This is a genomic window from Vibrio sinensis (assembly GCF_003605645.1).
Lineage (GTDB): Bacteria > Pseudomonadota > Gammaproteobacteria > Enterobacterales > Vibrionaceae > Vibrio > Vibrio sinensis.
The window spans coordinates 1-57,671 of record NZ_QVMU01000024.1 but is presented as its reverse complement, the minus strand read 5'-3'; the positions used below and the strand labels follow the sequence as shown (position 1 = coordinate 57,671).

General features: G+C 43.6%; 57 protein-coding genes and 2 pseudogenes. 7 read left to right on the top strand and 52 right to left on the bottom strand.

Annotated features, from left to right (window positions below):
• Window positions 1–176: 176 nt before the first annotated feature.
• Window positions 177–851, top strand: a complete 675-nt coding sequence (locus DZ860_RS18985) for a DUF1845 domain-containing protein (protein WP_014386731.1) — start codon at window positions 177–179, stop codon at window positions 849–851.
• Between the two features lie 100 nt (window positions 852–951).
• On the opposite strand, the gene DZ860_RS18980 is transcribed toward DZ860_RS18985, so the two are convergent.
• The 23 genes from DZ860_RS18980 to mobH form a co-directional block, all read right to left on the bottom strand.
• A complete protein-coding gene (locus tag DZ860_RS18980) occupies window positions 952–2,280 on the bottom strand; it encodes a hypothetical protein (protein ID WP_014386730.1) in 1,329 nt (442 codons plus the stop codon).
• A gap of 227 nt (window positions 2,281–2,507) precedes the next feature.
• Entirely contained in the window at window positions 2,508–5,288 is a 2,781-nt protein-coding gene (gene traN, locus DZ860_RS18975) for a conjugal transfer mating pair stabilization protein TraN (RefSeq protein ID WP_014386723.1), read from the bottom strand.
• A gap of 195 nt (window positions 5,289–5,483) precedes the next feature.
• The gene (locus tag DZ860_RS18970) at window positions 5,484–6,491 is read right to left on the bottom strand and encodes a TraU family protein (protein ID WP_014386722.1); all 1,008 of its coding nucleotides are present in this window, start codon (window positions 6,489–6,491) and stop codon (window positions 5,484–5,486) included.
• Complete coding sequence (locus tag DZ860_RS18965; RefSeq protein ID WP_014386721.1) at window positions 6,488–7,192, bottom strand: EAL domain-containing protein; 705 nt, start codon at window positions 7,190–7,192, stop codon at window positions 6,488–6,490. The genes DZ860_RS18970 and DZ860_RS18965 overlap by 4 nt, the downstream gene beginning before the upstream one ends.
• Window positions 7,189–8,457 (bottom strand): TrbC family F-type conjugative pilus assembly protein, encoded by a 1,269-nt coding sequence (locus DZ860_RS18960; RefSeq protein WP_014386720.1) that lies wholly within the window; start codon window positions 8,455–8,457, stop codon window positions 7,189–7,191. The genes DZ860_RS18965 and DZ860_RS18960 overlap by 4 nt, the downstream gene beginning before the upstream one ends.
• Complete coding sequence (locus DZ860_RS18955; RefSeq protein WP_014386719.1) at window positions 8,420–8,935, bottom strand: S26 family signal peptidase; 516 nt, start codon at window positions 8,933–8,935, stop codon at window positions 8,420–8,422. The genes DZ860_RS18960 and DZ860_RS18955 overlap by 38 nt, the downstream gene beginning before the upstream one ends.
• Window positions 8,932–9,252 carry a hypothetical protein gene (locus DZ860_RS18950; RefSeq protein WP_041154752.1) on the bottom strand — a complete coding sequence of 107 codons (321 nt, stop codon included), beginning with the start codon at window positions 9,250–9,252 and terminating at the stop codon, window positions 8,932–8,934. The genes DZ860_RS18955 and DZ860_RS18950 overlap by 4 nt, the downstream gene beginning before the upstream one ends.
• A gap of 17 nt (window positions 9,253–9,269) precedes the next feature.
• Window positions 9,270–11,720, bottom strand: a complete 2,451-nt coding sequence (traC, locus tag DZ860_RS18945; protein WP_014386717.1) for a type IV secretion system protein TraC — start codon at window positions 11,718–11,720, stop codon at window positions 9,270–9,272.
• Entirely contained in the window at window positions 11,717–12,421 is a 705-nt protein-coding gene (locus DZ860_RS18940; protein ID WP_014386716.1) for a DsbC family protein, read from the bottom strand. The genes traC and DZ860_RS18940 overlap by 4 nt, the downstream gene beginning before the upstream one ends.
• Before the next feature lie 155 nt (window positions 12,422–12,576).
• Window positions 12,577–17,997, bottom strand: coding sequence for an Ig-like domain-containing protein (locus DZ860_RS18935; RefSeq protein ID WP_014386715.1), 5,421 nt, complete (start codon window positions 17,995–17,997; stop codon window positions 12,577–12,579).
• A gap of 207 nt (window positions 17,998–18,204) precedes the next feature.
• Window positions 18,205–18,579 carry a TraA family conjugative transfer protein gene (gene traA, locus DZ860_RS18930; protein WP_032073022.1) on the bottom strand — a complete coding sequence of 125 codons (375 nt, stop codon included), beginning with the start codon at window positions 18,577–18,579 and terminating at the stop codon, window positions 18,205–18,207.
• A gap of 94 nt (window positions 18,580–18,673) precedes the next feature.
• The gene (traA, locus tag DZ860_RS18925) at window positions 18,674–19,048 is read right to left on the bottom strand and encodes a TrbC/VirB2 family protein (protein ID WP_014386714.1); all 375 of its coding nucleotides are present in this window, start codon (window positions 19,046–19,048) and stop codon (window positions 18,674–18,676) included.
• A gap of 14 nt (window positions 19,049–19,062) precedes the next feature.
• A complete protein-coding gene (traV, locus tag DZ860_RS18920; RefSeq protein ID WP_014386713.1) occupies window positions 19,063–19,611 on the bottom strand; it encodes a type IV conjugative transfer system lipoprotein TraV in 549 nt (182 codons plus the stop codon).
• Window positions 19,611–20,960 carry a TraB/VirB10 family protein gene (locus tag DZ860_RS18915; RefSeq protein ID WP_014386712.1) on the bottom strand — a complete coding sequence of 450 codons (1,350 nt, stop codon included), beginning with the start codon at window positions 20,958–20,960 and terminating at the stop codon, window positions 19,611–19,613. The genes traV and DZ860_RS18915 overlap by 1 nt, the downstream gene beginning before the upstream one ends.
• A 3-nt stretch (window positions 20,961–20,963) precedes the next feature.
• Entirely contained in the window at window positions 20,964–21,914 is a 951-nt protein-coding gene (locus DZ860_RS18910; RefSeq protein ID WP_014386711.1) for a TraK domain-containing protein, read from the bottom strand.
• Complete coding sequence (locus DZ860_RS18905; RefSeq protein ID WP_014386710.1) at window positions 21,904–22,533, bottom strand: TraE/TraK family type IV conjugative transfer system protein; 630 nt, start codon at window positions 22,531–22,533, stop codon at window positions 21,904–21,906. The genes DZ860_RS18910 and DZ860_RS18905 overlap by 11 nt, the downstream gene beginning before the upstream one ends.
• Complete coding sequence (gene traL / locus DZ860_RS18900; RefSeq protein ID WP_014386709.1) at window positions 22,530–22,811, bottom strand: type IV conjugative transfer system protein TraL; 282 nt, start codon at window positions 22,809–22,811, stop codon at window positions 22,530–22,532. The genes DZ860_RS18905 and traL overlap by 4 nt, the downstream gene beginning before the upstream one ends.
• 157 nt (window positions 22,812–22,968) lie before the next feature.
• Entirely contained in the window at window positions 22,969–23,112 is a 144-nt protein-coding gene (locus DZ860_RS24485) for a hypothetical protein (RefSeq protein WP_153274586.1), read from the bottom strand.
• A gap of 168 nt (window positions 23,113–23,280) precedes the next feature.
• Window positions 23,281–23,682, bottom strand: coding sequence for a hypothetical protein (locus DZ860_RS18895; protein WP_014386708.1), 402 nt, complete (start codon window positions 23,680–23,682; stop codon window positions 23,281–23,283).
• A 16-nt stretch (window positions 23,683–23,698) separates the two neighbouring features.
• On the bottom strand, window positions 23,699–24,328 hold the full coding sequence (locus DZ860_RS18890; RefSeq protein ID WP_014386707.1) for an IncC plasmid conjugative DNA transfer DtrJ family protein: 630 nt from the start codon (window positions 24,326–24,328) through the stop codon (window positions 23,699–23,701).
• Window positions 24,285–24,869: a hypothetical protein gene (locus tag DZ860_RS18885; RefSeq protein WP_014386706.1), complete on the bottom strand. Its 585-nt coding sequence runs from the start codon at window positions 24,867–24,869 to the stop codon at window positions 24,285–24,287. The genes DZ860_RS18890 and DZ860_RS18885 overlap by 44 nt, the downstream gene beginning before the upstream one ends.
• 9 nt (window positions 24,870–24,878) lie before the next feature.
• On the bottom strand, window positions 24,879–26,741 hold the full coding sequence (traD, locus tag DZ860_RS18880; protein WP_046224206.1) for a conjugative transfer system coupling protein TraD: 1,863 nt from the start codon (window positions 26,739–26,741) through the stop codon (window positions 24,879–24,881).
• A 12-nt stretch (window positions 26,742–26,753) separates the two neighbouring features.
• On the bottom strand, window positions 26,754–29,828 hold the full coding sequence (mobH, locus tag DZ860_RS18875) for a MobH family relaxase (RefSeq protein ID WP_014386704.1): 3,075 nt from the start codon (window positions 29,826–29,828) through the stop codon (window positions 26,754–26,756).
• A gap of 163 nt (window positions 29,829–29,991) precedes the next feature.
• Between mobH and DZ860_RS18870 the strand changes: the two genes are divergently transcribed.
• The 5 genes from DZ860_RS18870 to DZ860_RS24480 all read left to right on the top strand — a co-directional run bounded on the left by DZ860_RS18870 (window position 29,992) and on the right by DZ860_RS24480 (window position 34,339).
• Window positions 29,992–30,231 (top strand): hypothetical protein, encoded by a 240-nt coding sequence (locus DZ860_RS18870; protein ID WP_014386703.1) that lies wholly within the window; start codon window positions 29,992–29,994, stop codon window positions 30,229–30,231.
• Window positions 30,224–31,012: an aldo-keto reductase family protein gene (locus DZ860_RS18865; protein WP_014386702.1), complete on the top strand. Its 789-nt coding sequence runs from the start codon at window positions 30,224–30,226 to the stop codon at window positions 31,010–31,012. The genes DZ860_RS18870 and DZ860_RS18865 overlap by 8 nt, the downstream gene beginning before the upstream one ends.
• Entirely contained in the window at window positions 30,994–31,296 is a 303-nt protein-coding gene (locus tag DZ860_RS18860) for a hypothetical protein (RefSeq protein WP_014386701.1), read from the top strand. The genes DZ860_RS18865 and DZ860_RS18860 overlap by 19 nt, the downstream gene beginning before the upstream one ends.
• Complete coding sequence (locus DZ860_RS18855; protein ID WP_014386700.1) at window positions 31,297–33,504, top strand: DNA topoisomerase 3; 2,208 nt, start codon at window positions 31,297–31,299, stop codon at window positions 33,502–33,504.
• Window positions 33,505–33,616: 112 nt separating this feature from the next.
• Complete coding sequence (locus DZ860_RS24480) at window positions 33,617–34,339, top strand: hypothetical protein (protein ID WP_014386699.1); 723 nt, start codon at window positions 33,617–33,619, stop codon at window positions 34,337–34,339.
• 35 nt (window positions 34,340–34,374) lie between these two features.
• On the opposite strand, the pseudogene DZ860_RS18845 reads toward DZ860_RS24480, so the two are convergent.
• Window positions 34,375–35,295 (bottom strand): annotated as a pseudogene (locus tag DZ860_RS18845) (IS5 family transposase).
• A 44-nt stretch (window positions 35,296–35,339) separates the two neighbouring features.
• Between DZ860_RS18845 and DZ860_RS24805 the strand changes: the two are divergent.
• Window positions 35,340–35,660, top strand: coding sequence for a restriction endonuclease (locus DZ860_RS24805; RefSeq protein WP_341537397.1), 321 nt, complete (start codon window positions 35,340–35,342; stop codon window positions 35,658–35,660).
• Window positions 35,661–35,809: 149 nt separating this feature from the next.
• On the opposite strand, the gene DZ860_RS18835 is transcribed toward DZ860_RS24805, so the two are convergent.
• From DZ860_RS18835 to DZ860_RS24800, 28 genes and pseudogenes are all read right to left on the bottom strand, one after another.
• The gene (locus DZ860_RS18835; protein ID WP_014386697.1) at window positions 35,810–35,983 is read right to left on the bottom strand and encodes a hypothetical protein; all 174 of its coding nucleotides are present in this window, start codon (window positions 35,981–35,983) and stop codon (window positions 35,810–35,812) included.
• Between the two features lie 76 nt (window positions 35,984–36,059).
• The gene (locus tag DZ860_RS24310) at window positions 36,060–36,392 is read right to left on the bottom strand and encodes a hypothetical protein (protein ID WP_133305456.1); all 333 of its coding nucleotides are present in this window, start codon (window positions 36,390–36,392) and stop codon (window positions 36,060–36,062) included.
• A 291-nt stretch (window positions 36,393–36,683) separates the two neighbouring features.
• Entirely contained in the window at window positions 36,684–37,277 is a 594-nt protein-coding gene (locus DZ860_RS18825; RefSeq protein WP_014386695.1) for a hypothetical protein, read from the bottom strand.
• Window positions 37,274–39,235, bottom strand: coding sequence for a hypothetical protein (locus DZ860_RS18820; RefSeq protein ID WP_014386694.1), 1,962 nt, complete (start codon window positions 39,233–39,235; stop codon window positions 37,274–37,276). The genes DZ860_RS18825 and DZ860_RS18820 overlap by 4 nt, the downstream gene beginning before the upstream one ends.
• A 61-nt stretch (window positions 39,236–39,296) precedes the next feature.
• Complete coding sequence (locus DZ860_RS18815; protein WP_014386693.1) at window positions 39,297–39,530, bottom strand: hypothetical protein; 234 nt, start codon at window positions 39,528–39,530, stop codon at window positions 39,297–39,299.
• Between the two features lie 212 nt (window positions 39,531–39,742).
• Complete coding sequence (locus DZ860_RS18810; RefSeq protein ID WP_014386692.1) at window positions 39,743–40,864, bottom strand: ISAs1 family transposase; 1,122 nt, start codon at window positions 40,862–40,864, stop codon at window positions 39,743–39,745.
• A gap of 69 nt (window positions 40,865–40,933) precedes the next feature.
• The gene (locus DZ860_RS18805) at window positions 40,934–41,314 is read right to left on the bottom strand and encodes a hypothetical protein (protein WP_120034338.1); all 381 of its coding nucleotides are present in this window, start codon (window positions 41,312–41,314) and stop codon (window positions 40,934–40,936) included.
• Window positions 41,311–41,532 (bottom strand): hypothetical protein, encoded by a 222-nt coding sequence (locus DZ860_RS18800; RefSeq protein ID WP_046224214.1) that lies wholly within the window; start codon window positions 41,530–41,532, stop codon window positions 41,311–41,313. The genes DZ860_RS18805 and DZ860_RS18800 overlap by 4 nt, the downstream gene beginning before the upstream one ends.
• Window positions 41,529–41,732 (bottom strand): hypothetical protein, encoded by a 204-nt coding sequence (locus DZ860_RS18795; RefSeq protein WP_014386690.1) that lies wholly within the window; start codon window positions 41,730–41,732, stop codon window positions 41,529–41,531. The genes DZ860_RS18800 and DZ860_RS18795 overlap by 4 nt, the downstream gene beginning before the upstream one ends.
• A 13-nt stretch (window positions 41,733–41,745) precedes the next feature.
• Window positions 41,746–42,039, bottom strand: coding sequence for a hypothetical protein (locus DZ860_RS18790; RefSeq protein WP_032073016.1), 294 nt, complete (start codon window positions 42,037–42,039; stop codon window positions 41,746–41,748).
• An 18-nt stretch (window positions 42,040–42,057) separates the two neighbouring features.
• Entirely contained in the window at window positions 42,058–42,810 is a 753-nt protein-coding gene (locus DZ860_RS18785) for a hypothetical protein (protein ID WP_046224215.1), read from the bottom strand.
• Entirely contained in the window at window positions 42,800–43,156 is a 357-nt protein-coding gene (locus DZ860_RS18780) for a hypothetical protein (RefSeq protein WP_014386687.1), read from the bottom strand. The genes DZ860_RS18785 and DZ860_RS18780 overlap by 11 nt, the downstream gene beginning before the upstream one ends.
• Window positions 43,153–43,398, bottom strand: a complete 246-nt coding sequence (locus tag DZ860_RS18775) for a hypothetical protein (RefSeq protein ID WP_014386686.1) — start codon at window positions 43,396–43,398, stop codon at window positions 43,153–43,155. Before DZ860_RS18775 ends, DZ860_RS18780 begins: the two co-directional genes overlap by 4 nt.
• Complete coding sequence (locus DZ860_RS18770) at window positions 43,395–43,826, bottom strand: hypothetical protein (RefSeq protein WP_046224216.1); 432 nt, start codon at window positions 43,824–43,826, stop codon at window positions 43,395–43,397. Before DZ860_RS18770 ends, DZ860_RS18775 begins: the two co-directional genes overlap by 4 nt.
• 304 nt (window positions 43,827–44,130) lie before the next feature.
• Entirely contained in the window at window positions 44,131–44,433 is a 303-nt protein-coding gene (locus tag DZ860_RS18765) for a hypothetical protein (protein ID WP_014386683.1), read from the bottom strand.
• A 17-nt stretch (window positions 44,434–44,450) separates the two neighbouring features.
• Complete coding sequence (locus DZ860_RS18760; protein ID WP_014386682.1) at window positions 44,451–44,726, bottom strand: hypothetical protein; 276 nt, start codon at window positions 44,724–44,726, stop codon at window positions 44,451–44,453.
• 140 nt (window positions 44,727–44,866) lie between these two features.
• Window positions 44,867–45,139 (bottom strand): helix-turn-helix domain-containing protein, encoded by a 273-nt coding sequence (locus DZ860_RS18755; RefSeq protein ID WP_014386681.1) that lies wholly within the window; start codon window positions 45,137–45,139, stop codon window positions 44,867–44,869.
• Between the two features lie 12 nt (window positions 45,140–45,151).
• On the bottom strand, window positions 45,152–46,342 hold the full coding sequence (locus tag DZ860_RS18750) for a ParB/RepB/Spo0J family partition protein (RefSeq protein ID WP_014386680.1): 1,191 nt from the start codon (window positions 46,340–46,342) through the stop codon (window positions 45,152–45,154).
• 1 nt (window position 46,343) lies between these two features.
• Window positions 46,344–47,126 carry a ParA family protein gene (locus DZ860_RS18745; protein WP_120034336.1) on the bottom strand — a complete coding sequence of 261 codons (783 nt, stop codon included), beginning with the start codon at window positions 47,124–47,126 and terminating at the stop codon, window positions 46,344–46,346.
• A gap of 616 nt (window positions 47,127–47,742) precedes the next feature.
• Window positions 47,743–47,916, bottom strand: a complete 174-nt coding sequence (locus DZ860_RS24475) for a hypothetical protein (protein ID WP_165862932.1) — start codon at window positions 47,914–47,916, stop codon at window positions 47,743–47,745.
• Window positions 47,917–47,960: 44 nt separating this feature from the next.
• On the bottom strand, window positions 47,961–48,737 hold the full coding sequence (locus DZ860_RS18740; protein WP_120034334.1) for a M48 family metallopeptidase: 777 nt from the start codon (window positions 48,735–48,737) through the stop codon (window positions 47,961–47,963).
• A gap of 2 nt (window positions 48,738–48,739) precedes the next feature.
• Window positions 48,740–52,036 (bottom strand): type I restriction endonuclease subunit R, encoded by a 3,297-nt coding sequence (locus DZ860_RS18735; protein ID WP_120034332.1) that lies wholly within the window; start codon window positions 52,034–52,036, stop codon window positions 48,740–48,742.
• 81 nt (window positions 52,037–52,117) lie between these two features.
• Window positions 52,118–53,365 carry a restriction endonuclease subunit S gene (locus DZ860_RS18730; RefSeq protein ID WP_120034330.1) on the bottom strand — a complete coding sequence of 416 codons (1,248 nt, stop codon included), beginning with the start codon at window positions 53,363–53,365 and terminating at the stop codon, window positions 52,118–52,120.
• On the bottom strand, window positions 53,355–54,887 hold the full coding sequence (locus DZ860_RS18725) for a type I restriction-modification system subunit M (RefSeq protein ID WP_120034328.1): 1,533 nt from the start codon (window positions 54,885–54,887) through the stop codon (window positions 53,355–53,357). The genes DZ860_RS18730 and DZ860_RS18725 overlap by 11 nt, the downstream gene beginning before the upstream one ends.
• Window positions 54,888–54,906: 19 nt before the next feature.
• The gene (locus DZ860_RS18720) at window positions 54,907–55,848 is read right to left on the bottom strand and encodes a nucleotidyl transferase AbiEii/AbiGii toxin family protein (protein ID WP_120034326.1); all 942 of its coding nucleotides are present in this window, start codon (window positions 55,846–55,848) and stop codon (window positions 54,907–54,909) included.
• Window position 55,849: 1 nt separating this feature from the next.
• Window positions 55,850–56,254, bottom strand: coding sequence for a DUF6088 family protein (locus DZ860_RS18715; protein WP_120034324.1), 405 nt, complete (start codon window positions 56,252–56,254; stop codon window positions 55,850–55,852).
• A gap of 188 nt (window positions 56,255–56,442) precedes the next feature.
• Window positions 56,443–57,036: a tyrosine-type recombinase/integrase gene (locus tag DZ860_RS18710; protein WP_120034322.1), complete on the bottom strand. Its 594-nt coding sequence runs from the start codon at window positions 57,034–57,036 to the stop codon at window positions 56,443–56,445.
• A 523-nt stretch (window positions 57,037–57,559) separates the two neighbouring features.
• Window positions 57,560–57,671, bottom strand: a pseudogene (locus tag DZ860_RS24800) (IS30 family transposase); the annotation flags it as partial.

The window sequence follows — 57,671 nt, the reverse complement described above, 5'->3', positions numbered from 1 at the left end:
ATCTCACATAAAGCCGCAGAGCGACTAAAGAGTCTTTACTATAGCACTTCTCGTAAAATGTAATAAATCGTTCTATCTGCCCGTTCTGGGCACATTTGTAGCTAAGGATTCGTCAATAGACCTTTTATCCTGTATCTGCGTTTATCTGTATCTGTATTCAATTGAAGGAGAAAGAAATGACAGACTTAGCAGAAACCTCTTTGGAACAACAACCAACCAAAAAAGAGCGCAACAATGCGGACCTTTCTCGCCCTGTATTCAAACGAGTGCTGAAAGTGAACAGTCTGCAAGCTCAACGTGTAGTCGAACGCAGCTTTCAGCGCGTTTCCGATTCACTGTTTTCGATTGATGTTATTTTGCGAATCATTGGTGAACAAGATGAAATTGACCAAGTAGAAAGCATCATCCAGGAGCACATCGAGAAAGTATCCGTTGATCTTGATACCGCCACTAATCAGCTACAAAAGCTGATGGAAGACAACGGAATTGAAGGCGCTCCAGAATATACAAGCCCAAACCAGTACGATATCGAGATCAACTCACCACAAGTAGCTCAATTTGCTCACCTAGTGCGCAAGTTAGATAACTTGATGTTGTTAGTCGATACTCTATGGCTAAATAGTATCCTCACAAGCAAACAGCGCAAAGACGCCACTTATCAATGGCAACAACGCTTAATCAAACTTGCTGGCCGAATTATTGGTATTGAGAAGAGAGCTCGCATCTCAGCGCACTCCAAAGGCAAGAAAGATGAAGTTGAAGCAGCTGCTCCAACTCAAGAAACTACTGATGAAGAAATTGCATCCGAAGCCGACAATGCTGAATCTGGGGAAGATGAAAAGGCAGCTTAACGCTTTATGTCGGTTATCTATTGAGAGCCCTTCTACAACAGAAGGGCTTTTTTGTGTTTCTCACTTTCACATGTGAAAGTCAAAAATGTCATCATTAACTTTAACTATTCGCTATTAGCCACGAGTCATCTGGAATGTGACCATTGCGTACTGCGATTTTATAAAAATCGGTAATCGTTGTTACTCCACGTTGCAAGGCATACTCAAGATAGTCACCCGATTGTCTACTTGGAACATATTTGCTCATTTGTTCTGGAGTTTTAATGTAGTGACTCAGCTTGTAATCGACCCAGCCAGTCTCTGCGTTCGGCGTCAATGTCACTGTAACTACCGTGGACATACCTTTTAATCGGAAAGCATAACCTGATTGAATGGGCTCATAGTGTTCTATCGCTTCATTTTCAAACACACCATCAATTGTCCAGCCTCGCTGGTTATTGCTACCCTTTTCTCCCGAAATCATCTTTAAAATTTCCGATGAGTATTTCAATGTACTGTTGAAGCCATTACCACGACTATCAATTCGTGACGATTCATCATTCATCAATCGTTTGTTAGGGTTTAACAATGCGTACAACAGATTTTTATCTTCTTCACTGTTCAGATCTCCGTACAACTTTTCAAGTGTGTATTCAGGATGACTCTGCGTGTGGAAAGTAATAAATCTATGATCTTTCAATCTCTCAGAGATATGAGTACGGCCAACGAGATTGAATTGCAATAACCAGTCACGGAAAACACACCAGTCATTTAGCACGTCAGCAGGGATCGTTTCCGCTCCCCAAACATCTAGTGAAGCTCTAATTTTCCAATTACTACTAGATGTATCACCTTTGGGCTTGAGATAAATCAATTCTACATCGCGGCGATTAGGATCTACCTTAAATGCTTTTAGGGCAGAATGTTCCATAAGTACTGCGTATACATTGAATGGTGATTCTGAAAAATCGAGCTTTAGAACAGGCACATAATTTTTTCGCGTTGCCGCAGCGTTTATTTCATCTCGTATTTTCTCGAATGACCCAGAAAAATACTTACTCCCTTCATCAAGCATCATAGGCAATTTTGCTTCTGGGTGAGTATTAGACAAAACCACTTCGGCGTCTTTCATTTCTAAACTTGCCCTTTCAATAATTTGAGGAGGTATATCTGGCATCTTTGACGAGAATGTTTGACTGATCGCAGTTCGAATGCTCTCGTGAAGAAAGCACCTTAAAGGTTCGCCTTGGTCGGCCTGCTTTCGAAACTGAGTCGATTGAAGTAAATCTGCGTGTCCTTTATAGCCTAAAGACTGAGCCAGCCAGTCATTACGTTTGAATGCGCTCAGAACTTTGGTTTTGGACTCTTTTGCTATAAGAGATGCAAATGACTTGGCGATATTTTTGAATGCATCCGTTTGAGACGGATAAATTGGGTATGGAGTATCCATAAGTTAATCCCTTCACTTGGCTTAAAATTTTTGCTACGTCCACCTCGCGCAAACACAGCCATTAGTTTCAGGTTAACTGGTTTGCGGTATCACGTTTTGGCACTGGTGGATGCCGAGGGAAACGCTCAAACCTCATGGATTTAATCTAACAGGTTCAGCGAATATTTCAAACAAGAAAAAAGGCGCTCAAAATGGGAGCGCCTTTAATGTGTATACAACTGGTCTTTTTAATAACCTGGAGCACCTGTATCTGGAAGGATGGAGTCTCCCGCATCTTTTCTTGTTTTATCGAGATCAGACCCCTTCAATCTCTCCTCAGCTCGCTCTTGAGCATTAAGTCGAGTTCCATCAACATTAAACGCACTACCAGATCCAGTAAGGCGGTCTAAAGTCATACCAGCAGGATCGTCAAAGTGACCATTAACTCTCAGCAAAGCTAACCATTCATCCAGATTTACCTGTGTCCAGTCAATCTCAGATAAACGATCCAGTGGAATACCATCGCACTGAGGAGCTTTTGCAGGGCCGAAGTTCATTCCTAACTGAGGTCTTACTTGCTCCTGAATAATTCGTGATAGTGGAGAGCTAAAACAGCAGTATGCTTCGCGTTTTTCGATACATGCTCCCAGCACTTTTGATTTGCAATATGAACCAACCTTAGTGCAGCTATTCAATGCTCTTTTTGCATTCAATTCAAACTCTTCTTCTTCACACTTCCAAACTATTTGAATGATCATCATAGCCACAACATAAGCGGTATACGCGGCCATAATACCACTTAGTACACTCGCTGCCTGTTGTCCTACCATTTGCTCCATCATACCTTCCGATGCGCCAGCTGGTACACCAGCGCTTCCTGATGCAGATGCATTCCCTAGAGCTTTACTGGTTATTTTGGTGATTTCATCTTTGAGAGCCTGAATTGCCTCTTTTGCCAAGTCAGTGATTGGTTTAGTAAAGTTGTCAATCGCACCTGTAATGTTCTCAATATATGAAGTGAACGGCTTGGTGATTTCGGTCCAACCACTAATGGCTGGATCACGGATGGCTTGATAAGCACCTTTAATTGCACTGCCGTTATCCAGTGACATAATGGCACCATCCAGTTTAGGAACTGACATCATAAGAGTCAGATAGTCTCCCATAGATAGGCCGCTTGGTTTCTCACAACAATCCTGAGCCCCCCCAACAGCTTTTTTACATTCACCTGGATCGCCACCAAAAGCCTTACAAATAACGTTTTCTGTACCTGTTGGGTTATCGTTACCATCAGTACCAGTACACGCCATATCTTGTGTCATAAACTGAGCAGCATTCAGCAGTGCGGCAGCTCTGGCAAAGTCGGTACTTTGTGTCTTATTAACGTCTAAGCACTCGTCACCCATGCATTTTATTGGCCCACCACATGTAAAGTTTGTTTCTTTGTCTAAAGTAGGTACATCAACATCCGTCCCGCAATCAAAGGTATCTTCTTGCACATAACATGTTCCTGAACTTCCCTGAGCACCTTCCACACACTTAGAACTAACAAAACCGCACTGCGGGTTATCTTCCAGAACCTTACATGAATCAAGGTTGCCACCTTGATTATTTGGGCACTGTATTTCTCCTTGTGGGTCAGTCCAACACTCCATTTGCCCCTTGTAGAAGTCATAGTCAGCTTTTACTCTGACTTTTGTGCATAACTTAGGTATCCCAGGCAAAGGAGGCTCACTCAACATGTCCTCGCAAACTTTAAATCCATTTTTTACTACACAACCAGACGCATTTACATCAGATGGTTGCTCAATACAAGAGAATTGACCAGAAGCAAAACCATCTCGGATACCTACAGCTGCATCGAGACAACTCTGCGGGGTCCATGTGTCTTTGAATACTGCTTTTGAACGATCGTACTTAATTTTTATCCGACCAAAACCTTCACCATTACCAGCAACAGAAACTCTGATTTTAAAACTAACCACATCGCCTGGTTTTGTGTTTTTAAAGTGAGACGTCACATCAGTGTTGGGGTTAGTTTGCCAACTTGTACTTAGCTCACATGCACCGGGAGTTTCTGGGGGGAAGTTACTATTCGGACCTTGCCATACTTTGTTTTCACTGCCAGGAGGACCTACTAATACTTGCATATAGTCATCCCACTTAGCATATTCTAGTGTCGCTGAAATGATTGCATCAGGATTATCAACTCTAACCTGTGTTGCCTGCTCATAGATTGTACACCAGCCTGACCAGTAGTTATCGCCAACTTTACCGATCCAAAGTTCAATACAATCATCCCCACACGGCTTAATGTTAAATGGGCCATCATGGTATTTTATGATTTCAGCGTCATACTCATGCAACACTTCACAATCGGCACTTTTATCCGTTACCCTTTCACAAGTTCTATAATCTGGTATATGCGTTGCAATTGTATTGTTGTTAATGATTGTTTCAGCAGAACAATCACCAAAACCTTCTGATATCACATCAATGTCTTCATAGGTTTTCTTACTAAGGTTCATCAAGGGGTCATTGCTGAAATCAGGCTTTGATTGGTTTGTTGCATCCAAGAGAACTTTGTAGGCTGCTCCTGATATGGTGGGGCTCCCACTATTAGCATCACTCCATAGAGAGCTTTTTGCATTACCACCAATAGAATCCATACCATTGTTGTCATTATAGACACCTTCTAGTTCACCTAAGTTCGGGTTTCCATCTGGGAAGTAATAACTTGAAGGGTCACTATTGGAGCTGCTTGTACCCGGAAATAAATCATTTACATTTATAGTTCCACCACCATTTTGAAATTGACCATTTTCAAGTGTTGGAAAACTAATATTTCCGTTGTTAACTCCTCCTGGAGCGGACTTGAACGAAGACACTAAATCATTTGCTAAAACTTGCGCTTCTCGTCCTGCCTCACTAGCGCTATTGCCGTTAGCATAGGCATGTATCGGCAAGAAAGGGGTTGTCACTATTAGCAGAGAAGCGACAGCCCTCATCAACCTTGTATAATTTCTCATTACTTTATTCCTGTAACCCGTTCTTATTACCCCTCAACATATATCGCCATGATAGTCGCCCGACCGAGTTTCTTTAGACTGTGGAACTGTCCATTTTGGACAACACTGGGGTCGTTTACCTACGCTGCTCATGTCCTCCATATAAAGAAAAAGCCCCAAAACGGGGCTAGTTATTAGTGATTTCTTTGTTGAGCTTTAGTTATTACAACAATCATTCCAGCGCCATATCGTGTAAATAGGATCTTGACCTATTGCTGGAATTGTTTTCCCTATCCCCCACGTTAACGTTGACTCTCCGATAACATGTGAAGAATTTGTTTCTGCGACTGGATGCAATAAGGTAAATTTGTATTGTGTTTTGGGTAATGTTGGGCTTATGACACCATTACACATTGCATCAGAACCCATCGTCTTCCATGACAAACCTCGACGATGCAAAGCTGTTAGAACACGGGTTGCAAGTAGACTACTGTCTTTGATCACCCCTTTTCCACCATTTTGGTTTCCACTTAAAGGGTAAATTGACCCCCAACTACCTGCACACCAAAACAACTGCTTGAGAGGCTTACCAATACTCGCAGCCGCAGCGTCAGCTGTACATGCTGCCGCTGCTATAGGATTAGCGACAGCAGCAGCTTCGGGATTAGTAAAAAATGCAAGTTCATCAGAGTTCCAAGTAGGGTCTAACTCGGACAGGTACATAATATCTAAATCAGAGTAACCATCAGCATTGCAGGTCTTCTTCACGAACAGTTCCAACATTGTCATAAGAGGAAAGGCGTAAAAGTGATAATGCATAAATGAGCCATCACCACCGTCCATCGTTCCTTCTCCATGATGACCTTGGAACGTTCTGTCAAAGGGGAATCTAGTTCCATTAAGCACAGAAGAGCACCCTGGAACTCGTTGAAATTCAACCAAACGAGCAGGTTCCCACATTGACGTAGTTACACCTGGTCGTGGTATCCCATTGTTATCTTGGCAAGCACACAAAGGGCTCCCAACTGCATCAGACGGATAAGAACCACCACCTCCGCTCATTGTTGCCCCTGCCACTCGAATCGGAAATATGCATGACCAACAGATATCAGTAAAAAGTTTAGGGCCAATGACTTCTGCATTCTGGCATCCTGGATCAGCTTTAGCAGTCCCCGCCAAGGCAAATAGGGCCACTAATAAAATTGAATTCAATATTTTATTCACGACATAACTCCAACTCTAACTGGCTCAGATACTTGTGCTTGTTTTATTAATGAGTTCACTTCAAGGTCGAACGTGACGGGTTTGCCATGCAAAAAACCTTGCTGCCACTCTAATCCAAGAAGTTTTGCCACTTCTGATTGAGCTACACTTTCAACTCGTTCTGCAATCGGTGTTATGTTGTTAAGACGACAATACTGAACCGCCGCGTTACCTGCCAAACCCTTCAATTGTCCTATTTCAACTTTGCAAAATTGCCAAGAGTAAGATGTTAGGCGACTAACTGATGAGTGATCTTCTCCAAAGTCATCCATAGCTAAAGCAACATTGAACTGACTAAGTAAGGACCATGCGTTATCCAACTGTTCTGGTGTTACCTTTTCCGTGATTTCTATAACTACTTGGAATGGGGCTTTATCTGTAAGCTCTTTCAACAATTTGAACCACTTCATTCGCATGTCTGAAAAGCTCAATGTCTGTGGCGATACGTTAATAAAAATACTGGGGTAAAGCCTTTCGATAACAGGGACAAGGGGAATCAGAGATTTCATTATCTCTAAATCCACCATACCCCAATTAATCGGTGTTTTGTGGTCTGCTGGACCATAGACTTGACCTTGATGGTGCCATCTAGAAAGTACTTCTGCTCCAACAGTATTGCTACCATTTGAGGTAATCGTCTGAAATGCAGGGATCAGGTTCATTCCACAGCCTCCTTAACATCAAATTCCCTTACCAAAAAGTTATTCCCTTGAGCTGTAATTACTGTTGGCGTGTACTCGACTTGGAAGCGATTAACTACATCCGGCGTAAGCAGATAAACAGGAGCGTCAACTGTGTCCGTAACATGTTTATATGAATCCCAACCACTATCGCGCTCAAACTGAGTAGCAATATATGTGACTCTTTGAACCCCACGTTCTTGCTGCACTTTAGGGACAAGTTCAGTCAACAGTTCCATTTGCTTTTTATCTAAAGGGTCGAAAATGATAACGGCCTGAGTAAACTGACGAGTTCCCGGCTTACACTCTTCGCCGTGAGCGCAAAGTGGATTTATAACCTCACCTTTACGAGCAAACACAACTCCCTCAGCGGTACTTATGTCCTTCGATAGGTATATGCTTGGGTCAAGCAATCGCTCTCTATATCGTGGTGCCCGTGGTCTTTCGTTGAACTGCTGGTTATGCCAAAACCGCTTTACTGCCTGATCTTTCTTTTCTTCCCAGTCAATACCCGCTAGTTGAGCTTTAGCTCTCTCGATAAAGTCTTGCTCCGCAATTTCAACTGCTGGACCTCGAACTCCGAAGTCGCCAGACTCACCAGCATCCACCTCTTTTCTTATCCACTCCAGCGTCGATAAACCTGTAACTTTTGCGAGTTCTTTGGGATCGTGTCCAGGCTTAGTTTCTTCTTCAAGCACGACTATTGTTGGTACTGACGTGACATTATGTTTTTGGAACAAAACAGAGTTGATAACGACATTAGGCACTGGGTCCATTTGCTCTGCTAATTTTTGAACAGCTTTGATGCCATCACCAATGCTCATACCATCCGGAATTCCACGGAAAACCACTACCACATCATCTTCACCTGATGCCGTATCAAGGACGTCTTTCAGCCCTTCTTTTCCCAATGAGTAAGATGCAAAAATAAGAGTGGAGTGCCCTGTGTAGACACTTTTTTCGGCCTGTCTTTCTGCCATTGCTTTCAGCGTGGGGTCAGATTCTTGTAATTGCTGAAAAAACTGACGTGCTTCTACCTGAGATTGATCTAGATTTTTATTCTTCGCCCAATCAGGAAGCTCTTCCATTTGGCGAGCCTTCTCTGCCAACTCTCTTCCTTGCTCGATGATAGCCATATCCTCGCTAGTTAGAGGACTGTTACTAGCAAAAACAGAACTTGAAATGAGGGCCGCAACTAATACAGACAATTTAGAAAAGCGGATATGCGCGGCCAATGATTTGCTCATCTTTTACAGCTCCCCAATAGCGTGAATCAAAACTCGATATACTTTCCCCGAGAAACCAATAATGTTTCTCTGGAAGAACACCTTTCCCAAAGAAATGACTAGCAGGAACATTCAACTTATTAGCCAGTTGTAACCCTACTTGTTTAACCTCTCCGTTCACTACAACTTCCCAGTTTTTATTGACTTCAACAGTATCGCCTGGCATCCCGGAAAGGACTTTTAACATCCTTGTTCCATCATCATAAAGTGGCTCCATACCCTTTGCTGAAAAGGCGTAAATAGCATCTCTATGGAGTTCTTTATCTTTTAGGTCGATAAGGTAGACAGAATGATTAGGTAAACATCGCTCTAATTGAGGGTCATAACCGATTCGGTAACGTCCCGCAAAGGACGTCCCAGCAACCCAAAGAAGAGCAAGTACAATTGCAGCCTTTAAAGCAAATAGCTTCCAAGATTCTTTTCTAACAATGAGCTTCATTCCAGTATTACCTCCGAAGGTAAATAAATATCCTCAGGGGCACCTAAAGTAGCGGCACCATCAATAATCAAGTACCCCGCTTCTTTGAGTTTGAAGATTGCGTTGTTTGTTTTAAGCATCAATTGTTCGATCTCAGCCTCATCAGCTCCGGATGGGTATGAGCTCGCAATTTTCGTGAAATCCACAACAACTACTGGAGGCGTTAACGCTAATCGGTCATGAAGTGCTGCGGTTTCTTTGACCATGAAGTAATAAGAACCACCAAATCCACCAGCTGCACCTAACAACGCCGCAATTAAAATTGATTTAAAGTTCATCATCCTTTCCTTTTTAGTTATGCGGCCATGCCACGTTGATGCATTACTTGACGTATTGCGTCAGTGATATTTAAGCCCTGATCTACATACTTATTGATATCTCGGATGTCATCCGGGTCTGTTGAATAAAGTAGTTTTTGGAAATCACCTACAACCAAACGGCCAACACCAATGCCAGCTTTTGATTTAATGAAGATTTCTGAATAAGCACCTAGAATGGTGTGAACAGTTTTTAGGGTATGGAAACCACCTTCGGAAAGAGACAGACGGCCACTTCGTTTTACGGATTCTACTGACTCTTCTGTCTGACCAAGTAGGTACATGGAAGCTGAGTTCTCAGCAATAGCGCGACCCACAGGGTTTTCATACAGGTCGTTGATCGACTGAGTACAAATACCAATACTTCCACCGTACTTCCTTGCCTTACGGTATTGGTGTTCCATAAATGTACTAACTTCACCCTCTTTAAGCAGATCCCATGCTTCATCAATGATGACGACTTTTTTACGGTTACGTTCACCGAGGAACATTTCCTGCTGAATCTGGTAAATCATTTGCAGCAAAACAACCTGACGTAAATGCTTGCGGCCTTGTAGCTCATCAAGCTCCAGGACTGTAAAACGGTTTTGGAAGTTAACGTTATTCGAACCAGAGAAGTAGCTACCGTAACTACCCTTTGATGTGAATGCATATAGCTGTTGACCGATGTCTTTAATTCGTTGCTCATCAGACTCACAACACTTATCAGCGATGTGGTCTACAGTCATATCACGGCCAATAACTTCCCAGAGCTCGTTCATAATTTGCTTTAAACCTGCGAGTTGGTATTCATCCAACAAGCCTTTCTCGGATGCCATAGCTTTGACGATAGAGACAACACCATCCTCTTCTTCTTTCCAGTTCGTGATCAGTTCAAATGGGTTCAAACAAATGTTGGAGCCTTCGGCGAAATGCACAAAGTCCCCTTTCAGCAGTTCACACAGGTCTTTGTATGACTTACCTGCGTCTATAACCCAAACTTGAGCCCCCTCAGACAAGTAACTGAATATCAATTCGTTGGTAAGGAAACTTTTACCCGATCCAGATTCCGCTGCGACCACTAAGTTTTTGTTCGTGTCGCTATCATGCAAAGACAAGCTCATTAGCTGTCCGTTACGAGAAATCAATGCAGAGTGGAAAGTGCCAGTCCCTTTCCACTCGCCAAATACCGGTAATAGAACTGATGCCTGTTCAGTGGTCATGGTTTTATAACGAAACAGATCTTTTACGGCTTTTCGGTCGGTACAGAATGGCAAGCAATTGATAAACATTGGTAACGAGATAAATTTGTCTTCCATCATCTCGAAGCGGTTCTCGCGCCAGATGTTACGCGCCGCTGTTGCTGCTGCTTGAGCGCGTTCAGCTGTAGGAGCAAAAAGCACCAATGAGTAACTTACACGGACAGGTTTTGAGCCTTCTTTTAATGACTCATACAAAACATCAAAGTCATGCTTTTTGTCAGCAAGTACTGGAACAAATTTCAGCATAGGCCCGTATGCTTGGTTTACTGTAAACTGACGTTTTCTTTCAAGTGCATTCTTGGTGTTTTCAACCTCTGGGAAAAACAGGTTTGTCACGACCATGTAGTTTTCACGAATAGCTGAGTTGCCCCCACTGAGATCCCCAACAAAGGTGATTGCATCACCGAAATAGAAAGAGTCGGGCATTTTCTTCGCAGACATAACCTTAACGTGATAATCGCCTAAACGTAGACCGCTCTTATCAACTTCCAAATCTGTGCCGTAATCAAAAATTTGCTCACAAATGGGCTTGTCTGTTTCCCAATCGCAACCATCTGTTCGCCATGATGCCTCAGGCCCCCAATTGAGCATGGTATTCATTGTTCTGATGTAACCGACAGCAGTTAAGGGGACAGGGTGAACACCAATCGTTCTTAGTGAAGACTCAACTTTAGTCCGTAGGTTTGCCAGAGAGTCTAGTTCTTCCTGAGACGGTTCATTGGCATGTTTGATGGGCACTTTTACGGTGACGAACAGTTTTAGGTCGTGGATTAGACCAAGATCAAATGTTCCTTTCTTACATTTGGCAACCATTCTCTCGGTCGTATGTTTTTGAAGAAACTCCATTCGCTGCTCGATTGAAGAGGTCAACAGATCATCTCTGTAACCATCACGTAACCCCATCATTCGATACATTTCATGGTTTAAGTCAGGAGATCGAAACAAGATAAACTGCATGGTGGTTTTGGCCGGGTACTCCTGGTTCATAAAACCATTAACACGCTCTTGAATCTTTTCGTCAGCCCCGCATAGAGGATGGCAGTAGAAACCAAAGCCAATGCTTTTATCATCCATCAAGAAGGTGTAATCATCTTCTGAGTACGCAAGCACGGGGACAATCCCAGCAGCTCTTAAATGCTCTGGGATAAGCTTTTCTTGGAGCTTTTTTCTTATCGTAATAATGTTCATTTATCGCTCTCCAGCCATGTTTTCAGGTCCATATTCTGTGGTCGGCCAGCGTTGACTCGCCCATCAGGTGCAATCAAATAAGGAACACCTCGAATATTTAGTAACTGTGCGGTAAGCAGAGTGAGATCATGACGTTTACTGCTGCATGATGTTGGGTAGGAACCAAGCTTTCTTTGGCTAAGCGCTTCAAACGCTTTATCTTGGTCAGTTATGCAAGACAGAGCGCGAGCTAAACGGTTTGACTTATCACCAAGAATAGGTATCACGACAAACTTAAACGTGTATTCATCTTTAAGAGCTTTCGCCTCTTCCATTAGCTGGTGGCAGGCACCACACTGAGGGTCAACAAAGACCACTACTTCTTTTGGGCCAGTCCCAAGCTTTGCCACATTCATCGCATCTATATCGACATTCATGTCACGTAGCCTAAATCGGTCAGCGACATCGCGCATTTCTGTCAACGTACTGAGAGGCTTCTTTTGCCAGAGATCGTAGATTTGTCCTGAAATAACAAAGCGTCCATTCTCTGACAAAAACACGATTTGACCGTCACTTTCTACTGCATTGATGCCATAAATTGGCAACTCAACCATTCCAGTAATCTTTGCCTCTGCTTTCTGCACATCAGCAGCAGTAAAATCTTTCGCTGTTGCTACAGTACTAAGCAGCATGAGCACTGGTGCTATTGCTTGTTTCAACATACCTATCCTTTAACCGTCAGTTACTTTTTCATCAGTTGGCAGTTTATTCGGGATATGGATACAAGCCTGCATCTGTAGTTGCCCTGTTTGGTCAATTAGAGCGGAGAGACAAAAAAGCCCGGCGAGTGCCGGGCTTGGTTTAGATAGTCATACTTTTATTGAAGGGTCACAGGATCACTGCGACCACCAGCATCATCTATACCAGTCAAAGTAACTTCTGGCATTGCATCATAGCTGCGTTTGCTGATCGTCAATCTTCGTGATGAAGAGGCAACAGGTTCACCATTAAGCGTCCATTCAAATCCTTTCACACGACCATCGACATCATCACATGAGGCATACACAAGCCATGCGAATGTACTTTCTCTGTGGTCGATAGAACAAACCGGAGCTTGGTTTTCGATAACTTTTATCTTCAACTCTTTCTCCACTTCTTTGCCCATTTCAGACTTAATACGGAAGTTAATTGTGTGTTCTCCCGCGTCAAGCGTCATTCTTCCATAACGACCAGTGTCTTCAAGAGACTTCCCATTAACGGTGTACTGCATCACATTAATTCGGTCTCTTGGGTGTCCACCTTCAATATATGGACGAACCAAAACATCCAGAGGTTCACGATCTAGCTTATTTGAACCTGAGTATTCTAGTTCTACCTTATAGTTTTCAGCTTGACCTACCGTTATCGCTAACTGAGCTTCTGCTTCGTTACCACGAGCATCGCGCACAATGACCTTCACAAGGTGCTCGCCCGGCTCTGTGATTTCAAAAGAGCGAGACGTGTCTCGTTGATCTTTAAGCTTTGCACCTTCCGGTAAGATCCATTCGTAGGTAGGCTCTTCAAGCTTGCCTCGGAATCCAACAGGACGAACAGAAGCGCTAACAATAGCTGGTGCTACATCTGCATTTGCTCTGTAGCTGAGTGCAAACTCAGGCCAGACATATTGCCATACGCGAGCTTTGTATACCGTTTCCGATGTAGAAGACTCCTTGTAACCGTCGATCCATGCTGTGTATTTGATTTCAACACGAGCTTGATCCAAGTCTGCTTGATTTGGAACGTACTCAGCAGTGTTGCCTTCAATAATGGTTCCATCAGGAAGCGTGAAGAAACCCTTAACTTCGGCATCCAAATCTCGATAAGGCAGTCGAGTATCTGCGGTTAGTTTGTAAGTAAAGTCTTTCTCTACTAAACGAGGTCCATCAATACGAATACGCGGAGCTTTAACAGCTTTAAACTCTACGGTTTTCTTGGCCTGGCTATACGCATACGCATCATCTTCTGGAGCCATCGTCGAACGTACACGAGCAATTAGCTTAACTCGTTGTGGTTCTTCTCTGGTTAGCGTGATACGTGGAGCCGCAGTAGTGTAAGTCTTACCACCATCTTCTGACCACTCAATCACAGCTTTACTTGCATCAAATGCGTTCTCGCCATCCATAATGGTCGCTGAGTATTCAGAAGAACTACCCACCAAGAGCGTATCAGGACCAGGAACATCAACTTCAAGCGCTTCATACGAAACAATTTCTACATTTTCAGTGTACTTTTCTAAGCCCGAGTTTACGTTTACAACTTTAGCTCGAACTAGATATTTACCAACACCGAAACTCTCTACGAAACTGTACTTTCTACGCTCTTCTGTAGCATGTTCATTCCATGTCTGACCATCGTCATTACTCACTTCCCAGAAGACATCTCCAACTGAACGATAATCAAGCCGATCGACAATACCTAACTTAAAAGCGGCATTGAAAGGAGCTGCACCTGATAAACGACGAGTTGTAACCTCACCATCAATTTTGTTACCACGAAGAACCGTAGCAAAAATTGGGCTTGGAGATGCCTCGATACGTTCATATCCTTCAACTGGGCTAACAAGCTTCGCTTCTGCGGTAAATCGAATGTAGCTAGAGTCTACTTTCGACATTTCAACTGCTATTTCAGCTGAACCGTTTTCTGCATCCACCCATTCTGACATTGGTTCAATCTCTCCTGGAGAGATCTGACGAGACAGACGAACCTTCCACTGCCCCATAGTTGCTTCATCATATTCGTCGTTCCCACGGTACAAATCGCGTATATCGACTTTTACGTTCAGCGTTTGGATATCGAGAACAGTATTACCATCCATTGACAGCATTGGACGAATACCTTTGCTTGGCATTGCAATCAGTCGATATTCTTTAGTGCTCTTAATTTCAGGTACTTTTTCATATGAAGAGTCAACTTGGTAAGTTACTTCTTCCCACAGTTTGCGGTCATCTGTTCGAATACGACGATTCACCTTCATCGCTGTACCCATACCGGATGAATGCACTTCTGACTCAAGTGTTTCATTGTTCCTAGATATAGAAACCCTCAAGTCTGATGGCTTCGCATTCACTTGGACATCACCGAAATAATCACCAGTCATAGGAACGATGTAGATGTTGTCCTTGAAGTGATAATCGGTCATCAGATCAACTTGAGGAACCGCTGGGTCAACAACCTCGATGTTAAAGGTCTCATCCGCTAACGCTACACGAGCTCCACTACGAGAGAAAATGCTAACGCGCCAACTTAAAGGAACCGTTGCTTTTTCTGCCAATGAACCAATTAGTGTTGGTGTGTCGTATCGAGTATCTTGTAGCAGCCCTTCTGGAACTTCTTTCCACTCAAATAAGCAGCTTCTGTGCGCCGCTTCGGATACACGTCCACTCTCATCTTGCTTGGCTTTTTCAGCATCCATCGTCAGGATACAGCTTGGACCTGAGGTTTGTCGTAACTGAACATTTAAGTTCTGGATAACACGGTCTACTTGAGCAATATCTGACTCTGGTAAGTAAGTTACTGAACCCAAAGCAGAGACCACATTTAGCTTTCTGTTACCGCCGCCGATTTTTACCTTATCTTCGCCGTTAAACAGATATACACCATAAGTGACATCCTGTTCACCGATCTGCAATGCTTGACCAGATATACCAGCAACTCGATTACTGTTTACCACTTCGGCTTCATCTGGAATCTGCTCCCACTCAACAAAACATACAGGGTCTTTGATAGGATCTGATGATTGAGCTTCTTGCAGGTTCGTCGAATAGCGACATGGTACACCTGAGTCGGCAGAGACTTGGACATTGAAGTTGTCGATGACTTGTCGAACTTCCCAGGTATTGGCCGTTAAGCTTTCACTCGCTTTCCATGTTTTGATATTGGCTACCAAAACTGGTGAGTTAGGCGCTGTAGTCATAACCAAAAGGCTTGCTGTGCCAGCATCTGCACCATCAACAGCTCGAACTGGAATACTTAATCGTCCTCCAGTAGAAGCAAAGCTATGATTTTTCATAATGTCAGCAGTTTGGCCTGGTTCAACTCGAATACCGTTTACCACCAAAGGAATTTGAGCATCACTTCGCAATGTCACCATTACGTCGTATGAGCCAGTTACGACCGAACCATCACTTAACGTTAGAGGTTCAGTTTCGATGATGTTCTTACCGTCTGCATAGGTAAACTCATACGGAACTGCCGGAATAGCCATATTGCCGTTAAATCCGCCTGAAAGCGTAATTTCACGAGGTTTATAGTTAAACCATACGGCTTTTGTCGCTTCGTTACTCTGGTTATCTACAGCCTTTACGGTAAGAGTATAACTCTCACCTTCTGCCAGCGAAGGGAACATCACAGGGTATTCCAAACGGAATCGACCATTTGACTCTTCACGCCATGACAATTGAACAGATTCATCCGCCGGACCGCCGACTAAAGCAATCGACGTTACCTTCGGTGTACTGTCTAAGTTATCAGAAAGATTGATAACAACGTCATCCAAAGACTGGACATCATCAGTAACATTGACAGATAACGTTGGTGGCGTGTTATCGACTAAGATTTGCTCACCATAACTTTGCGTAGCACTGTTCCCATAGGTATCTATCGCTTCGGCAGACAGGGAATAGTTACCATCGGTCAGACTAGCAAAATCAAACGTCGCAATTTTAGTTTTATAGTCAGGTGAAGTGTACGATGAACGCGGCAGCTCGATCCGTTCTTCACCATTATCAGCATATGCTTTAAACACATTAGTGTCCCAATGACTTATCTGCCAGTTATTGACTCTATCATTATCAATAACCCGTACTGTCATTTGGCCTAATGTTTTATCAACAGAGACATTATCTATTGTTGGTGGATTCATATCCCAAAATGTGTACAGATACCCACCATGCACTGAAAATGATCCATCTTCTTTTGCTACATAATACTGAATTGGGCTGTATCCTCGCCCTGATGTCCTACTTACATTGACCTCAGCCTCACAAAACGTTTCATTTGCAGGGATCACACAAGCTCCAAAACCACTAAGCCAAGCTTTCTGGTTATATGGCCTTGCTTCTGAATGTATACGGACCTTATCCACCACGTAAGGGTGAGAGTAGCGTGGTCTTTCACTTGAGACCCACCCACCATCACTTAGATGATATTCAAGCTTTATTGGTTTAGGACCAAGAGAAGCCCCACCAGCTAGATTAAAATTAAAATCTGCGTAACGATGTGTTGAGTAACCACCAGCTTGGGTGAAGAAATGGAAATATGAGTATTTTTGAGGGTAGTTTAAACTTACATTTCGGTAAATAAATTCATTATCTTCCGAATCATAGGTTGTATCTCCCCATCCATATTTTGTTCCATTAAATGCAGTATGTTCCTGCTTTCTTCGTTTGTAACGAATTTGAACAGGGTTTTCATAAACATTCATACCCGATGTGTAGGGTTTCCAAATGCCTTCGGAACTATCGAATACTTCCGTCCAGACCTGGGGAACAACCTTATCAATCGTTGAAACTCTACTGATTTCTGTCTGGTTTCCTGCTTCGTCACTGATTGAAAAACCAAGAGTATACTCTGCTTGATTTTCAGGAGCCATCGAGCTACTGACTGCACTGCCGACAGGTAAAGATGCCACTCCCTGAACTGTATCCAAGGATGCGTTCGTTTCTCGTTTTTGCCCAGAAGAGTCGATGGTAAAGAATTTTGCTGACGATATACCGCTATCATCATCAATCCCTTCCAATCTCAACTCTTTACCCGCATAACCGTGGTTAAAGACATCAATACTACCCATACTAAAACCACTTCTGACCCACTGAATCTCCCCAGAAATAACAGGAGGTGTGATATCTACAATAATTGGGTATGTATCTGTTTGAACAGAATCTCCAACAGACGTAAGAATTTCTGCCTTAAATGAGTACTCGCCCTCCCCCGGAGCGGCTAGTTCTAACTCCGCACCATAATAGGACTTTCCATTAACTGTAATACGGTCTGCGCCTCCAAGCAGGTGACTCGTAGCCGAATTCACCACTGAACCGTCTGGCCTTACGATAGAGATTTTAACCTTACGGTCGATCCCTGCACTCAACGCGAACTTTATGTTCCCTGTTGGGTTGGCGTAAACGGTGCTTGGAGATAATGTGCGTTCTGCACCATCAGGTGTATTAAAGCTGTATTCTAACAATTCCGCTTGAGCTAATGGTGCAGCAATTGCGGCCATCGCACCAAGCAAGACTGGTAGCCTTAGCTTGAACTTATTCATAATGTTTTCTCCAATAGCTATTGAATAGGGTTACAAGAACCCAATACAGGAGGTTACTGGAGTAATCGGCTATACACAGACTGTGTAACTGCCCAATTTGAGCGTTTTTAAAGCGTTTTTCTGGGAGGGAAATCACTTGGCATTTTCTGACGACTGAAACCAAAAATGCCAAGTATAAAAGGAGGGGTTAAAGTGAGTATTGAGACCTTATAGCCCTAAGCCGTTACTGAACTGAATAGCTGCTGGAGCAATTTTTTCAGCTGACTCTAATGTAGCTGTCATAATCGCTTCTACAACCGTAGGGCTGTTGTATAGACCAACACCACCGCCGATACCCATTGCGAATGCCATGATACTTTGACGAGCGATACCACCAACGATACCTACCAAAATCATTGAACCAGCAATGATGCGACCCAGTGTACCTTGAGTCCAGTCGGTGATGGTGGTCCAAATGTCATCGAACTCTGTACCACCAGTACCAGCGTGAGCTTGGTTCGCAAACATAAGTCCAACGATCATTACTAAACCGACGTGGAAAAGAAGATTGGCTTTATTGTTAGCCTTATTTGTGATTTCCATGATTGTTTTCCTGATTTTCAATCTTAAAAAAGGCAGTTGAGATATTCAACTGCCCGTTATATCAAGTACTTACAAAGTACTGTTAGGTATGAAATCACATACCTAATCCGTTGCTTAGTTGAATTGCAACTGGGGCAACTTTGTCAGCAGTTTCAAGAGTTGCTGTCATGATAGATTCAACAACGGTAGGGCTGTTGTACAAGCCGACACCGCCGCCGATACCCATCGCAAATGCCATCAAGCTTTGACGAGCGATGCCACCAACGATGCCTACCAAGATCATTGCACCTGCGATGATTCGGCCAAGCGTACCTTGAGTCCAGTCAGTAATGGTGGTCCAGATATCATCAAATTCTGTACCGCCTGTACCAGCGTGGGCTTGATTGGCAAACATAAAACTGATCACCAGAGCCAACGCCACCCAGAACAAAAGGTTGACTTTATTGTTTGATGTGGATGTGACGTTCATTTTGCTAAGTTCTCCTATTTAGTTTCTGAATTAGCTTTGGGTTTTATCGTTTGCAAGGGTTTGAGCATAGGTACATCTTGTTGAGTCCCTTCCCCAATTACCCACTTGCGCGGTTCTATTTCGGTGTAAACGTACCCAGTCACAATCAAGTCACCATTGGTATCCTCCCAAGGGGCTACCCATATGCGCATGACCTGTGCTGGAGTACGAATAGGCACCGGACGATTCGGGAGGCGCGGTGTGACGTAATTGTCTATCACTGAATCTCCCGTCGATGATGAGTTGGCTATCTCTCCTGGAACAGAAACAGGCTCTTCTCCAGGCTTTACTGAGCGTGGGATATTGCCATCGTTTGTCGCCGCATAGACATCTCGCGCTGACATACACTGAACACCATCAGGAATACCTGAACAGCTATACTCATCACTGCCGATTGAGGTACAGCCTGATAGCAATAAAGCGCTGCCCAAAATCATCGACACTGTAGATTTTATGGGCTTAACCATTGGAAAGCCCCCTGTGAAACTGCCCTTTCTGGTCAGCTTTTGTGTTTTTTTCGTCATTATTTTGTCCCCTGCGATTTAAGTTTTAGTTGCTGCCCCTTGGTGATAATTACGTCAATTTGACGACCTGCATCGACCTCTATTACAGGGAACATTCCCTCAGCCATATCAAGATAAAACTGAGCAACCTTCTCCATCGCACTTGATGCGCCTTTTGATATACCACTCTGCATAGTGTTTTCATTGAACACGTGTTGATATACAGGTGTGTCTGTTGGATTAGTGTTGATAACTGGAACTGGGTTTGTATCAAGCGCTTGAGCAAAGCCACTCAAGAAACCAGCCGTCAAAGATTTGGCTATCATTGCACCTTGTTTAGATACTAAGCGGCCACGTACACCAGCTTTACCATCTTCACCCACTGCATATCCGTCCAAGCGAGACTCAATTACGCCGCCGTCTTCACGAACACAGGAAATAACCTCGCCTCGTAGATATGCCCTTTCTGAGCTCAGATCGCCGTAACCGGATACAATCAAGAAACACTCACGAACATCGGCTCTGAATCGGTTAGGTAAAATAGCTTCCTTCTGGAGTCGAATTGTTGCTGGGAAAGGGTCTTTTCTTGCTCCCTTTGCGGTAGGAGCATCCATACCAGTGATCGTTACACCAGTAAGAATTGAACCCGCAGGTAAGTAGATAGAGTTGTCTTGGTCCTCCTGCTCTTCCGCCGCTTTCTCTTCTGCTTCGTTGTATTCTGTGTAGTTAACAATTCGAATGCCCGGTTGAGCGGTAGGTTTACCTGATCTATCCGATTCCTTACCCGTTGGTTTGCTGTGAGAGTTAGCTGGTAGTGGAGCTTTCTTAAAGAACTCATTAGGGTCCTTGTAATCAAGCTTTTCGGTAGAGGTGTATCCACCAGCTTGTTGAGCGCCCTGTTCCTCTGTCAAACCAGTTTCAGCGCCACCAGCTGTAGGCTTCCCTGAACGTTTTTCAGCGTCTTTCTGAGCTTTTTCTAAATCTCGCGCTAAGTTTCTATTTTCTTGAGAAAGCTCCTTAACATCGCGTTTCAGCTGTTCGAGTTCCTTACCTATATCAACTGATGCACCAGCCTTCGACTTAGTGTTCTCCAGTTCACGTTTTACTTTGTCCAGTTCACGTCGCAGTTGTTCTTGTTCAGCTTTCGTTGTTTTAAGATTGCCAACCAATGCATCCATACCCGCTTCACGAGTGCCCTTGTCAGTTAATACGTGACGGATGGTTTCTTTACGACTTTTATTGCTGGAGTCACTTGTACCTTCATCAGAAAAAAGACTCACAGCCACAAACAGAACGAAAACACCACCTGCAACAGCAACCCAACGCTTTTTGTTTGGATCGAGCTCGTTCCACCAATTCATATTAATCATCGTTTACATTCCTCCGCTCAACAGTGAAGGACGACGAGTAGCCGATTCGGTTTTCTCGCGCTGTTTTACTGCCACGTACACTTCGGTTTTCTGACCTGGCTCAAGAACCTTATGCGGCCATGAAGTCACACCAGCAACACTCCAGTTTCCGCAAGATTGCTCTTTGAACTCAATAGGTTCACTTGTGACGTTTCGAGCAATACCTACAAATACAGTCAAATGATGCCCCATCATCATTTGTCCATTTGCAAAATTGACTGAAATACCAGGCTGCGCACACTGAGGTAATTGAACATTGCTTGGAGTTCGATTCATGGAGTAGCCATTAGGGATTTCACCAAGAGCCAGTTTTCTGAATACTGTTCGAAGTGTTTCGATATATGGCTGACTTTGCTCCCAGCTTTTAGCTTTGTTGTTTGCAAACATGCCAGGTATTAAGCTGTTATTGTCGAGCTTCAAAAACACTTCACGAGGTGGGATTCTTTGAGGAACCATTGTTAAACTCAGCGCACGAGCTTCTGAGCCCTTTTCTGTAATGAACATGGTTACTGGGTATTCTTTTGCCGTAGCCACATAGATAACATTCTCTTTGATGCATATTTCCCCACATTCACCTTTATTTTGCCCCGGCTGTAAGGATGTTGACGTCACTTCCGGCTTACCAAATGGAGTAACGATTCGGTTGGGATGACCGATAGCAATAGGGATGATCTGATTAACCCCAGGCTCCATAACCAGTTGTGAGTTTTCAGTGTAACCACCAGCCAAATTCGAGCTATTGGCCTGAGTAGTTGTAGCTCTTTGTTTTGCTACTGAATCAGGGATTACGGGGGCTGGAACGTTGTTCTTCATAACACTGACAGGAACAACTGGTATTTCATCATCTGATGCATTCACTGCACTTGAAACACCAAGCGCAATTGAAAGCGCCAAAACAATCGAATTAACCTTCATTACGCTTTCTCCGGCTCTCTTCTTTACGTTCTAATTTGTCTAAAACACTCTTCGTTCGAGGGCGACCTTCATACGTGGTCATATAATCAAGGACAGGCATATAGTTCGAAACGCGGAGCTCAAACTCGTATGTTCTGTCTGTACGTTGCTCTTTTGCGTCAAAAGCAGCCCCCTTAACAAAGGAGTGCCCATACACAAAAACCTTGTCAGTCGTTTCTTCGTATTCGACGAAACGAGGTTCGAATCGCATAGTGATTCGGTCTGCTTGAATCTCTTGCGCTTGGATTTCAAGTGCATCAATAAACTCTTGATAAATAGTCGGTGCTAGAATTGGCTCCATACGTTCTTTGATGAAGTTAACGTTGCCGGGAGTTACGTTACCCATCAGCGTTCCAAGAGCCCATCCCCACGCCTCTTTGTATGATTGAGAGGCATTTTTTTGTGATACCCAAGCTTCTTCATTCAAAGTCCAAGGCTGAACGGTCACAATGGTCTCTTTGCTAAACAACTTCACAGCTAGCAGCAAGACGGTGAAGATCAGACCGAGGACGAAGACTCGCCCCCATTTATTTTCAGCCTGAGTGCCCTCCCAGGTTTTTAAATACACCTTTAAATTCAAGGGAAATACCTCCGGATAAATGGGTTTTTCAAAGATTTTGCTTTTGTTGCGATGAATCCCCCCCAATACAGCATGTGAAGCATGTAGCCATCAGGGTGGTTATCACGAAATCGACGATATAAATTGGTCACGGCCAAGCCGATTAAGAAAAAAATCAAGGCTTTGCCCATCATCACTCCGATGACAAGGCCAAGAAGCATAGGAGCCAGCTCATCTGCACTCCAGAGCAGCATGTGCGGCGGTTCGTCTATACGACGTGGGATTTTGACGGGCTTCATTCCATATCTCTTCCAATTTCCAATGTCGCCAATTCTGGAAGATTTTTTCAACAAACACGCCACGGGCTAACGCCCTTTTTGGGCAACTTGGGCGAAAAGTGGTCTTATAAAGAGAGAAACGGCATAAAGCCGTTTTTAGAGCGGGTAATGTGAAAGGTTAAAACAAGCGAACAAGATCGCCATACTGAATACCAAAAAAGAAACCTACGGCAAAGATTAACTGCCAAAGGATAATTTGCCCTACGCCCCATGATGCTCCAGAGCGTTCAGAGCTATTTGCTGTATGTGTATGAGAAGACATATAACCTCCAACTGATTGCTATTTAATTTTTCTTTATTCTCACCTGATCTCGTGCTCATTTCACAGCGCTGTATTTGTCCATTTGGGAAGCATTAAGACTTTCACATGTGAAAGTGAGTGACACAAAAAAGCGGCCAACAAATGGCCGCCTTTGCAATGTAATGTGACTTATCCGTTTTGCGCTTGCTTCTTCTGCTCTTGATATGCTGCTTTCATCGCGCTTTGGGTCTTTTCTACCCACTTCATTCCATCGTTACAGTCCACGTTGTCAGCGGCAGACTGAAAGCTAAGAGGTTTTCCATCTGGGTTCATGTTCCCCATAGCCAGAAGAAATGCATAGAGAGGATGTGTTTTCGTTACATTCTGAATATTTTCTATGGTTATCGGTTGATCGCACTTCTCTTCTAGTGTCTGAACCATAAACTCCGAAACTTCGGCGCAACTTTCACACATCAGTTCGAAGGTCTCAAAGAAAGTTTCCACTTCCTCCGTATAGGGTTTATCTGTCTTCGCCACTGCTGGACCTGCAAGCATGAATGCGGCAATGATTGTTAGAGCAGTCTTTTTCATATTGAATATCCTTTGGTTAAACTCGTTTTTGTAAATTGCCGAATGCAAGTCCCAACAACACACAACAGAGCATCATCACAGCGGGGATTACAATTGGATTTAGAGCTATGGGAGCAAAAAAGGTAATAAACAGCCCCATGCTTAGGAAGAACGTTCCTCGAATGCTATATCGGTGGACAACAGGGCTCGCATAGTCAAAGTTGGTTCGTTTGATCTTCCAACTCATCAAACCGTCATAAACCGCCGGGATGAACAAGATGAGCAGATACGGTGCCCAGGAGGACAAAAGTGCTAACCGCGTGTAGAACTGGTAAATTACATTGGTAAAGGCTTCAATTCGCCCCTCCACCCAAACGAACCATGCTTGGCCCATATTCTCCATTCCTTTCGACTTTCTACGTTCCTCTTCTGTTGGAATTAACGTGTGATACATAGCAGCATAAAAGCCAGAATCAAGCACACTAGTTTTGTACCAGTCCCCAGCTGTATCACTAATCCACTGTCTAGCTTCATAGCCTAAGTTCTGCTCCACCAGCTCTGATTCACGCTGAATTGTTTTATCTGTCCAATCACCAGGTACTAGCAAAAGAATCACCAAGACTTCAATGACTAGCAACCAAGCGACCAGCCACAACGGCTTCTTCATAATTGGTTCTCCTTAATACTGTTTTTACACTTTCGCTAGCGACTAACTGATACAAAGCCTTGCGAAGTTTGCATTCATTCTGATGTTGATGTGGAACAATGAATAATTCACCTTTATGGTCTGCAAGCCAGTGAGAAAAAGGCTCACCTTTCTCCACAGACCACTTGTTACCTAGTGAATCTTCAATCTCAATTTCTAGCGCTTTAGCTGTTTCAGTGATGATGGTTTCCAAGAAAACCCCTAGTCTTACCGGGTCCTCGTACTTACGTTTGTTCGCATGGAACACTACACCGCTATATTTATCTAATGCCTCTTCCAAAATCGGATAAATCACTGGCTCCTTATCCGATTTGATCCCATCAGTGATGAGACAACATAGTTGCTCAATCACATCATTGGTTGCAGGCCAATCAAAAAACAGCAGTGCCAGTGTGTGTGCATTTTTTCGATCACGCTTTCGGATCACGCTTAGTACTTTCTTGTGCGGATTCACATCAACCACTCTAGTAACCTCATAATTTTTATACTTATTCGCACTCATATTTCGCCATTAAGATGTCAAGATAGGTAGCCGTCCCTTGACTATCTTCCCCCCAGAGATTTTGGCTATGTACTCAAGGTTGGGCAGCATCCCCAGGAGTTGCGTAGAGAACAATTCAGCTTCTTCTTCCATAAGCCGTTCCCCTTGGTTGCCCCCATGCATAATCGGCTGCTCACCGTCCGTATTTTGGCCCTGCGTTCTCATGACGTAGTTCAAACGTGTTTTCGGTAAGTTGTCTGTAATGAACTTTTGTGTTTCAGGATCAATTACACGCAATGAGAATGTGTTGTTAATGTTTCCCAGAACCTGAAGTGCTTTATCTTTACTCCCCATCCGAGCGGCAAAGTCAGCGAATGTTTGTGTTGCAACAAATAGTCGAAGTTTCGCGCCACGACCTTTGTTGAGAAGCTGAATGAATGGGTCATTGATCACCTCTGCGGCTTCGTCCACAAAGATATTGACGGGCTTATTGTTGACACCAAAGTTGTATCTATCACCAGCAACAGCTGTTAAGTCAGATAAGAAAAGAGAGCCGATTGCAGAACCAACCATACTGTCGGTCAAACTATCCAGACCAATGTATGCAACCATGCCATTGTTTATTATTTTGGCTGAGTCACTTATTGGCCTGGTATCATCGACATCGCTTGAATCGGGAGACAGCATCTTTCCTAAATCACCCGAGGTAAGCATGTTCATGATAGGAAGCAGTGAAGCAACCATTTTCCCGAAGTGTGCCGAGTCATGTTGGAACATCGACAATAAGCCTTCCAAATCTGAGTGAGGAAACTCTGGTTGAATAACATCTTGGTAGAACTTCATCATGGCAAAAGCTTGCTTTTCTCTATTGCCATTTTTCACTTTTTCCAAATATGGTGCTGCTTTTGATTCCCAGTCTTCCATAACTCGTGCTGAATAAGCCTGTACGGCTTTGATAACCAGACCTGCGGCACCACCTTCCAAAAATCGTTTCAACAGAACAATGCTAGGACGTTCATAAGTCAGTACAAGACCTTGAGCGATATTGTTCAGTGCTTGCCAACCAAATGATTTGAATGGATCTGCACCTGCCTCCGAAGGTATCAACGCGGCCAAACGGCTCGCAATCTCCGTCACACGGCTAAAGTTACGTAGAGGGTCCAATCGCACGGATTCATCTGGGAACGCAGGGTGAAAGGAAACAAATCGCTCTGGATGGCCCATAGCTTCGCAAGCTCTCCTTGCATTGTCCCTCATTTCTTTATCACCCTTAGGGTCGATAATGATCACTGCTTCATTGCGCAAGACAGCTTGCGTGATCATAATGTCGAACATACGAGTCTTGCCTGAACCTGTTGTACCTACAATAAGCGTGTGGCCTTCTGTATGCTTCAACGGTTGCATCAACTTCTCTTCTTTTGGTTCAACACCGTGAATCCATGTTTGCCCCATTGGATCTTCTTTCTTTTTGCCTTTAAGGACGCGAACCGTCTTCTTGATTAAAGGCTCTTGAGCAGTAAAGGTGTGCCAGTCACGTTTGATGATTTCAAATACACGCTGAGCATGACGCTTTTCCCATACAAAACCATGACCAAGCCACATATCATCTTCTGAGCCAGCCATCATTTTTTCTAGCTCTTTTAAAGAGATAAATTCCAGTTCACGACCAAATAGATGCTTCTGGAGACGATGTAACATCATGGCTTTTGGGATTCGGGACATTGCCATAACACCACAAATACCAGTCATCCAATAAAACGGTTCCGGAGGCATTGACTCTGCCATTTGATTAACCGTCAAGGCCACACCGCTGGCAGCTGCCCACCCTAGCGCTGCACGACCTTCAAAATTTGGCCTCCACGGCATTTCATACCCAAGTGGGTCATAATCCATGCTCATCTATCTTTACTCCACCTCTAACCTTAAATTCCCCTGGCGAATAGTCATTCTTGGGCGTCGTTGCCCACTAGCGAGTAATGCTCTCAGCATAGATTTGCTAAGATTCGTACACTCACCAGTTACTTTCTCCAGAGCCTTATCGCTTGTTACCAAACACCCATCCTCCTTAATGACCGGACCGACTAACCATCGTCCTTTTTGGTTTTTTATCATTTCTTTCAGAAGCCTAATGGCCTCCTCTGCATCAATGTCAGACTGAGGAGGTAAAAAGTCCTCATCACTAATTTCTTTCGCCTTCTGAGGCTTTTTAGGTTCCTCGTCTTCTAGATCTATTTGCCCGACCACTTTTGTCATTGGCAGTTCTAAATCAGAATCGAAATCCAGACTCACTGGCCGCGTTTCTTTTGGTGGTTTATTTACCGTTGTCTTTGGTTTTTGGCGCTTAGGTAAACGTGACACATTTTGCTTTTCCTCATTAGAAGCACTGTTTTCACTCTCATTTTTGTGCTGTTCGGTTTGAGTTTTAGCTGCTGTGCCCTTCTTACCTTGTGCCGTTTGTTGTGCGATTCTTTTATTCTCAGATGAGCGGCCACCTGTTTGCTCTCCGGGCAGTAATGCTGAAATATCCATTGCAGGTTTAGGCTTTTTCGGCGTAGATTGGTTGGTTTTCTGGCTCTTAACTTTCTTTTCTGAGTGTGCCTTTTCAGCTTTCTTGCCAGATTGGCGTTTATCATTTAGCGCACTAACTTCACGAATTGGGTCAAAGTCTTTCTCAGCTTGTTCTATCGCAGCTTTGATAACATCTGAGATATCAGAAGAAAGTAACAACCCTTTAATGCCACTAAAATCATGAACCTTCCGGTTTGGATGAACTGGGTCAGGCACGATAGCGCCAGCGTCAAATAACGTGTTCAAGACTTCGGCTGGAGCCCCAAGCGCTCGGGCACCTTCTGGATAAAGGATCACTGCTTTTTTCTTCATAAAGCAAAGCACTTCACCTAATGTTTTGTGTCCATCCAGCACAGGAATAATGGCTTCTTTTAAAATACTTTCTGCCGCGCCGTATCCACTTAGAACATTCTCCAAATGACCACGCACATCAACATCACTCGATTTATCCTGCTGGCTGAAAGAATATGTCTCTGCATCTTGGAAATGTTCTGTTGGAACAAACTCTTCACGCTCTTCCATCTCATGGGAGTAGTCATAGGCATCCAAAGGGACAGCATCTATTGGTGCAAACATATCCTCTGGCGGCATTGGTGGGGCATCAAATATTGCGCTCGGTTCAGGGCCAAAAAACTCATTCGGTGACAAGGATGCTGCCGTGTTTGCGGATGCTTTAGGCTGACGCTTCTTGCCCGAGCGAATGTTGTCTATGCCGGGTAAAGATGTGTCTTCTTCGCTTTGTTCTGTTGGAACATTTGGCGTTTCAGCTTTGTCTTTTTGTGTTGTATCAGGCTCGGTATTGAGCCCAAATGCATCGAATGGAAAATCGCAAACTCCTAATGCCCCACCAGCATCTTTCAGCCCTTTCAATGGATCGTCTAATGCTAATGGTGCTGCGGTTTGAGCGATTTCTTGTGCTGATGGTTCTTTTGGGGCATCAGCTTTATCGTCATTCTTGCTTGTTTTGGTATCGGTGGAAGTGCCACCTTTCGGTTCCGATGATTGAGAGTCCGTTGAGGGCGGTGCTGCCATAAAATCTGGAATTTCGAATCCATCATCAAGAGAACCAATAGGCTCTGGTGTAGCGGTGAGCGAATCAGAGTTCTCATCTCCATCTTCCGGTGCATCGTCATCAAGCTCACTGGCATCAAGTTCCTGTTCGTCCTCATCGCCAATAACTTCACCCGCGATGGCCGCAGGCGGTTCAGTGGTAAAAACCAACTCCGACGATTCAAGACGCAGCATCTGCATTTTGATTTTCCCTGTGACTTCTTCCCCTTCTTGAGGTAATTCAGGGATAACTTCCCAATAACGATAGAAAACATCTTTGCCATGCTCTGGTAATACGTTTTTCAGAGCAAAACCACGCTCAATTAAAATATCAGCCAAGGTATCTGGATCACGAGGAATGCCAGGAATTTTATCTTCCGTTAACAAGTCATAAATATCACTGGCTCCCTGCTTCCATGTAATGAACACACCCTGATGTAAATGCCACACCTTCGCGCCAGGCTCATTGACTTTCCATTTGCCCGTTTTAACCAATCGACGTAAAGCATCAAATACATAACGCTCAACAGGAACACCGTAAGCAAACTCATCGACATCTAGGCGATTCTGTTTGAGGTCACGAGAAACACTTTCACCATCAGCTTTAAGCATTAACTTTGTTACCGGGTCATTGATTCTAAGACCTGATATTGCCTGTAGCATGGATTCAACAATGTCTTTACCGGGATCAGCTAGAAACTCCAAAGCCTCTGGAGTCAAAATTCGTTCGACGGTCAGCAGCGAAAATTGCTCGTGCCGTTTGTGTTCTCTATCTCTCCAACGAAGAAAATAACGACTCACATTATGGCGCTTAGCCCAGTCAACCAGAGTTTCTGAATATGGGTTCCACGTTTTACTACCATCGCTGTTTGTGATCACAACATCAGACAATGGCTTACCAACGTCATGCAATAACCCTGAGAAACAACATGCCAAACGCCATCGCGGCTCATTGTTTCTTCGTTCACGAGGGGAGCCTGAAATTGAGAAAATAACTGACTCAGATGCCTGTGTCGCCCAAAAGGCAACCTCCAGCCCATGACGAAACAATCCACCAGCTCCCCGATGATGATGAGCTTCGGATGCTGGTAATAAATGAACAAACGCCGCGTAACGGCCAATTACAGGCATGACTAAACGGTCGTACTCTTCTTGAGTAAAACCTAAAGTGCTCCTGATTTTTTGAATAAGTTCGTTCTGTGTCTGCAACACTTTATCGACTGGGGCCATTGGTAGCCCTTTGGCAAACGGCGGGTATCGAGGTATCTCTTCGTCAGCTAAATCCCTAACCTGGGAAGCTACTACCTCTACTTTTTTCTCACCGCGCCCACCAAATAATTTTTTAAAGGCACTACTTATCATCTGGTTCTTATTTACCTGCGCTTTTTCCGTGCGTATATGCTCGCAGACCCTTTTGTCTTCTCATATCTCCCCTCCTGTCCATTTTGGGCAGTTTGAGGCGTCAGAGATGATTGAGTGACCAGATAAAATACACAGCATCATTATTTGGTATCAGGAGAGTTGTATGGAAAGAACATTGCCCGATGCTGCCTATTTGGCACTTGATGCTTTAAAGCGCCAAGCACAGGCAGTAACCGCTAACAACATGCAGGGAGACAAAGAGGCTTTGCATCAGGCTCAGTCTGACATGTCTCTTGTTAATAACTGGACAACAGTCATTACTCGTAAGCTTTTAAGCAACAGTGATGGCCGGACAATCGACACCATTGATGAACAATGGTTGGAGCAACAATTCAATGGGTAAGCAGATGATTAAAAAGCAATTAGTAGTACTTGTAGGGTTAGCTATTTTGGCTGGGTGTTCCTCAACCAAAGATATCCCACCAACAAACGCAGAATTGCACCAACGCTACGGCATTCCTCAGCAGCCGACAGATCAATGGATTCAAGAGAACCTTCCTATCTACGAAGCGAAGGCTGACAAACTGCTTGCGTCTGATGATGATGTCGATGCCTATTACTTCCTTTTGAATATTGCTGAAAATCGTGGCAGTGCTGATATCGAAGCACATAAGAAGCAAGATCGTGTAGATCGTGGTCTCAATGTTTCTTATGAAGATTTAGGACTGGGTGGAGCAGCATTTCGCAAACCCGATTACATCCATGTATTAGGTCCAACAAGTAGTCTCGGCGCGAATAATGAAAGCGCATTGATAAAACAGCAGAAGGATAAAAATGGTTCCAACATGGAAGATGCCATTTCCGCATACAAAAAACTTTCTTCTGGTGTGAAAGGCAAAGGGTACTCCTTATACGAACTATCACGCTGGGAGCGTTTCTGTGATAGCGGTAATGGCATGGATGAACGCGATTGGCAGTTCATCGAGAAAGAAAAAGGCGAAACAGGCAGTATCCCAAGCGATCTGGTTGGTCAGTGCAATCCGCCACAACACACTTACCAAGATTATCTCACCGCTTGGACGCAATTTTGCACATCACAAAAAATGACGAATGAACAGCGCAAGATCGTTCGCAGTTCTACTCGCCCATTTACAGTGGTAAACCCATGCAAAGCCATAAAGTAACCACCAGCTCATCACATACTCAGTTGACGGAAGAAGAGCTTCTCGTTCTTCAAGCTAAAGCTGAGCTCTTTGATGAGCTGAACATCATGCTGGTTGAGGCCGGACAAAGTGGCACTCCGGAAGAAGCAGCAGTCGTTATCTCTGCCAACCTAGCTTTTATTGCTGGCACAGAGAAATCCCCCTTAATAGCCGATGCCTCCGAAAACTGGAAACAGCTGACCAACCTTTCTACGCAGCAAAACGGTATTCAAGACATCGCGCTCAAACCAAAGGAGTGCGCTTAAATGGATCTGTACATTTGTGAGAAGCCATCCCAAGCAAAAGACCTCGCAGCTGTGATGGGAGTAACTCAGCACGGCGACGGTTTTATTCATGATGGAAGTGGCCGGGCAATAACCTGGGCTCTTGGTCATCTATTAGAACTCTATATGCCCGATGACTATGACGAGAAATATAAAGCATGGTCCCTTGAAACACTGCCTATTTCTCCTGAATCATGGCGTAGCAAGGTGAGGCGTAGCTCTTCCAAGCAATATAAAGTGATCGAGCAGCTGGTGAAAAAAGCCAGCACAGTTTATATCTCGACTGACTATGACAGAGAAGGCGAAGCGATCGCTCGTTCCCTACTCGATAGATTCCGATACCAAGGCCCCGTAAAACGAGTTTGTTTAACTGCTCTTGATGAAAGCAGTATCAGAAAAGCACTTCGAAACATCAAAGATGGCAAGGAGACGATACCCCTTTATTACGCATCCCTATCTCGCCAGCGAGCTGACTGGGTAGTGGGTATGAACATGTCTCGCTGTTATACAGTACTTGCAAGAGAGGTTGGCTTCGGGCAAACGCTCCATATAGGACGAGTAATCACCCCCACGGTCGCCCTTGTGTGCCAGCGAGACAGTGAAATAGCCAACTTCAAACCATCACCGTTCTGGACGATGGACGTCGGTGTATCTGTTCAAAACGGTCAATTCCTTGCTCACTGGGTGCCGCCAGAAGAGTGCTCTGACGATCAAGGGCGATGTACAAACAAAGCCTATGCAGAGCAAGTAGCCGCTCAAGTAAAAGGAGCGCAAGCACTTATAAGTAAGGCTGAAACAAAAGCTGGCAAGGAATCAGCCCCTCTTCCATTTGATTTGACTAGTTTACAGCAATACGCGGCCAAACGTTGGGGGTACAGTGCGCAAGAAACACTTGATGCAGCACAAGCTTTGTACGAAAAGCACAAAGCAACCACCTACCCCCGTACAGATTGCAGATACCTGCCAGAATCACAGAAAGAGGATATCCCCGATATTCTTCAAGCTCTGATTCTTTCGGATCAGCGTGTTTCAGGGCTGGTGGCTGGAGCAGACCAATCGAGATCATCAAGAGCGTTCAATGACAAAAAAATCACCGCTCACCATGCCATCATTCCAACTCCGGCCAAAACCAACATAAGTGCCATGAGCGAAAAAGAGTTCAATCTGTACGATGCAATTCGTCGTTTCTACATCGCCCAGTTCTACAGTCCTTTTGAATTCAACAAAACTACAATTGATGTTCAATGCGGCAATCATTCGTTCACGGCCAACGGCAAAACACATTTACGTCAAGGTTGGAAAGTACTATTCAACAATGATGCAGAATCATCCCCTCAAGATGAAGGCGATGATCTTGATGGACCAAAAGAGCAAGAGAAATTACCGAAAGTTAGCCAGGGTGAACCAGCCTTGATCAATGATTCGGTAATCACTGACAAAATGACTCGGCCATCACCTCATTTCACCGAAGCCACACTACTAAGCGCGATGGAAAACATTGCTCGCTTTGTCACAGAAGAAAAGTTTAAGCAAGTCCTAAAAGACACCGCTGGCCTCGGCACCCCAGCTACCCGTGCAGGCATTATTCAGGGTGCGGTCGATAAAGGGTACTTGCAGAGAAAGAAAAAGCTCCTTATCGCCACGGATAAAGCTCACGCACTTATTGCTGTCGTACCAGCAGCGATCAAAAGCCCAGGCATGACGGCGGCTTGGGAACAGGAACTGGAGAAGATAGCGACAGGGAACGGAAACATGTCCGTCTTTATGCAGCAAATCTCAGGTTGGATTGTTCAAATGATCCAACAACTCAAGCAGAATGCTCCAACCCTAACTCAACCAGAAGGCATCTTAGCTAAGGCTTTCAAAAATGCGGAAGGTCCTACTCATGATTGTTTCAATTGTGGTGGTAAGTTGAAGCGACTAAAAGGGAAAAATGGCTTTTTTTGGGGGTGTCAGAACGAGACATGTAAAAAGACTTTTCCTGACAATCGTGGGAAACCAGAAAAGCGTATTGCTGCTGAGGATTGTCCTGATTGTCCTGACTGTGGCAAGCCAATGCGCCTACGTAAAGGCAAGGCTCCAGGTAAAAAGCGAGCTAGCTCTTTTTGGGGTTGTACTGGGTATCCTGATTGTAAATCGACGATGCCATACTCTCGGAAGAAAAAATCTCTGGAAGAGTTATTTGACTAACGTCTCGGGGCTTAGGCCCCGGTATATAACTGATAATCAAATAGGCTCACTGACACTAGAACATCCATTAAACAGAGTGATATTTAGCATTTTAAATTTTTAAGGGTCCATTATGTATCATAACCGAGAACACGCCAAAGCTGCTTTCAAACACCACACCCTGTATCTTAATCTAGGCTGGATGGATAATGATAGGCAAAGAGTGATTAATAGCCTTTATTTATATAGCTTAGCTAAATTCAAACAGGAAAAGTGTAGAGAAATAACCACTCCAACGACAGATTTCATGAATAGCGTAGATAGATACAAAAAACCAAGAATCGACAACAATTTCCCTGTGAACGCACTATCAAATAAGAGTTCTTTAGGGGTCGCTGTAGCACTGCCATTGTACAAACAATGTAAAGTAAAACGAGTAGAAAAGTTATTTTTAGGAATATTAAATAAATCTACAAGGTGTTACCTAGATCTATATGAATTCGAAATTAAGAAGCTCCTAAAGACTGAATGTAAAAAATTACACTCATTAGGCTATGATAATTTTGAAGTTCGAAGCCTAATATATAACACGCATTTTTTACCCAAAAGAGTAGTGAATTCAATTGTTAGACATAGTGGAAAAACTAAATACAGCGTTAACGTCCCTAAGTTTATACTATATAGGGATTTTATAGACTCCCCCTCCATTAGTTATGTCTTAGAAAATAATGCTGTAAGTGATTTCTTCTATCATAGTTCCGTTTTCAGTAGAGGAATGCCGACTAAAAAAAATAAAACAACACTTTCTAATCAGCTCGATATATCTCGCCTTCAAGGGGCTTTGTTGCGTAATTAAATTTAGAGATAGAGCAACCCCGTTTCGCGTATTTCTTAGTCAATACGACAAGTTTCAGGCATACCTAACCTAGTAAGCTTGTTCAACGCTTTTATCATCGCGTAAGATTCACCCACCTGGGCATTGTAATTCCTTAAGCTCAGTTTCCCTCCTAGCAACTGTTTAACTCGATACATCGCTGTTTCTGAGAGTGAACGTTTGTGGTATCCATACCGCTCTTTCCAATACTTATTTTAGCCGTATAACTTCTGGCAACCCACGGCGAGATTTCGAGGATGACCACGCTCCCAGAAGGCTGCCCCTTCTCGTGGGGGAACAAGCGCAATGGCTCCCTTAATCTTAATAGCAGTGTGACACGCTCTTGTGTCATAAGCGCCATCACCAGACACCTCAAGGATACTTCGGCGTGTTTGTTTCAGTAAGTTCGGGAGTACTTCGCCATCTGTAACCGTTGATAAACTTAGTTCGGCGGCAATGATCTCATGAGTGTTTGTGTCGACGGCAATATGAAGCTTTCGCCAGACTCTCCGCTTGCCATCCGTCCCGTGTTTTTTGACTTTCCATTCACCTTCGCCATAAACCTTAAGGCCAGTTGCATCAATGGCTAGGTGTTGTATCGCTCCTCTCGTTTTAGTCTTAAATGAGACCTCTACTTGTTTGGCTCTACGACTGATGCAGGTGTAATGCGGACAACTTAGCGGTACATGGGTTAACCTAAATATCGAGTCGATAAATCCTTGCAGCGCTCTCAGCGGCATAGAAAAAACTCGTTTCACCATGAGTGCTGTCGTAATAGCTAAATCACTGAACCGACGTGGCCTCCCGCGCTTATTCTGTTTGCTTTGCGCCCAACCGCTTATCGCCTCTTCATCAATCCAAAAGGTCAGAGAGCCACGGTTAATGAGTGATTGATTGTATTGCTTCCAGTTGGTTGTTTTATAACGAGGTTTAGGCATAGGGCTACGAGAGGAAGTGAATGTAGCTAATCAGATCGTAGGTTCTGGATTTAGTTCCGCTGAATTACGCAACAAAGCCTACCAAAAAACCTAAAAACTCAATCAAGATACCTGTTTCTGGAGGTTACTCCTATTCACCTGACTTTGCTTATGTAGTTAAAACTGACTCGGGTGATTACCTAAACTTCATCATTGAGACGAAAAATGTTGATGGAAAAGATAATCTTCGCAAAGAAGAAGAACGAAAAATTGAACACGCTAAAGAGCTGTTCAACCAAATTAGTAAAGATATAAAAGTTGAGTTTAAAACCCAATATGCTGGTGATAAGATCATTGAACTAGTAAAACAATCTTTTGCTGTTTAGATTTTGTAATTTCAAGGGGGGCTAAACAGCCTCCCTAGTTTTTATATATATTAGACATTAGAAAAAATATTTTTTTTAACAACAAGCTTTTCAAAGTACTTATTTTCAAATCCCTGCAAAATCCAACATACTAACCCCACTAGGTATTATTATTGGTCATTCTGTTCTAAGTTGTCAGCGATTTCACGAAGCACCTTAGCCCAGCCTTTTTGAGATTCATTTTTGAAAGGCACGTTTTCAAAACATTGTTTGAGCGAAAAAACTGCTGGTGGGATCTCTGGTGATAAGCACACATTAACTGTACCTGCATGCAACCAAATCATCAATCAACAACAATTGACGGTTTAATAGGCCACGTTAGCCCTTTTGGATCTACTTCCTGGTGCATGATTTTTCCTCTTAGTTGTTTAACTGTTCTGGCACAGCTTCAACAGCAATACTTAATAACGTTCTCTTTAGCTCCCAGAGAGATTGTACGGGCCATGATGCCCAATCTAATGGGTTGCATTCAATTTCTTCACTAAACGTAATTAGACCCGTTCTGGCTCTATTTGGAATGCTGACCTGCGTCGATTTGTACTTTTCAGCAGTCATTCTAGCTGTTTGCCCGTAATAGTAGTAATCAAGTGCAATTTGGGCATTAGCGTTATTCTCAAGGAACTGTTCTAACCTTTCCTGCTGTTCTAACATAACCATTGCACACCCAATAAACAGTTCCTTGTTATCTAACACATCCTGTCTATTGAACTTTGGCTGTCTCGCAGAGGACTCATGCACCTTCCTAGAAACCTTCTTTGCCATTTTTGGTTTAACTTTAGGCTTCTTTTTCTTAGTTGGCCGCAATTGATATCTTGTCATTCCCAGCGAATTTAAACAGTCTTTGCATACTGGCTGAGCTCCGTTCTTCGCAGCGGTGATGTTCCTATAATGAGCTCCGTTACCAGATACAACTTTTCCACAAAGTGATATCTGACGAGATGACTCAATCCGTTTAGACCTTAAAATGCACACCATAATGACTACCTAGACTTTTTCACCGTGCTTGCGCATAAAGCAATATGCAGTTTCTAAATCAGCCTCAGAATGGGTAATTCCTTTATTCATCTGAATGTAAAAACGACATGCCTCAATATCAGAATCAAACTGGTAGATGTTCACGATCAAATTCAACCTTGGGAAAATACCTCCAGATTTTAAGTCTTCCCAATACAGTTCATCAAATACAGCGAATTCACCAGAATGAAACGCCGCAATAGCGGTAAGCCTCTGTAACCCATCTAAGATAAGGGAATCATCCAGCTCTCCCCCCCTGCCTTTCACATCATAAAGCTGTACTTTCGTTTCACATCCACACAAGAGGTTTTCAACGAAACATTGCTGCATGTTTTTCGTCCACTTCTGATTGGAACGCTGAAACTCAGGGGTTAACTTTTCAAGTATCTCATAAGGAGATAAAGCTATCTCCTCTGTTAGCTCTTGCACCAAGCTATTGTAGGCAAGCAAACCACCAACGGGTTTGAATAAGTCTTTAAAGCTAACGTTTACGGAATAATTCGGAGAACGATAAAACGCACTTTGTGTCACTATTTCCTTCAACCGTTCAAGACCTGATTTCATCGTGCGGTCTCCTTCTTTAGTTCTGAAAGTTTGATTTGATAAGCATCATAGAAAAAACACGCCCAGAGATAATTCGCATAGATACGCTTCGCAAAGTTTTTCCCTGGCCTGTCCTTTACGATCTCTTTTGGAAGTGATATTGCGAGACTGTTGTACTCAACCATATCGGAAAGACGACGCTTTACTTCATCGAGGAAAGGTCCAAGCTCAGTAGAGAATGATTTTCTGGAAAGGTCCCACATATATGTCTTAGAAAAATCAAAGTTTTTCAGGTTACGTTTCTGCCACTCAATCACTAATTCATGAAGTTCGGCTTCATATTCCCTTTCACCGGATACCGCTTCGTCTAAATGGTTGGGGCACTGGATTGCTCCAAACCAGACCCCATCTTTTTTGCGCATGGTTTTATTCGGAACATGGCCGCAATGACGGCATCTTGCCATAAACACTTGATCAGGTTTGGGGGTTTGCAAAGAACTCATGTTAACTAAGGGGTAGAATTTCTTTGAGGATACATAGAGCTGATCCCGGAGTTGTTCAAATCGCTCAATTGAATCATGAGAAATATGGCTGTACTTATCTTTCAATTTATCAACGGGTGTAATTCCGATACCACTTTTCGACAGTTGACGACGAACAAAGCCTTCTTCTAGGTTATGCTCAATTTTTGCCACCAGCACCAATAGTTGAAGTTTACGCAACGTCGCGTTGTTGCTTCGGGGCATAAAGCACTGCCATTGCCCCATCTGGACAGCAGTTCCAAACTGATCGTCGTAGACGTCACAGACATCAACGTCATGCCACAGATTTAATCGTTCTTCGCACTTACCCATCGAGTTCAGTGCCTTCCGTCCCATTTGTAATAGAAGCGCTTGGTAGATAGAGTCAATTGCAGAATTCAGCATCTTTTCACTGATTTCGAACACAGGAAATTCTAGTTCTATATTCTCATCCGATTGCAACATACGCTGCTTTTGCATGTAGCCCATAAACATAAATGAAGCTGTCGCTAAAAGACTTGCAGCCTGAATGATCCCATTATGACTGGCTAGATTAACGATTGTTTTGGATGGGTTTAAAGGAAGTCCATCCCAGTACGCTGGTATGGCAAAATCGAGGAACGATGATTTAAGCTTTGTCTCAATAGAAAATGGAGCACAAATCGCACCCTTTACATTACGGTTTGGCTTAATCTTGCGTAACTTCTCACGCATAGCTTTGTAGCTACATTTTACTTCTGGCATTAGTTTTAATGCAGCATGGTTATCAACATGTAGGATATCGTATACCGGGTCCAATAGTTCATGGAGAACTTCGGAAGACTGGTATGGCTCCAATTGATCAGATACATTAACAGCGAAATGGTGGCTAAGGTCGATATCCTTCTCACCACTGTCACTATAAGCCTCTACCTGGACATGATCAGAGATTGTATTAGGAACAGGCATCACTCCTTCATATTCGGCCACACACTCGTTCCAAAGCTTCGCATCAAACTTAATGCCATCACTTAGGATTGATATTTTTTGTTCTTTCTCTTTCTGGGCCGAGATGAACAGAATCTCATTGCGCTTTTGGTTATACAGCTTAGCTATTGCATTGTGCTCTCTACACCATTTGCTGTATTCGCGCTTCAAAAAGGAATGCGCTTCGGCTAGGTTTTTGAACTTTGACCAATATGCCTCTATGTGTGTGGGCTTCCGATCTGTCTTTGTTCGGATGGTGCAACGTGAACGTTTCTGCTTATCCTGATCAATAATCTTGATAGCATTGGGCTCAAAATAACCAACATTCCAATTAGCGGGTAAGACCCCCTGTTTATACATATCCAGGCGAAAGGATAACGCTGAATTAAGCGCGTTATCACTAGATACTCCGGCATTGAAAGACTTTGTTTTTTTACCAATACGTACTTGATATCCAGTAGGCAACTGGAAAACATTTAGGAACTTTTTCATAAAATAACGCTTTATTAAGGTGCCGACGAACACTGTCAGGCACTGGTTTATCAAATTAAACTTATTGCACGGTTCGAGTGGTAGACATCCGTTCATGAAATGCTGCGAGTTGCCAGCCTTCAATCCATGCTGCTTTCGACTCGTGATCATTGTGCGGGTTTTCTGCGTATGGCGTTCCACTTTGATAAGCAAAAGCGCCTTGCTGGAGAACTCGGTGGTAGTCAGCTTCACTCATCGAACTATACACCCTTAGTTCTTTACCCCACACCTCATCACTGTTTGGGTTATATGCCATAACATTGACCTCTCAGCCAGATTACAGAATCATATATTAACCCTGTAAAAAAGTTTTGTCTATCGCTTATACAACGGTCTGTGATCGACTGGCCTCCAATTTTTTCTGGCAGATTTGACTTCGCCTCGAAGAGCCATAAGCTTTTTAAAAAGTGTCTTATCATAGTCCAGCTTCAATACTCGCCCACAACCACAGGGCGACCGCATGAGTGCCTAGTTTTTCGCCATCTGACTAAAACCAGCACTTAATACTGCCTCTAGCATAGACGTATTCATCATACATCGCTTTTGCTTCCCCACTATGCTTAGCTTGGTTGGTTCTTCACGGAGCATGTTCAAGCTCATGTGGCGCAAGCATGATAAATTCTCAGCACCATGATCTTTGTATATCTGGCAAGCATCTTCATTCATTGTGACATCAAGCACCCAGTGCATTGACTCTATGCCCCAATGTTCTCTGACTGCCATAGCAGCTTGTTCTGCACTAAGCGCTTTGGAGCTGATGTAATAACGGTACTCTAGGTCGACAGATTTTCCTTTCTCAAGGCGAAAATTTTCAACCATTACAACGCTCTTTAAGCCTTTCCAGCGAGAGAAGTTACCTTCAAGTTTAGTACTGTCAAAAACATAGCATTGGCGAGACTCGATACGGCCATGTCCTTGCTCAAGAGAGATGTTATTTGTCACATTGGCTCGCTGAGAAGAGAATGCCTTTTCTATTGCTTGTCGGAGTTTTCCTTGGTTGCTCTTTACTGCAAGCAGATAGTCTCCACCTTGATCTACAATGGCTTTAGCAATCTTAGTTTGACAGGCCATAGCATCAATGGTTACTAGAGCTCCCTTGATGTCGAGCATCTTTATCAGCTCAGGGATCGCTGTAATTTCATTGCTTTTTTGTTCGGTTTTCAGCTGTCCTAGTACGAGCTTGTTGGACGACGCATAAGCACTAATCATATGAATAGTGCTCGTCCTGTCTTCACGATTATATGAGCCGCGAAGCGTTTTGCCATCAATCGCAATCACTTGCCCATCGGTAAGAGTGTGTATTGACGACATCCAGTTAACGAAGCACTCATGAAACTGTTCAGGCTCAATCGTAGAGATGATGCGAGCAATGGTGTCATCCGCAGGAATACCATTCAAAAACAAGTTATTACGCTTAAACCAATCATGATGACCGCGAATATATTCACGAATATCAAACCAGCCTTTCGCACCTGCAATCACCGCACATAGCGAGCCAAAAAGGACTTCAAACAGGCAATAAGTGACCTTTGCACCTTGGCGTTGGTCGATAATCGTTTGAAAATGTTCTTTGAAGTGGTCAATGTGCATGATGTTATCCCTAAAAAGGGAGTATATGATCACAGCTAATTGTGATCGTCAAATCGGTCGTGATTTTGTTCAAAAAACGTTCACGATCTCACCCTGCCCACAACCATAGGCTATGACACCCTGTGCTTGAGGTAGCCAGAATCGCTGAATTAACCCGGTATAAAGTGTGAGCTGGTACTTTTCACGGATTGTTATTCGCCCATTGAACGCTCTGCTTTTAAATTCTCCTGCAATGTATCTAAAACGCAATGGATCAAAAAATACTGCATCAGGGGCTCCGCAGACTCCTCGGCGTTTAATAAACCAAGGCTTTTTCCAACCGCCTATATCAGCCCCCAGCACGATACAGTACCAAGGCATATGGAACTGCCTCTTTATGGACAGCCCTCTGAGAATAACCATCAATAGGCCGATTGACGCCACCAGCAAAAACACTAGTTCCCCAGTCATAACAAATCCCAGTTAATAGCAACCAATATGGCTACAACAATAATCACTAACCACGGTAAAAGACTGTTACCACTTCCTGCTTGGGCGTGAGCCTTTAATCCAGCGTTTGCAGCCTCGGAGTTGTATGCTTGTCCTCTGTGCTGGCAAAATTTAGATGGATCAGCGGCATAGGCGCTTAAATGACTTACGGATACCCAGTTTGAACGCTTTCTTCTCACCCAGCAATTCCTTGTAGTTCTTCAATTGCCTGTTCAGCTGCGTTGATGACAGATAGTGCGTTTTGGGTGTACTCATTGCTAATTTCGCCATCGAGCCCTTCACACCACAAGCCAAATTCCTCCTGGGCAACTTCATCGCTTATACCCGCAGCTCTGAACACCATTAACCAATCTTCAATATATTGATCTACGTGAGCCATACTCGGTTCCTTATTATTGTTTCTTCAATTTAATCGCTTGCATTAGTGTGGTTAGGGCAACCCAAAGCATCGTAACAATGCATACAAACCAAATGATTCCAACAAATATGAGCCATGCTGACTCACTACTTTCTGGTCCATTTGGCATCGTTATTCCTCCCAACGCGGCAGCAGCGATCATAGCTATAAGGCTTAACGCCCAGCGCTTTGAAAAATCTTTAGCGAGTGACTCCCATTCCTCATTTGGGGCTTTAAACCAACAAACCAAACCAATGACTAATGGGCCTATAAAGAAAAAATCCAGCATTACTCCCCCCCCCCTATTTTAGAAACGTACTACCGTTACATCACCGAGCAATACGTCATCAATTCTATCCGGATATAGCTCTCTGGTTTTTTCAACAATTTCAAACGCAGATGAAGTAGGAAAACTCGCTGTCAACTCCAGCTCTGTCAAACTTACCGCCACTCGCTTGCGTCTAATGCTTTGTGAAGGGATGTTTTCTTGGATCAGACTTTTACTATGAACAGCACTCTGGTAATCATCCCAATCAACCACGCTGTAAGACAAACCGCGTTCTATTGGTCTTGTCCAACCAGGTAACACTGATTCCCAAGCGAGTTCTCTTTGTCTCCATTCTGAATCAGTCACATCGTTAGGTTTATCTGTCGAGTTTTGGTAATGATAATCTTGAAATCCAACGTCGATTAAGGATTGGCGATACCCAATATCGTTTTCAACGTAGTACAAACCTAATGTATGTTGTCCCCAGGGAATTAAGCAGACATTAAAAGTGAAGTCCCAATCCGTACTACGAATACCGTCCACCAAAACTTTATGCTTTTCCTCGATAAACATAGTTCTCAGATCTGACAGAGTTTGGCAGCTTCTATCCTTTTGGAGCATGGTTACGTTTGCCGAGATATCTGCATCAAATGCAAGCTTTCTAGCTCCCAGTTTTGCGATGGCTTTTTTGGCCGTATCAACGCAACCAGAGCGCAAGGAGCATAATTTGGTTAGTGCCTGCTCTAACGTTGTATTGCGCAGAATTAACCCATTGTATATCTTAGTGCTCACTTCGAGTTCCCTCACTTCGATCCGGATTTCTCACATTAACCAGTTCAGCTAAGGCAACTCCCGAGGATGCACACCCCCACATAAACATAAGGTCGATAAAGGCAGGATTATCCCCCAGATGAAAAAGGCCACCGGACAAAACCATGAAAAGCCCTATTCCAGAGATCGTTACGATTCGTTCTAACGGGCGAGAATCTTGATTGAGAGGCTGGTGGATGAGAAACCATCGAAGAGCAAAACCAATACTCATACCACCAACAATGAACCCAGGCCATTTCAATTTTGCACTGACTAATGCCAACGAACCCAAGAACGCTATCAAAAAATACAGTCTACGTCGATTCACTGGCCTTCCCCATCACTGCTTGTTTTTTCCCACAAGTGGGCCTTATCAATAACGCTCAAAACAGCACAAATTAATGCGAATCCATTTGCGATAATTAAGAGCTTTTCTGGTAAGTAAAAATTGGTAATCAACTGAATAAAGTTCAGGGCAGCCATAGCTATAAACACGTAAATAAAAAAGCGCTTTACTTTGGAATGCAATTTATAGCCATCTAATGCCACCATTTCGTTTTGTTCCGTCACGACATTTCTCCTGTAGTAAGTGAAAGCTTCTTATCATCGCTAAAGAACATCCATTCTCCGTTAAATCGTTCGGCCAACTCTTTCGCAGTGATATCTCCAGGCATGAACATACAACCAGAAACAGAACCGCTATTCTTTGACAAGTATCGGTTTAAAGCAGACATACCTGCCGAAAGTAATGTGTCGTAGTGGCTATCGTCGTACTGTGAGATCTCCAGAGCTAACTTAACAACGGACTCATTGTGACTAGAATTCAACAAGGCTACGGTTTTTTTCTTGTTTCCCAACAAGTCGCGTACTTTCTCAACTGTTGGTTCATAACCTAAAACCAATTCAATAGATTCAACTATCCGAGCTGTAAACTCTAAGAACGCGGGATCAGACTCTTTTGAAAGTTGTTTTGTAATAACTCTCAGTGCATTGCTCATAGCCAACTCCTGTAATTTTTAGTGTTTTATCAGTATTTCATTTGGTTGGACTTCTAAAGAACCAAGATCGCACTCAAACTGTAATGAGATTCCCTGATCGTGTGCGATGGCTATCATGTACCTAGCCATACAAGAGTGCCTCTTGTGTCCCAAGCTCTACCGTTGCCGCAGCCATCTGCTCACAGAATGCCCGGTTCTTTTGCTCATTCATTATCGGAGCCTCGCTACTTTTTTAGATACAAGGGCAATCATGCCCCTACCTACGCTATATACCAATGGGAGTAATTGCCCTTTTCTGTACAAACTAGCGGGTATTTTCAGGATTGATCAAAGCCAATCGCGCAGACAGACTTGAACTCATTTTTTGAATAGTGTTGTTCAATGTAACAATCAGATTTGAACTCGTAACGTTTATTAGCGACTTGCTAACCCCATAAAATTCTGGATATTTTTCAGGGTTTAGGTTTTCTAAATGAGCAACCAGTCGCATTGCTTCACCTTTGCTCATACAGCTCAGGTTTATCACATGGGCTTTTGCTATAACGTGTAGCAACTTATCTTCAAAGTCCCGGTAAAATTTGCTTTCTTGCTTCAATTCTGAATCCATTATCAGTACATCTCCTATTACTCATTGACCTTGATTGCGAACACGCTAACGGGAGCATCACCAAAATGAGGGTGAGTAATAACCATCTCCTCAAAACCTTTCCACGGTCGAACTAAAATCTTCTCGGTATCCCCAGATTTTGGATAGCCAAGCTTGATATGCACCTCATCATACTCGCGACCCTCCAGACGTTTCCGCCAGTAATCCGTTTGAAGACGATATTCATACTTCTTTTCCCCGGTTTGCATTTGTCTGAAATACAGAGCTTTCACAGGGAGATGAAGAACTTTCATTTGAGACCTCCAAAAAACTAAAGGAGCTACCTCCTCAATATTACAGCATCACTTTATAATGCTTATAAAATTTTAAAAGTCTACAGGCATAAAAAAGCCCCGGCGCAATGCCAGGGCTAATTTGAGGTTGGATATTACAATCAGAGCTTTCCGTGCCGCAAGATGAACTTCTCACGGTCCAAAATACCCCAGTCCGTTATCATATAGTAGCCTGTAGCTCCTCGCTCTCCCCTCGATTCACGGATGAATATAATTTTCATATCAAACTCATCACGAAGCATCGCCAGTTGGCGTTTAATAGTGGACTCAGGAATCTTGGTCTCTGAATGGAGATCGTGCAAGCTGGGCTTATCTAACTTAGACAGCGCATTTACCAGTTCAAACTTGCGACTCATATCCTGAGATAACTTCATTCCATACTTACCTTACTCAACGCTTACGAGCTCGATGTCAGTCACCGCTACTTTTATTGGCTTTACTTCCTTTTTCTCACCAACAAGAGTCTTAACCCAAACCACATTTGGTTCAGTAGCAATACGATCTGTCATCAGTACACCACGCTTATTTTCACTCTCACCGATAATATTCACGGTGATGACTAACTTACGTGGGTCAGCCCCTTTCCAGTCTTTACCTTTTGCAAGAGGAGGTTCAATGCCTTCTTCTTCGGCATCATCGGTTGCATCATCACTTTCATCAACCTGCTTATCACCCGGCGCGTTTGTATCGCCTTGAGATGAAGCATCATCAGAAGTAAATTCCTCTCCCGTAGCTTGATGAACAACATTATCGCCCGTTGTATCATCAGAACTTTCCACATCACTTTGTGTAAAGTTGCCACCCTTCTCTTCACCCAATTCTGAGTCAGAATTCGAATTATTATCCTGCTCAGAGTTATTGGTTACTGCACCATCTTCATTTGAAGTTGGTTCATCACCATTCTTGATACGTTTTGCATCATTCAACAACTCACGACTTTGCTTACGTGTCATGCCATCACTCATAGCAACGGCACAGACAGCCCGGCATCGCTCTTCATTCAGTTCGAATAGCAAACGTAAGTTATTGAGTGTTTCCGTATCAGCTGTAATGTCATTATCGTATAATTCTCGAACGCAGTCAGGCATTTTTAATAATGAAAGGTGCGTTGAAACAAAAATTGTGTTCTTACCGATACGTTTTGCAACGTCTTTTTGCTGCCACCCATTATCAATGAATACTTGTAAAGCATTAGCAATTTCAAGTGCAGCCAAATCATCGCGCTGAATATTCTCTATCAATTCTCCCGCTGTTTCGTCCAAGTCCGTTTGTTCTTTTTCGTTAACAACGATGTCAATTGTTGGAATATCTTTGGCTTTACATGCTCTCCAGCGACGTTCGCCTTTTTGAATGACATATTTGCCGTCTTCATTTTTCGGGTAGACCACAATCGCGGATTGCTGGCCTTCTTCCAAAATTGAATCACCCAGTTCCTCGATATTACGGAACCGTTTACGAACCTGTTCTTTTGAAATAACTTCATCAACAGGAACCGTCAGAATTACCTTACCATCTGGCTGCTTTTTTTGGGCGGCTTGAGCTAACTGGTTGAGGTTTTTTAGGTTATTTAGTTTCATCTTAACCTACCTTCTCTACAATCTCGTCCAGCACCGCTCGCACTTCTTTTGCTGCTACATGACCATAGCGAAGAGACCATACTGGAACTCCATCTGTAGTTGCAGAATCAAGCGGTGGACGGTGTTGAATAATGTTACTAAAGATCAACTCTGGGATAGCTTTTTTCAGCTCAGTAAACGATTTGTTGTGGTTCACTGAACGATCCATATCATTGATGACAATGCCCAGGATTTCTAAGTTTTGATTGTGCTGTTGCTGAACACCGATAATGGTCGTCAGCAAGCCCTCTACACCATCAACCGCAAAGCCAGATAGTTTTACAGGACATACAATATGCGTCGCAATCATCAGTGCAGCAACCAGCTTACGGCCAAGACTCGGTGGGCAATCAATCAACACGTAATCATAGTCTTTGATTAGTTCTTTTAAGTGTCGAGCTGGGTTCATTGCTTGTTCCAATGGCACTGCCTCCATCTCAAACAAATCCGGATCGTTTTTGGGCGTGTAAATCAAATCAACACCACATGGACACTCCGTTACTTGAATGCTTGAGCAGTTATCAAGGAACAATTCAGCTACTTTAGTACCGCTATATACTGGCTCGTAGCTGCCATCTTCCAACTCCACACGAGGAGCCAAACGTGAAGATGTATTACCCTGACCATCGAAATCCAGTACCAGGACTTTTTTCTTTTTTTCTGCCAAATCGAAGGCTTGCTGGATACAGATAGTACTTTTACCCACGCCTCCCTTCTGATTGGCATAGGCGATAGCTTTTGCCATGTTTACCTCGCTCTCCGATTGCAAATGAGATTCCTAGTGACGAAACATCGCCACTTTCACATGTGAAAGATTCTAACACTCACTTTATGATACTGCAATGTCATATCGTGGTACTAACATAACAATTACAGATAAAAAAACGGCCTCAAAGGGCCGCGAGAAAAATCATCAATGTTTAGGTGAACTGTATCGACAGAACAATGTGCATCCTGTCTCAATCCAATATTACCTTGCGCTTGTTTTTTTCGGTTAGCAAGTCTTCTTTAGTTTCTTGGTTCTGGATTGGATTATTGTCAGCCAAATCCTCAATAGCTACTGGGCTCTCTGAAATTACTGGGCGTCTAGACCTGACGTAATACTCCCTTGCTAGTTCAATATCAGCGACAGGATGCAAAAGTTAAAGTTTGATCATTTTTAAGGTGCATTGTTACCAGAAGCACTGTGGAAATGACAAAGTTTGTTCAATCTCTAGCAAACTTTTGGACAATTATTGGCTAGGGTGAAATATCTACTGCCAATAATTGTGGCTTGAATTCCGGTGAAAGCTATTCAGACAGCGAATGATTATTCATTGCTTTTGAGTAAAATCAATTAAAGGTAAGTTAACAACAACCCTTTAATCATCCACCACTTCAATCGTTATATGCTGCGCACCAAGATACGTGCCTTCATCAATCTCATAACGCAAAGTTTCATTGCAATGAGGACACTCAAATTCTTCATTGGGTTCAATACACTCATCTTCGAGCCAATCCCAACCAATATGTTTTTCACAAGTAGGACAACGCATAATCAAACTCCTTTGTTGCATCAATTAACTCGTTGGTTATGATCTCATTCATTCAAATACAATTCCGCCATACCATCTAGCTTACTTTTCACTTCTTTCCAGTTCGGCATCACGCTGGTTAATAAGCGCCAGAAACGCTCGCTGTGGTTGTATTCTGCGATGTGGCAAAGCTCATGCAAAATCACGTAGTCAATGCACTCTTTGGGTGCTTTGATCAGGTGAGGGTTGAGCATCAACGTGCCTTTGGCTGAACAGCTTCCCCATTGTTTTTGCATCGGCATAATGCGAAATGAGGGGATGCCATCAACCCACGTTGTCTGCGGTAAAAGCTCAGCTAAGCGTTCATGGAATACGCGCTCGGCACGAACACCATACCAACCAGATACCAGTGCTTTGACAAGCTTGGGCTTATCTTCGTTAAAGCGGTTAAGAGTGACTAACAGCTTGCCTCGTTCCATTTTCACATTGGAAATTGCTTCTTGGTCTTCAACCACCTTTAACACATAGCGGCGGCCTAGATAGAATTGCATCTCACCGCTCACATAGTGTTTGGTTTGCACATATTCTAAATGAGATCGGAATTCGACCAGTGCATTCCAAATCCATTGAGCGCGTTGCATGACCGCCTCATGGATTGCTGATTTTTCAGCATCTTGAGGCGCAGTGACAGCCACTCGACAATCTGGGTGAACTCGAATGGTGATTTTCTTTTTCTTGCCTTCAGCAAATACCTTGCGGATCACCTCATAAGTAACAGCTTCATCACCATAGATGAAGCTGTATTCCTCGGTATTGCCTTCTTTATGGTTAACCGAAGTCATGCTTAGTGACCTGACAAACCAAGGCGAGTGATTTGAATGACATCCGTAATGATCGCTTGTGCCTTATCGATACCAACATCATTGAACAGCAGTGGCAGCAGTCCTAAACGGATCTGGTTTTCAATCTCTGATGGATTAATTGAAAACTCAGCAACGGCTTTACGCACAATGCCATCAATGTCTAACGCATACTTAAAGCATTGATCTTCCGTTAGCGGTGATGGCTCACCTAGCACTTTTAGGAACAGACCATAGTAGGCTTGAACATGGCGTTTGAATTTAGGGTCAAGCTCTGCAAAGCGATCCGTTGGTAATCCTGCCACATCGCGGTCTCTGACCTGCTGCTCGAAATCCGCAAACAGAAGATACTGTTTAACAGGGCTATCAAACATTTCCTTGGTTTTCTCGATGGCTTGCTTTAACAAGTTTGAGAAATACTCTTGAGCATACGGATCATCCGCCAAATCTTGCTCAATCATCTTGGTTACACGACCTGTGATGACATCCTTTTTGTTTTTGGCTTCATCATCGGTCATTTGCTCTGGTTTGGCATCTTTACCCATGTTGCCAACCAGATAAGCGCCTTCTGGCTCTTCAATCGACACACCCGCTATGTGCTTGTCTAACATGGCGCGAATATTTTCCGAATACTCGTCGTAGTCCACGGTTTCTTCTGCATCAGCACGTACCTGTTGGCGCAGTTGGCTCATGGACTTCAACGTGCTCTTGTATAGTTCACGCTTGTTGTCGAAGCTCTTATCTTCAAAGTACGTCGCCGATTGCAGGGCAACCTTTAGGCAGTTGGCGAACTTAGTCAATGCCGTATAAAAGTCATTACGCAGCTTTAAGTTGGTATCCGTTAATTGACCGTCAATGGTATCAATTTTAGGAGCTAAAGCCTGACGAAGTGCTTGCCCATCTTGCTTGTTCTTCACACCAGAAAAAATTGCCCAAAGGTCATCATACAAACCTGGCAACTTCTTGTACTCGGTATCCATGCGGTTATACAAGCCTTTGAGATCGTCGATATCAAAGCCACCTTGGGTGCGTTCAGCCAAGTCTTGGTACTTTTCAATGGTGATATCCAGCTCTTTGAGGATGCCACGGTAATCAATCAAATAACCGAACTGCTTTTTGCTATGCAGGCGGTTAACCCGAGCAATGGCTTGAATAAGGTTGTGCTGTTTTAACGGCTTGTCGATATAGAGCACGGTGTTTTTAGGCTCATCAAAGCCCGTTAACAGCTTATCGACCACGATCATAATGTCGGGACCTTCATCCTTTTCAAACTCTTGGATGATGTGCTTGGTGTAGGCTTTTTCATCGCTCCAGCCTTTTTGTGCGACGTTTTCTTTCCACCAATTTTGTACCAGATCGGTACTTTCATTATCGACGTTATCGTGTCCCTCTCGGGTATCGGGTGGGGACATCGCAACCACTGAAGTGACTTTACCGATTTGATCGAGAAGCTTCTTATAGCGGATCGCAGAGGCTTTAGAATCACACGCCAGTTGTCCTTTCAAACCTTGCTGCTTGAAGTTCTGGAAGTGATCAGAAATATCGTGCGCGATTAACTCTAAACGCCCTTCAGTTTGGTAGATCTGACCTTTTTGCGCGAACTTACGCTTTAAGTCAGCGCGTTGCTTTTCCGATAGGGTATCGGTGATACGGTCAAACCATGCATCAATGGCTTTGTCGTTGGTGCTCAGATCAGGCTTACGTTCTTCGTACAACAGCGGCGTAACAGTGCCATCTTCGACGGCTTGCTGCATGGTGTAAGAGTGAATGATCTTACCGAACTTATTCTCGGTTTTATCGTCTTGCAGCAGAGGTGTACCAGTGAAACCGATGTAAGCGGCTTTCGGCAAGGCTTGCTGCATTCGGATGTTGTTCTCACCGTTTTGGCTACGGTGCCCCTCATCCACTAATACGATAATGTCTGGGCTATCGTTGTAGCATTCAGGTAGGTTAATCGCTGTACCAAACTTGTTGATGATCGAGAAGATGATACGTTCATTGCCTTTACCAATTTGCTCGGCAAGGCGTTTGCCTGTGGTTGCCATCGCATCTTTTTTGTCTTTATCTGACAGTGCGCCGCCAGAGGCAAAGGTGCGAGCAAGCTGATCTTCTAAATCCACACGGTCGGTCACAACCACAACACGGCATTTCGCTAACTCTTTTAGCCAAATCAGTGCTTTTGACAAAAACACCATAGTGAATGATTTGCCCGAACCTGTGGTATGCCAGATCACTCCGCCGTTACGTGCGCCCTTCTCATCAAAAGAGGTGATGCGTTCCACTAAAGCTTTAATGCCAAATACTTGCTGATAACGTGCAACAATCTTGCCTGCTTTTTTATCAAACAATGTAAATAAACGGGTTAACTCTAGTAGGCGGTCATGGTGCAGTAAGGATACCAATAAGCGGTCTTGGTCTGTCACCACCAAATCACCGCCTGCAATCAGTGATAGATATTCGTCTTTGATTGCTGGCGTGCGATGACTGAAAATCGCATTCAGCTCTGCGTCATTCAGCGGTGTGTTCTTGAGGCGTTCAAAGGTGCTTTCGGTGATTTCTTCTTCTTTCCATTTCGCCCAGAACTTCTCAGGTGTGCCGCACGTACCGTATAAGCCATCATGACCATTGATGGACAACAACAGTTGGCTGTAAGCAAATAAATGAGGAATTTCATCCACTTTTTGGTTGCGGATGTTTTGCGAAATACCTTCGGTGATGGTGGGTTTGCCATTGATGCTGCTATCAGGGCGTTTGGCCTCTATCACTACCCAAGGCAAGCCATTAACGAAACAGACCACATCAGGAATGCGTTTACCTGTGCCACGAGCATTATCAACTTCCATCTCTTCGGTGAAATGGAATTGGTTGTTTTCAGGCGTGTCCCAATCAATGATTTGAATGGTTGGGTTGGCTTTTTTACCATCGACAAACTCAGTCACACTAATGCCATAGGTTAAAGCGTTATAGAGTTTTTCATTGGCGGCTTTTAGCCCTTCATTCATCGCAGGGTTGGCAAGCTCTTGCACGATTTTATCAATCGCAGCTTGTGATAAATGGCGCTCTTTGCCCATGAAGGAGTAAGTATTAAAGCTCAATACCTTGCGTAATACCTGCGGCAAGATCACCGTGGTTTTGTTGCCACGCATTGCCATGCATTCACTTGGTGGAATGAATTGGTAGCCAAGGTTAGTAAGCAGAGTTAGTGCTGGGATTTTTGCACTTTGCTCTTCTTTGAAATTCGGAGCGTGGTGCTTAGGTTCACTAGGAGATAATGTTTCCATACTTAGCCTATGACATTGTTCTTATTGTTTATCAGGGCTTGCTAAACAAGCCCTGTATTAGTCATCAAAAAGATGCGCTCGTTAAGCGGCTTCGGTTTCAGCAACTTTCACACGACGCTTACCAGTCAGCAACTGCTGCATCAACGCCTTTTTCTCTTGCTTCAAGTGTGCAAGTTTGGCATTTAACAACTCGATCTCTTTATCAGCAGCAGTGAGCACTGACGCAATTTTTTCCTGTTCAACGACAGTTGGTAACTTAATAGTAAACCCTTTAACCATTCCTGCGTTTAGGTTTGATTGGGTTCCCTGTTGTCCTGTTAAAATGATTTTTCCTTTTAAATTAACAAGGTAATAGTACAGGTAAATGTTTATTAAATTATCTTTAGGTCGAATTCCTAAAATAGCTTGAGATGAACAAAGCTCTACTGTTGAAATGCTACATTCACCTATCGAGGCATACATCGCATATAAAACAGTTCCTTTTGGATATAGGCGTGCACTACTATTGGCTAATCCCGCATCTGTAAGTGACTTTTCTGTTTTCGAAATCCACTTACCATGCTTTGTCATATCGGCAATAGAAACCCAAGGATGTATCCCATCATAGTATTCACTTACCGAAGATTTAGGCGTACCGCCACTATTCATAGCTGTAACGTCACCCAACTTAACCTCTTCCCATTCCCCCTCAAACGCTTTACCCGTTTTAGGATCAACCAAACGCTTTTTACCCGTCAACAACTGCTGCATTAAAGCCTTTTTCTGCTGTTTGCTGGCATCAATCAGCTTTTCAGTGGTTGTAATGCCGCGATCCCATGTAGAAAGGATTTGGGCGATTTTGCGCTGTTCTGGGAGTGGAGGGAGCAGTAAAGGAAACTCTTTTATTTGCTTTGAACTAATGTGTGGAACAGCCGTTTCCGTTTGAACACCCTTTACATATTGTTCAAATCGATGGCTTGAAAAATATTGTCTTAAAAGAGATTGCTCCAGAGTAGGTAATGATCGAATACGAGCGACACGCTGAACCAATAAACAAGGCAGATCGTTTTTAGTTACTTCAGCAACTTTTAAGCCTGAGGATACCCATGTACGATCCATCGCAATTACAAAGTCATTTTCACGTAAATGGTACTTCTGTAACTCTGCATATTGGTGCTTGTCCCACGTTTTTACACCGTCCCAGCGTAACGTGTTAGGAGCAATGTTATCCCCTCGAAGTAAACGAATATCATCACTGTTTTCTGTGTATTGAGCACTTTTAAAAGCAAAACCACTTAACAAATCAATATGATGCTCAAATGTTGTAAACTCCCAACCATTAGGCACCATAACCTAGCTCCTTTAAGTAGCCCGCCATTTCCGCTTCTAGATCGGCTAACTCAGTTTGTAGCGCCAAACGCTCACTACGCACAGCTATCAAATCGATTTCCGCTTCTTCTTCAAACGTATCCACGTAGCGAGGAATGTTGAGGTTGTAGTCGTTCTCACGGATCTCATCAAGGGTTGCCACATACGCGTACTTATCCACGTTGTCGCCGCTGCGGTAAGTCTTCACGATCTTGTCGATGTTCTCTTGTGTCAGTACGTTCTGGTTTTTGCCAGATTTGAACTCACGCGACGCATCAATGAACATTACATCATGGGTGTCTTTCTTCTTCTTAAAGATCAAGATTGCCGCTGGAATACCTGTACCAAAGAACAGTTTTTCTGGTAAACCGATCACGGCATCTAGCAAGTTTTCTTCAATCAGTTGTTGGCGGATTTTGCCCTCGCTTGATGCGCGGAATAGCACGCCGTGAGGCACAACCACGCCCATGCGACCGCCCTTGCTTGTTGGAGTAGCAGGCTTTAGGGTTTCAATCATGTGCGAGATGAAAGCATAGTCACCTTTGGTTTTCGGTGGCACGCCGCGACGGAAACGACCAAAGTGATCACTTTCTGCATCTTCATGCCCCCATTTATCCAACGAAAATGGCGGGTTTGCGGTTACTACGTCAAAGTGCAGTAAGCCACCGTTGCTATCTTGCAGCTTAGGGTTACGAATGGTATCGCCCCATTCAATACGGTGGTTGTCTTCACCGTGCAGGAACATGTTCATTTTCGCCAGTGACCACGTTGAGCCAATCGCTTCTTGACCAAACAGGGCATACTGCTTAGAGCCGCCAAAGTTCTTTTGAACTTGCTTACCACACTTCATCAATAGTGAGCCTGAGCCACACGCAGGGTCGCAAATGCTGTCGCCTTGTTGTGGCTCTAGAATGATAGAAAGTAGATCCGATACCTCTGGCGGGGTATAGAATTCACCTGCCGATTTTCCGCTACCTGCGGCAAAGTGTTTGATGAGGTATTCGTATGCGTTACCAATTACATCCAACGAACCAACACGGCTTGGACGTAGGTTTAGGGTTGGCTTACCAAAGTCTTCCAATAGATGGCGTAGAATGTCGTTCTTTTGTTTCTCATCACCCAGTTTATCGGTGTTAAAGCTGATGTCCTGGAACACGCCTTTTAGCTTGGTGCCGTTGGCTTCTTCAATCGCGTGCAGCGCTTGGTCAATGCGAGTACCGTTACCTGCGGTATTACGTGCATCATACAAATCCCAGAAAGTTGAACCTGCTGGAATTTTGAATGATTGGCTGGCAAGCATGGCTTCAACCATCTCTTTGTTGTCACCGAACTGTTTAGTAAGTTCTTCCACTTTGTCTTGACGTACATCTGAGATGTATTTTAAGAACAGCATGGTCAAGATGAAGTCTTTGTAGATGGATGGGTCTACAGTGCCACGGAATGTATCGCACGCCGACCAGACGGCTTTGTTGATTTCATCTTGGTTGATTGGAGAGTTTGGCATTAAATTATCTCGAATAGTGTTAAATTTTTTCAATTAGCGATGCTGCAATGCGTTTAAATGAGGCAAAGCAGGTGTCAAAATCATGGGGTTCGGTGTTAAACACCATTGGCGTGACAAAGTCTTGAAAGCGTTGACGGAAAATTGGATTGTCCTCCAGTTCTTTGAGGCCAAGTTGTAGCTCTTGTTTGGGGTTGGCAACAAACTCTGCATGTTGATTGCCAAAGCGGGCAATATCTTCTTCCAGTACCGCTTTGAACAGGCCATCTATCTCGTTGAGTTCAGGCATTGAGAGCGTTGTTATGCAGTGCACATCGTAGATGTGGCGAACTAAAGCAACATCATCGCTTCGCTCCATATTGCGTTTTACCGACATGGTACGACGCAGCATCGAAATGATTTTTTCAACCAATGTAGCATGGATAGAGGCGCAATCAAATGCACCCACTTCTTGTGGTTGTTGGTACAACTCAGCTACCAGAGATTGAATGCTGCGCGGCTCCACATCCAGTAATGGAATGGTTTCGATTAACTCTAACTTGATGATTGGGCGAAGGCAGGGGGCTTGACTAAACTGCTGCGGGTATTTAAGCTCAAACTCGACATAGCGGTACTCATCTCGCACAGAACGCTCTTCAACGGTAAATAACTCTGACTGAGTGATCGCCTGTTCAATCTCGTTAACACATGCCTTTCTCGCGGCTTTCTTTTTCGCACGGCTCAGTTCATCAAATGCTTGGTTGGGGATGAGTTTTATATCCACATCTTCCGACATTCTTAGAATTTTAACGTTTGATTTCGCCAACGCCGTGCCGCCAGAAAACACCATTTGATGATGCTCAGGAGAAACTTTCGCTAGTTCGGCAAGTAAGGCAACGACCCAGTAATCTTTTTCAATAATGGCTGGGTTTCCAAGCTCAAGCGCATCGGAAACCTCAAGAAATTGTTGTTTTAGTGTGTTCATACTAACTTGGTAAGTTCAGCACACGGCTACCGACAACCAGTCTGCGATTAAACTGTTTTGGGTCCCATGAATACTGAATAGAAGATGGAATTTGGGTACTCGTGCCTGAAAGACTTTGTAGCGATAGACTATCCATCTCAAAATCAACGCCTTTCATTTTAAGAATTTCTCGCATAAGGGCATCTGTCCCCCCCGGATTAGTGGGCATGGGCTGACCAGTGAGACTGTTAATTCTTGCTTTGGTATACAAACCATAACCAAGTTTCATTAGTTCCCCTTGCTGCACAAGCTGCCTGAGTGCCCGACCTATTTGGTCGTAACTTGCAAATCCATCAAAGTCTTTGCGTTCAAATACATAACGTCTTGAACGCTTTATCTTTTGACAAATGCGGTCTACTGCTGTCATTTGAACCTCCTTACGTACAATAACAGCAGTATAACTGACCGTGTACATTCATGGAATAGATGCGGCATAATGCCATGAGAAAAAACGGCATGATTAGACAAGAATTTTAATATAAATTATTGTTTTAAAATTGATTTGTTTGAATGTTGCCGTAATCCACCTTAAAAGACAAAAAGGGATGACCTAGTTCAAGATTCGGTGCTCTCGGATATATTTAATGCGTCTTCGATTTCAACACCAAGATAGCGGATGGTATTGTCGAGTTTTACGTGTCCAAGCAATAATTGAACCGCACGGATGTTCTTTGTCCGTGCATAAATGAGTGTGGCTTTCGTGCGGCGCATTGAGTGAGTACCATACAGATAAGGATCGTAGCCAAGCTTCGCGGCCCAACGACGAATGATTTTCAGATAATGGCTATAGCTCATAGCGTTATCCGGTCTTCTGGAACTTGGAAATAGGTAATCTTCTGCGGTAATTTGGCTTTTCATGATCCACTGTGCTAACGATTGTGCTGTACGGGAAGTGATCTCAAACTGCACCTCTCGCCCCGTCTTACTTTGACTGTAGAGGACACGATCTTGAATGACACCACCAGAAGATATGTCTCTCACTTTCATTCTAAGCAAATCACATGATCGTAACTTGCAATCTATGGCGAGATTCAGCAAGGCGAGTTCCATGATGTTTTCCTCGATCTCAAGTCGAGTGCGAATTCGCCAGATATCTTCAAGCTTGAACGGCTTTTTCTGCCCAGTTAGATGACCTTTCTTCGTCCACATAATTGACCTCCTCTATGACTTTGAAATGGCCTTATGAATTTTAGTTAGAATTGAATAGTGGCGGATTGAATGGATATGCAGTTGAAGAGTAGGTAAGAGTTGGCGACTTAAATTAGCTATGTATTTGCGCTGTCTAATAATGGGGCATTTTTGAGTTGGAAAATGCCACGGGTAAAAATTCATCCGGTGAAGGTTTTGGACAGAAATGCGTTAGCAATTTTTCGTTTTAAGTAACTTATGGATTACTTCGTGCATAGAAAAGTCACCTAGCTAGCGCCACACCACTAATTATGAAAACATAACGAACTCACCAAAATTGAATCTAGCACTTGGATAACTAGGCTCAATGATTATTGAACGGGTGTAACAGCACAAAGCTACTTGGTAAGAATACTTCTAATGAAGGTCACACTGTTAGTAATTGAAAAGCACTAATGCCATGTTCCGTGTGTTAAGCTGATAATTCTACAGTTTATAGATGCTTACTCCCGAATTCAACTGCGAAGTGCGACACTCTCCAATATCAAGCAGCCAATGTCATTTCTTTAAAGACAATCGCTGGTTGCTTGAAGTCTAAACACTTTTTCGGTCGATAATTTATCCGTGATACAGCGAATTCAATATCGCTGTCTGTT

What these genes read in the sequence shown, in the direction of transcription:
- DZ860_RS18985 (WP_014386731.1), top strand. Translation starts at nt 177, where the DNA reads ATGACAGACTTAGCAGAAACCTCTTTGGAACAACAACCAACCAAAAAA.
- DZ860_RS18980 (WP_014386730.1), bottom strand. Translation starts at nt 2,280, where the DNA reads ATGGATACTCCATACCCAATTTATCCGTCTCAAACGGATGCATTCAAA.
- traN (WP_014386723.1), bottom strand. Translation starts at nt 5,288, where the DNA reads ATGAGAAATTATACAAGGTTGATGAGGGCTGTCGCTTCTCTGCTAATA.
- DZ860_RS18965 (WP_014386721.1), bottom strand. Translation starts at nt 7,192, where the DNA reads ATGAACCTGATCCCTGCATTTCAGACGATTACCTCAAATGGTAGCAAT.
- DZ860_RS18960 (WP_014386720.1), bottom strand. Translation starts at nt 8,457, where the DNA reads ATGAGCAAATCATTGGCCGCGCATATCCGCTTTTCTAAATTGTCTGTA.
- DZ860_RS18955 (WP_014386719.1), bottom strand. Translation starts at nt 8,935, where the DNA reads ATGAAGCTCATTGTTAGAAAAGAATCTTGGAAGCTATTTGCTTTAAAG.
- DZ860_RS18950 (WP_041154752.1), bottom strand. Translation starts at nt 9,252, where the DNA reads ATGAACTTTAAATCAATTTTAATTGCGGCGTTGTTAGGTGCAGCTGGT.
- traC (WP_014386717.1), bottom strand. Translation starts at nt 11,720, where the DNA reads ATGAACATTATTACGATAAGAAAAAAGCTCCAAGAAAAGCTTATCCCA.
- DZ860_RS18940 (WP_014386716.1), bottom strand. Translation starts at nt 12,421, where the DNA reads ATGTTGAAACAAGCAATAGCACCAGTGCTCATGCTGCTTAGTACTGTA.
- DZ860_RS18935 (WP_014386715.1), bottom strand. Translation starts at nt 17,997, where the DNA reads ATGAATAAGTTCAAGCTAAGGCTACCAGTCTTGCTTGGTGCGATGGCC.
- traA (WP_032073022.1), bottom strand. Translation starts at nt 18,579, where the DNA reads ATGGAAATCACAAATAAGGCTAACAATAAAGCCAATCTTCTTTTCCAC.
- traA (WP_014386714.1), bottom strand. Translation starts at nt 19,048, where the DNA reads ATGAACGTCACATCCACATCAAACAATAAAGTCAACCTTTTGTTCTGG.
- traV (WP_014386713.1), bottom strand. Translation starts at nt 19,611, where the DNA reads ATGACGAAAAAAACACAAAAGCTGACCAGAAAGGGCAGTTTCACAGGG.
- DZ860_RS18915 (WP_014386712.1), bottom strand. Translation starts at nt 20,960, where the DNA reads ATGATTAATATGAATTGGTGGAACGAGCTCGATCCAAACAAAAAGCGT.
- DZ860_RS18910 (WP_014386711.1), bottom strand. Translation starts at nt 21,914, where the DNA reads ATGAAGGTTAATTCGATTGTTTTGGCGCTTTCAATTGCGCTTGGTGTT.
- traL (WP_014386709.1), bottom strand. Translation starts at nt 22,811, where the DNA reads ATGAAGCCCGTCAAAATCCCACGTCGTATAGACGAACCGCCGCACATG.
- DZ860_RS24485 (WP_153274586.1), bottom strand. Translation starts at nt 23,112, where the DNA reads ATGTCTTCTCATACACATACAGCAAATAGCTCTGAACGCTCTGGAGCA.
- DZ860_RS18895 (WP_014386708.1), bottom strand. Translation starts at nt 23,682, where the DNA reads ATGAAAAAGACTGCTCTAACAATCATTGCCGCATTCATGCTTGCAGGT.
- DZ860_RS18890 (WP_014386707.1), bottom strand. Translation starts at nt 24,328, where the DNA reads ATGAAGAAGCCGTTGTGGCTGGTCGCTTGGTTGCTAGTCATTGAAGTC.
- DZ860_RS18885 (WP_014386706.1), bottom strand. Translation starts at nt 24,869, where the DNA reads ATGAGTGCGAATAAGTATAAAAATTATGAGGTTACTAGAGTGGTTGAT.
- traD (WP_046224206.1), bottom strand. Translation starts at nt 26,741, where the DNA reads ATGGATTATGACCCACTTGGGTATGAAATGCCGTGGAGGCCAAATTTT.
- mobH (WP_014386704.1), bottom strand. Translation starts at nt 29,828, where the DNA reads ATGATAAGTAGTGCCTTTAAAAAATTATTTGGTGGGCGCGGTGAGAAA.
- DZ860_RS18870 (WP_014386703.1), top strand. Translation starts at nt 29,992, where the DNA reads ATGGAAAGAACATTGCCCGATGCTGCCTATTTGGCACTTGATGCTTTA.
- DZ860_RS18865 (WP_014386702.1), top strand. Translation starts at nt 30,224, where the DNA reads ATGGGTAAGCAGATGATTAAAAAGCAATTAGTAGTACTTGTAGGGTTA.
- DZ860_RS18860 (WP_014386701.1), top strand. Translation starts at nt 30,994, where the DNA reads ATGCAAAGCCATAAAGTAACCACCAGCTCATCACATACTCAGTTGACG.
- DZ860_RS18855 (WP_014386700.1), top strand. Translation starts at nt 31,297, where the DNA reads ATGGATCTGTACATTTGTGAGAAGCCATCCCAAGCAAAAGACCTCGCA.
- DZ860_RS24480 (WP_014386699.1), top strand. Translation starts at nt 33,617, where the DNA reads ATGTATCATAACCGAGAACACGCCAAAGCTGCTTTCAAACACCACACC.
- DZ860_RS18835 (WP_014386697.1), bottom strand. Translation starts at nt 35,983, where the DNA reads ATGATTTGGTTGCATGCAGGTACAGTTAATGTGTGCTTATCACCAGAG.
- DZ860_RS18825 (WP_014386695.1), bottom strand. Translation starts at nt 37,277, where the DNA reads ATGAAATCAGGTCTTGAACGGTTGAAGGAAATAGTGACACAAAGTGCG.
- DZ860_RS18820 (WP_014386694.1), bottom strand. Translation starts at nt 39,235, where the DNA reads ATGAAAAAGTTCCTAAATGTTTTCCAGTTGCCTACTGGATATCAAGTA.
- DZ860_RS18815 (WP_014386693.1), bottom strand. Translation starts at nt 39,530, where the DNA reads ATGGCATATAACCCAAACAGTGATGAGGTGTGGGGTAAAGAACTAAGG.
- DZ860_RS18810 (WP_014386692.1), bottom strand. Translation starts at nt 40,864, where the DNA reads ATGCACATTGACCACTTCAAAGAACATTTTCAAACGATTATCGACCAA.
- DZ860_RS18805 (WP_120034338.1), bottom strand. Translation starts at nt 41,314, where the DNA reads ATGACTGGGGAACTAGTGTTTTTGCTGGTGGCGTCAATCGGCCTATTG.
- DZ860_RS18795 (WP_014386690.1), bottom strand. Translation starts at nt 41,732, where the DNA reads ATGGCTCACGTAGATCAATATATTGAAGATTGGTTAATGGTGTTCAGA.
- DZ860_RS18790 (WP_032073016.1), bottom strand. Translation starts at nt 42,039, where the DNA reads ATGCTGGATTTTTTCTTTATAGGCCCATTAGTCATTGGTTTGGTTTGT.
- DZ860_RS18770 (WP_046224216.1), bottom strand. Translation starts at nt 43,826, where the DNA reads ATGAGCAATGCACTGAGAGTTATTACAAAACAACTTTCAAAAGAGTCT.
- DZ860_RS18765 (WP_014386683.1), bottom strand. Translation starts at nt 44,433, where the DNA reads ATGGATTCAGAATTGAAGCAAGAAAGCAAATTTTACCGGGACTTTGAA.
- DZ860_RS18760 (WP_014386682.1), bottom strand. Translation starts at nt 44,726, where the DNA reads ATGAAAGTTCTTCATCTCCCTGTGAAAGCTCTGTATTTCAGACAAATG.
- DZ860_RS18755 (WP_014386681.1), bottom strand. Translation starts at nt 45,139, where the DNA reads ATGAAGTTATCTCAGGATATGAGTCGCAAGTTTGAACTGGTAAATGCG.
- DZ860_RS18750 (WP_014386680.1), bottom strand. Translation starts at nt 46,342, where the DNA reads ATGAAACTAAATAACCTAAAAAACCTCAACCAGTTAGCTCAAGCCGCC.
- DZ860_RS18745 (WP_120034336.1), bottom strand. Translation starts at nt 47,126, where the DNA reads ATGGCAAAAGCTATCGCCTATGCCAATCAGAAGGGAGGCGTGGGTAAA.
- DZ860_RS24475 (WP_165862932.1), bottom strand. Translation starts at nt 47,916, where the DNA reads ATGCGTTGTCCTACTTGTGAAAAACATATTGGTTGGGATTGGCTCGAA.
- DZ860_RS18740 (WP_120034334.1), bottom strand. Translation starts at nt 48,737, where the DNA reads ATGACTTCGGTTAACCATAAAGAAGGCAATACCGAGGAATACAGCTTC.
- DZ860_RS18735 (WP_120034332.1), bottom strand. Translation starts at nt 52,036, where the DNA reads ATGGAAACATTATCTCCTAGTGAACCTAAGCACCACGCTCCGAATTTC.
- DZ860_RS18730 (WP_120034330.1), bottom strand. Translation starts at nt 53,365, where the DNA reads ATGGTGCCTAATGGTTGGGAGTTTACAACATTTGAGCATCATATTGAT.
- DZ860_RS18725 (WP_120034328.1), bottom strand. Translation starts at nt 54,887, where the DNA reads ATGCCAAACTCTCCAATCAACCAAGATGAAATCAACAAAGCCGTCTGG.
- DZ860_RS18720 (WP_120034326.1), bottom strand. Translation starts at nt 55,848, where the DNA reads ATGAACACACTAAAACAACAATTTCTTGAGGTTTCCGATGCGCTTGAG.
- DZ860_RS18715 (WP_120034324.1), bottom strand. Translation starts at nt 56,254, where the DNA reads ATGACAGCAGTAGACCGCATTTGTCAAAAGATAAAGCGTTCAAGACGT.
- DZ860_RS18710 (WP_120034322.1), bottom strand. Translation starts at nt 57,036, where the DNA reads ATGTGGACGAAGAAAGGTCATCTAACTGGGCAGAAAAAGCCGTTCAAG.